The organism is Candidatus Bathyarchaeota archaeon (genome assembly GCA_026014735.1).
Taxonomy (GTDB): Archaea; Thermoproteota; Bathyarchaeia; order Bathyarchaeales; family Bathycorpusculaceae; genus Bathycorpusculum.
Genome location: JAOZHT010000003.1, coordinates 173,015 through 228,227, shown reverse-complemented (window position 1 = coordinate 228,227; position 55,213 = coordinate 173,015). Strand labels below are relative to the sequence as shown.

Annotated in this window: 68 protein-coding genes and 1 tRNA gene (2 of these 69 cut by a window edge); 30 read left to right on the top strand and 39 right to left on the bottom strand. The window is 49.2% G+C overall.

Annotation, left to right across the window (positions count from 1 at the left end):
- Nucleotides 1-15, bottom strand: partial view of a PAS domain S-box protein gene (locus tag NWE93_11500; protein ID MCW4000855.1) — the 5' end (the start) only. 3,339 nt of this gene lie to the left of the window's left edge; the window shows 15 of its 3,354 coding nt (coding positions 1-15); it begins with the start codon at nt 13-15; the stop codon falls past the left edge of the window.
- Between the two features lie 787 nt (nt 16-802).
- Here NWE93_11500 and NWE93_11495 point away from each other — a divergent pair.
- The 4 genes from NWE93_11495 to NWE93_11480 are packed head-to-tail and all read left to right on the top strand — an operon-like array spanning nt 803 to nt 2,328.
- Nucleotides 803-1,162: a zinc-ribbon domain-containing protein gene (locus tag NWE93_11495; GenBank protein MCW4000854.1), complete on the top strand. Its 360-nt coding sequence runs from the start codon at nt 803-805 to the stop codon at nt 1,160-1,162.
- On the top strand, nt 1,163-1,633 hold the full coding sequence (locus NWE93_11490) for a flavodoxin domain-containing protein (GenBank protein ID MCW4000853.1): 471 nt from the start codon (nt 1,163-1,165) through the stop codon (nt 1,631-1,633).
- Nucleotides 1,634-1,664: 31 nt separating this feature from the next.
- On the top strand, nt 1,665-2,138 hold the full coding sequence (locus NWE93_11485) for a hypothetical protein (GenBank protein MCW4000852.1): 474 nt from the start codon (nt 1,665-1,667) through the stop codon (nt 2,136-2,138).
- Nucleotides 2,116-2,328 (top strand): hypothetical protein, encoded by a 213-nt coding sequence (locus NWE93_11480; protein MCW4000851.1) that lies wholly within the window; start codon nt 2,116-2,118, stop codon nt 2,326-2,328. Before NWE93_11485 ends, NWE93_11480 begins: the two co-directional genes overlap by 23 nt.
- On the opposite strand, the gene NWE93_11475 is transcribed toward NWE93_11480, so the two are convergent.
- Both NWE93_11475 and NWE93_11470 read right to left on the bottom strand, forming a co-directional pair.
- A complete protein-coding gene (locus tag NWE93_11475) occupies nt 2,325-2,687 on the bottom strand; it encodes a hypothetical protein (GenBank protein MCW4000850.1) in 363 nt (120 codons plus the stop codon). The genes NWE93_11480 and NWE93_11475 overlap by 4 nt on opposite strands.
- Before the next feature lie 76 nt (nt 2,688-2,763).
- Nucleotides 2,764-5,166, bottom strand: a complete 2,403-nt coding sequence (locus tag NWE93_11470; GenBank protein ID MCW4000849.1) for a hypothetical protein — start codon at nt 5,164-5,166, stop codon at nt 2,764-2,766.
- A 61-nt stretch (nt 5,167-5,227) separates the two neighbouring features.
- On the opposite strand from NWE93_11470, the gene NWE93_11465 reads away from it, so the two are divergent.
- Complete coding sequence (locus NWE93_11465; protein ID MCW4000848.1) at nt 5,228-6,568, top strand: hypothetical protein; 1,341 nt, start codon at nt 5,228-5,230, stop codon at nt 6,566-6,568.
- Between the two features lie 84 nt (nt 6,569-6,652).
- On the opposite strand, the gene NWE93_11460 is transcribed toward NWE93_11465, so the two are convergent.
- Nucleotides 6,653-9,340 carry a hypothetical protein gene (locus NWE93_11460; GenBank protein MCW4000847.1) on the bottom strand — a complete coding sequence of 896 codons (2,688 nt, stop codon included), beginning with the start codon at nt 9,338-9,340 and terminating at the stop codon, nt 6,653-6,655.
- A gap of 12 nt (nt 9,341-9,352) precedes the next feature.
- Nucleotides 9,353-10,300, bottom strand: a complete 948-nt coding sequence (locus NWE93_11455; protein MCW4000846.1) for a hypothetical protein — start codon at nt 10,298-10,300, stop codon at nt 9,353-9,355.
- Between the two features lie 429 nt (nt 10,301-10,729).
- Here NWE93_11455 and NWE93_11450 point away from each other — a divergent pair, with 429 nt between their 5' ends.
- Together NWE93_11450 and NWE93_11445 are read left to right on the top strand one after the other, a co-directional pair.
- Nucleotides 10,730-13,321: a glycoside hydrolase family 5 protein gene (locus tag NWE93_11450; GenBank protein MCW4000845.1), complete on the top strand. Its 2,592-nt coding sequence runs from the start codon at nt 10,730-10,732 to the stop codon at nt 13,319-13,321.
- A gap of 108 nt (nt 13,322-13,429) precedes the next feature.
- Entirely contained in the window at nt 13,430-14,362 is a 933-nt protein-coding gene (locus NWE93_11445) for a ribbon-helix-helix domain-containing protein (protein MCW4000844.1), read from the top strand.
- 1 nt (nt 14,363) lies between these two features.
- Here the strand turns inward: NWE93_11445 and NWE93_11440 are convergent, their stop codons facing one another.
- From NWE93_11440 to NWE93_11390, 11 genes are all read right to left on the bottom strand, one after another.
- A complete protein-coding gene (locus NWE93_11440; GenBank protein ID MCW4000843.1) occupies nt 14,364-14,843 on the bottom strand; it encodes a phosphopantetheine adenylyltransferase in 480 nt (159 codons plus the stop codon).
- Nucleotides 14,840-15,772 (bottom strand): hypothetical protein, encoded by a 933-nt coding sequence (locus NWE93_11435; protein MCW4000842.1) that lies wholly within the window; start codon nt 15,770-15,772, stop codon nt 14,840-14,842. Before NWE93_11435 ends, NWE93_11440 begins: the two co-directional genes overlap by 4 nt.
- Complete coding sequence (locus tag NWE93_11430; GenBank protein MCW4000841.1) at nt 15,769-16,518, bottom strand: ECF transporter S component; 750 nt, start codon at nt 16,516-16,518, stop codon at nt 15,769-15,771. The genes NWE93_11435 and NWE93_11430 overlap by 4 nt, the downstream gene beginning before the upstream one ends.
- A 112-nt stretch (nt 16,519-16,630) precedes the next feature.
- The gene (locus NWE93_11425; GenBank protein MCW4000840.1) at nt 16,631-16,942 is read right to left on the bottom strand and encodes a pyrimidine dimer DNA glycosylase/endonuclease V; all 312 of its coding nucleotides are present in this window, start codon (nt 16,940-16,942) and stop codon (nt 16,631-16,633) included.
- A gap of 242 nt (nt 16,943-17,184) precedes the next feature.
- A complete protein-coding gene (locus tag NWE93_11420) occupies nt 17,185-17,511 on the bottom strand; it encodes a hypothetical protein (protein ID MCW4000839.1) in 327 nt (108 codons plus the stop codon).
- Between the two features lie 328 nt (nt 17,512-17,839).
- A complete protein-coding gene (locus NWE93_11415; protein MCW4000838.1) occupies nt 17,840-18,934 on the bottom strand; it encodes an ATP-binding protein in 1,095 nt (364 codons plus the stop codon).
- Between the two features lie 81 nt (nt 18,935-19,015).
- Complete coding sequence (locus tag NWE93_11410) at nt 19,016-20,467, bottom strand: Ni/Fe hydrogenase subunit alpha (protein ID MCW4000837.1); 1,452 nt, start codon at nt 20,465-20,467, stop codon at nt 19,016-19,018.
- Nucleotides 20,464-21,453: an oxidoreductase gene (locus NWE93_11405; GenBank protein ID MCW4000836.1), complete on the bottom strand. Its 990-nt coding sequence runs from the start codon at nt 21,451-21,453 to the stop codon at nt 20,464-20,466. Before NWE93_11405 ends, NWE93_11410 begins: the two co-directional genes overlap by 4 nt.
- On the bottom strand, nt 21,450-22,343 hold the full coding sequence (locus NWE93_11400) for a CoB--CoM heterodisulfide reductase iron-sulfur subunit B family protein (protein MCW4000835.1): 894 nt from the start codon (nt 22,341-22,343) through the stop codon (nt 21,450-21,452). Before NWE93_11400 ends, NWE93_11405 begins: the two co-directional genes overlap by 4 nt.
- Complete coding sequence (locus tag NWE93_11395) at nt 22,330-22,896, bottom strand: 4Fe-4S dicluster domain-containing protein (GenBank protein ID MCW4000834.1); 567 nt, start codon at nt 22,894-22,896, stop codon at nt 22,330-22,332. Before NWE93_11395 ends, NWE93_11400 begins: the two co-directional genes overlap by 14 nt.
- A 196-nt stretch (nt 22,897-23,092) precedes the next feature.
- On the bottom strand, nt 23,093-24,049 hold the full coding sequence (locus NWE93_11390) for a hypothetical protein (GenBank protein MCW4000833.1): 957 nt from the start codon (nt 24,047-24,049) through the stop codon (nt 23,093-23,095).
- A 126-nt stretch (nt 24,050-24,175) separates the two neighbouring features.
- Between NWE93_11390 and NWE93_11385 the strand changes: the two genes are divergently transcribed.
- Entirely contained in the window at nt 24,176-24,409 is a 234-nt protein-coding gene (locus NWE93_11385; protein MCW4000832.1) for a hypothetical protein, read from the top strand.
- 56 nt (nt 24,410-24,465) lie between these two features.
- Complete coding sequence (locus tag NWE93_11380; GenBank protein MCW4000831.1) at nt 24,466-25,236, top strand: hypothetical protein; 771 nt, start codon at nt 24,466-24,468, stop codon at nt 25,234-25,236.
- On the opposite strand, the gene NWE93_11375 is transcribed toward NWE93_11380, so the two are convergent.
- Nucleotides 25,212-25,856, bottom strand: coding sequence for a Type 1 glutamine amidotransferase-like domain-containing protein (locus NWE93_11375; GenBank protein ID MCW4000830.1), 645 nt, complete (start codon nt 25,854-25,856; stop codon nt 25,212-25,214). The genes NWE93_11380 and NWE93_11375 overlap by 25 nt on opposite strands.
- A 36-nt stretch (nt 25,857-25,892) precedes the next feature.
- Entirely contained in the window at nt 25,893-26,585 is a 693-nt protein-coding gene (locus NWE93_11370) for a hypothetical protein (protein ID MCW4000829.1), read from the bottom strand.
- Nucleotides 26,586-26,705: 120 nt separating this feature from the next.
- On the opposite strand from NWE93_11370, the gene NWE93_11365 reads away from it, so the two are divergent.
- Nucleotides 26,706-27,812: a hypothetical protein gene (locus NWE93_11365; protein MCW4000828.1), complete on the top strand. Its 1,107-nt coding sequence runs from the start codon at nt 26,706-26,708 to the stop codon at nt 27,810-27,812.
- Here the strand turns inward: NWE93_11365 and NWE93_11360 are convergent, their stop codons facing one another.
- Nucleotides 27,813-28,487, bottom strand: coding sequence for a hypothetical protein (locus tag NWE93_11360; protein MCW4000827.1), 675 nt, complete (start codon nt 28,485-28,487; stop codon nt 27,813-27,815).
- Nucleotides 28,488-28,606: 119 nt separating this feature from the next.
- Here NWE93_11360 and NWE93_11355 point away from each other — a divergent pair, with 119 nt between their 5' ends.
- The 4 genes from NWE93_11355 (at nt 28,607) to NWE93_11340 (ending at nt 32,279) form a co-directional block, all read left to right on the top strand.
- Nucleotides 28,607-28,753, top strand: a complete 147-nt coding sequence (locus NWE93_11355) for a ribbon-helix-helix domain-containing protein (protein MCW4000826.1) — start codon at nt 28,607-28,609, stop codon at nt 28,751-28,753.
- Between the two features lie 15 nt (nt 28,754-28,768).
- Complete coding sequence (locus tag NWE93_11350; GenBank protein ID MCW4000825.1) at nt 28,769-28,933, top strand: hypothetical protein; 165 nt, start codon at nt 28,769-28,771, stop codon at nt 28,931-28,933.
- 17 nt (nt 28,934-28,950) lie between these two features.
- Nucleotides 28,951-31,374, top strand: a complete 2,424-nt coding sequence (locus tag NWE93_11345) for a hypothetical protein (protein MCW4000824.1) — start codon at nt 28,951-28,953, stop codon at nt 31,372-31,374.
- 614 nt (nt 31,375-31,988) lie between these two features.
- Nucleotides 31,989-32,279 (top strand): hypothetical protein, encoded by a 291-nt coding sequence (locus NWE93_11340; GenBank protein MCW4000823.1) that lies wholly within the window; start codon nt 31,989-31,991, stop codon nt 32,277-32,279.
- An 83-nt stretch (nt 32,280-32,362) separates the two neighbouring features.
- Here the strand turns inward: NWE93_11340 and NWE93_11335 are convergent, their stop codons facing one another.
- Nucleotides 32,363-33,328, bottom strand: a complete 966-nt coding sequence (locus NWE93_11335) for a hypothetical protein (protein ID MCW4000822.1) — start codon at nt 33,326-33,328, stop codon at nt 32,363-32,365.
- A gap of 54 nt (nt 33,329-33,382) precedes the next feature.
- On the opposite strand from NWE93_11335, the gene NWE93_11330 reads away from it, so the two are divergent.
- The 5 genes from NWE93_11330 to NWE93_11310 all read left to right on the top strand — a co-directional run bounded on the left by NWE93_11330 (nt 33,383) and on the right by NWE93_11310 (nt 38,584).
- Nucleotides 33,383-33,862 (top strand): hypothetical protein, encoded by a 480-nt coding sequence (locus NWE93_11330; protein MCW4000821.1) that lies wholly within the window; start codon nt 33,383-33,385, stop codon nt 33,860-33,862.
- 36 nt (nt 33,863-33,898) lie between these two features.
- Nucleotides 33,899-34,342: a hypothetical protein gene (locus tag NWE93_11325; protein ID MCW4000820.1), complete on the top strand. Its 444-nt coding sequence runs from the start codon at nt 33,899-33,901 to the stop codon at nt 34,340-34,342.
- Between the two features lie 25 nt (nt 34,343-34,367).
- A complete protein-coding gene (locus NWE93_11320) occupies nt 34,368-34,826 on the top strand; it encodes a hypothetical protein (GenBank protein MCW4000819.1) in 459 nt (152 codons plus the stop codon).
- Nucleotides 34,827-35,127: 301 nt separating this feature from the next.
- The gene (locus NWE93_11315; GenBank protein ID MCW4000818.1) at nt 35,128-38,226 is read left to right on the top strand and encodes a LamG domain-containing protein; all 3,099 of its coding nucleotides are present in this window, start codon (nt 35,128-35,130) and stop codon (nt 38,224-38,226) included.
- A gap of 1 nt (nt 38,227) precedes the next feature.
- Nucleotides 38,228-38,584 (top strand): hypothetical protein, encoded by a 357-nt coding sequence (locus tag NWE93_11310; protein ID MCW4000817.1) that lies wholly within the window; start codon nt 38,228-38,230, stop codon nt 38,582-38,584.
- 25 nt (nt 38,585-38,609) lie between these two features.
- Here NWE93_11310 and NWE93_11305 read toward each other — a convergent pair whose 3' ends face one another.
- From NWE93_11305 to NWE93_11280, 6 genes are all read right to left on the bottom strand, one after another.
- Nucleotides 38,610-38,807 (bottom strand): hypothetical protein, encoded by a 198-nt coding sequence (locus tag NWE93_11305; GenBank protein MCW4000816.1) that lies wholly within the window; start codon nt 38,805-38,807, stop codon nt 38,610-38,612.
- 38 nt (nt 38,808-38,845) lie between these two features.
- Nucleotides 38,846-39,217, bottom strand: a complete 372-nt coding sequence (locus NWE93_11300; protein ID MCW4000815.1) for a hypothetical protein — start codon at nt 39,215-39,217, stop codon at nt 38,846-38,848.
- A 34-nt stretch (nt 39,218-39,251) separates the two neighbouring features.
- Nucleotides 39,252-39,635 carry a hypothetical protein gene (locus tag NWE93_11295; GenBank protein MCW4000814.1) on the bottom strand — a complete coding sequence of 128 codons (384 nt, stop codon included), beginning with the start codon at nt 39,633-39,635 and terminating at the stop codon, nt 39,252-39,254.
- Nucleotides 39,636-39,674: 39 nt separating this feature from the next.
- Nucleotides 39,675-39,965 carry a hypothetical protein gene (locus NWE93_11290; protein ID MCW4000813.1) on the bottom strand — a complete coding sequence of 97 codons (291 nt, stop codon included), beginning with the start codon at nt 39,963-39,965 and terminating at the stop codon, nt 39,675-39,677.
- A 2-nt stretch (nt 39,966-39,967) separates the two neighbouring features.
- A complete protein-coding gene (locus tag NWE93_11285) occupies nt 39,968-40,144 on the bottom strand; it encodes a hypothetical protein (GenBank protein MCW4000812.1) in 177 nt (58 codons plus the stop codon).
- 393 nt (nt 40,145-40,537) lie between these two features.
- Nucleotides 40,538-41,020, bottom strand: a complete 483-nt coding sequence (locus tag NWE93_11280) for a hypothetical protein (protein MCW4000811.1) — start codon at nt 41,018-41,020, stop codon at nt 40,538-40,540.
- Between the two features lie 208 nt (nt 41,021-41,228).
- Here NWE93_11280 and NWE93_11275 point away from each other — a divergent pair, with 208 nt between their 5' ends.
- Nucleotides 41,229-41,768, top strand: a complete 540-nt coding sequence (locus NWE93_11275; GenBank protein MCW4000810.1) for a DUF4184 family protein — start codon at nt 41,229-41,231, stop codon at nt 41,766-41,768.
- 53 nt (nt 41,769-41,821) lie between these two features.
- The gene (locus tag NWE93_11270; protein ID MCW4000809.1) at nt 41,822-42,037 is read left to right on the top strand and encodes a hypothetical protein; all 216 of its coding nucleotides are present in this window, start codon (nt 41,822-41,824) and stop codon (nt 42,035-42,037) included.
- 5 nt (nt 42,038-42,042) lie between these two features.
- On the opposite strand, the gene NWE93_11265 is transcribed toward NWE93_11270, so the two are convergent.
- A complete protein-coding gene (locus NWE93_11265; protein MCW4000808.1) occupies nt 42,043-42,201 on the bottom strand; it encodes a hypothetical protein in 159 nt (52 codons plus the stop codon).
- A 197-nt stretch (nt 42,202-42,398) separates the two neighbouring features.
- Here NWE93_11265 and lsrF point away from each other — a divergent pair, with 197 nt between their 5' ends.
- Genes lsrF through NWE93_11250 form a run of 3 tightly spaced genes read left to right on the top strand, consistent with a single transcriptional unit; the run spans nt 42,399 to nt 44,895 of the window.
- Entirely contained in the window at nt 42,399-43,196 is a 798-nt protein-coding gene (lsrF, locus tag NWE93_11260; protein ID MCW4000807.1) for a 3-hydroxy-5-phosphonooxypentane-2,4-dione thiolase, read from the top strand.
- 20 nt (nt 43,197-43,216) lie between these two features.
- The gene (locus NWE93_11255) at nt 43,217-44,245 is read left to right on the top strand and encodes a zinc-dependent dehydrogenase (GenBank protein MCW4000806.1); all 1,029 of its coding nucleotides are present in this window, start codon (nt 43,217-43,219) and stop codon (nt 44,243-44,245) included.
- A 41-nt stretch (nt 44,246-44,286) separates the two neighbouring features.
- Nucleotides 44,287-44,895: a nitroreductase family protein gene (locus tag NWE93_11250; GenBank protein MCW4000805.1), complete on the top strand. Its 609-nt coding sequence runs from the start codon at nt 44,287-44,289 to the stop codon at nt 44,893-44,895.
- 14 nt (nt 44,896-44,909) lie between these two features.
- Here the strand turns inward: NWE93_11250 and NWE93_11245 are convergent, their stop codons facing one another.
- From NWE93_11245 to NWE93_11230, 4 genes are all read right to left on the bottom strand, one after another.
- Nucleotides 44,910-45,296, bottom strand: coding sequence for a PIN domain-containing protein (locus NWE93_11245; GenBank protein ID MCW4000804.1), 387 nt, complete (start codon nt 45,294-45,296; stop codon nt 44,910-44,912).
- Nucleotides 45,289-45,534 (bottom strand): AbrB/MazE/SpoVT family DNA-binding domain-containing protein, encoded by a 246-nt coding sequence (locus tag NWE93_11240; protein ID MCW4000803.1) that lies wholly within the window; start codon nt 45,532-45,534, stop codon nt 45,289-45,291. The genes NWE93_11245 and NWE93_11240 overlap by 8 nt, the downstream gene beginning before the upstream one ends.
- Nucleotides 45,535-45,634: 100 nt before the next feature.
- Nucleotides 45,635-45,967, bottom strand: a complete 333-nt coding sequence (locus NWE93_11235; protein MCW4000802.1) for a cupin domain-containing protein — start codon at nt 45,965-45,967, stop codon at nt 45,635-45,637.
- Nucleotides 45,968-46,009: 42 nt separating this feature from the next.
- A complete protein-coding gene (locus tag NWE93_11230) occupies nt 46,010-46,393 on the bottom strand; it encodes a methionine-R-sulfoxide reductase (protein MCW4000801.1) in 384 nt (127 codons plus the stop codon).
- A gap of 95 nt (nt 46,394-46,488) precedes the next feature.
- Between NWE93_11230 and NWE93_11225 the strand changes: the two genes are divergently transcribed.
- Complete coding sequence (locus tag NWE93_11225) at nt 46,489-46,770, top strand: hypothetical protein (GenBank protein ID MCW4000800.1); 282 nt, start codon at nt 46,489-46,491, stop codon at nt 46,768-46,770.
- A 17-nt stretch (nt 46,771-46,787) separates the two neighbouring features.
- Here NWE93_11225 and NWE93_11220 read toward each other — a convergent pair whose 3' ends face one another.
- Together NWE93_11220 and NWE93_11215 are read right to left on the bottom strand one after the other, a co-directional pair.
- A complete protein-coding gene (locus tag NWE93_11220; GenBank protein MCW4000799.1) occupies nt 46,788-47,039 on the bottom strand; it encodes a hypothetical protein in 252 nt (83 codons plus the stop codon).
- Between the two features lie 209 nt (nt 47,040-47,248).
- A complete protein-coding gene (locus NWE93_11215) occupies nt 47,249-47,530 on the bottom strand; it encodes a hypothetical protein (GenBank protein MCW4000798.1) in 282 nt (93 codons plus the stop codon).
- 490 nt (nt 47,531-48,020) lie between these two features.
- On the opposite strand from NWE93_11215, the gene NWE93_11210 reads away from it, so the two are divergent.
- Both NWE93_11210 and NWE93_11205 read left to right on the top strand, forming a co-directional pair.
- On the top strand, nt 48,021-48,329 hold the full coding sequence (locus tag NWE93_11210) for a translation initiation factor (GenBank protein ID MCW4000797.1): 309 nt from the start codon (nt 48,021-48,023) through the stop codon (nt 48,327-48,329).
- Nucleotides 48,330-48,363: 34 nt separating this feature from the next.
- Entirely contained in the window at nt 48,364-48,651 is a 288-nt protein-coding gene (locus tag NWE93_11205; protein MCW4000796.1) for a hypothetical protein, read from the top strand.
- Here the strand turns inward: NWE93_11205 and NWE93_11200 are convergent.
- On the bottom strand, nt 48,648-49,592 hold the full coding sequence (locus NWE93_11200; GenBank protein MCW4000795.1) for a transcription initiation factor IIB: 945 nt from the start codon (nt 49,590-49,592) through the stop codon (nt 48,648-48,650). The two genes, NWE93_11205 and NWE93_11200, sit on opposite strands and share 4 nt — an antisense overlap.
- Before the next feature lie 284 nt (nt 49,593-49,876).
- Here NWE93_11200 and NWE93_11195 point away from each other — a divergent pair, with 284 nt between their 5' ends.
- The 3 genes from NWE93_11195 (at nt 49,877) to NWE93_11185 (ending at nt 51,521) form a co-directional block, all read left to right on the top strand.
- Nucleotides 49,877-50,956, top strand: coding sequence for an acyltransferase family protein (locus tag NWE93_11195; GenBank protein MCW4000794.1), 1,080 nt, complete (start codon nt 49,877-49,879; stop codon nt 50,954-50,956).
- Between the two features lie 102 nt (nt 50,957-51,058).
- Nucleotides 51,059-51,131, top strand: a tRNA-Gln gene (locus NWE93_11190).
- Nucleotides 51,132-51,383: 252 nt separating this feature from the next.
- Nucleotides 51,384-51,521 carry a hypothetical protein gene (locus tag NWE93_11185; protein MCW4000793.1) on the top strand — a complete coding sequence of 46 codons (138 nt, stop codon included), beginning with the start codon at nt 51,384-51,386 and terminating at the stop codon, nt 51,519-51,521.
- A gap of 17 nt (nt 51,522-51,538) precedes the next feature.
- On the opposite strand, the gene NWE93_11180 is transcribed toward NWE93_11185, so the two are convergent.
- The 5 genes from NWE93_11180 to NWE93_11160 form a co-directional block, all read right to left on the bottom strand.
- Nucleotides 51,539-51,850: a hypothetical protein gene (locus NWE93_11180; protein ID MCW4000792.1), complete on the bottom strand. Its 312-nt coding sequence runs from the start codon at nt 51,848-51,850 to the stop codon at nt 51,539-51,541.
- Between the two features lie 12 nt (nt 51,851-51,862).
- Nucleotides 51,863-52,594: a hypothetical protein gene (locus NWE93_11175; GenBank protein MCW4000791.1), complete on the bottom strand. Its 732-nt coding sequence runs from the start codon at nt 52,592-52,594 to the stop codon at nt 51,863-51,865.
- Nucleotides 52,595-52,606: 12 nt separating this feature from the next.
- A complete protein-coding gene (locus NWE93_11170) occupies nt 52,607-52,984 on the bottom strand; it encodes a hypothetical protein (protein ID MCW4000790.1) in 378 nt (125 codons plus the stop codon).
- A 182-nt stretch (nt 52,985-53,166) separates the two neighbouring features.
- Nucleotides 53,167-54,480: a right-handed parallel beta-helix repeat-containing protein gene (locus tag NWE93_11165; GenBank protein MCW4000789.1), complete on the bottom strand. Its 1,314-nt coding sequence runs from the start codon at nt 54,478-54,480 to the stop codon at nt 53,167-53,169.
- Between the two features lie 162 nt (nt 54,481-54,642).
- Nucleotides 54,643-55,213: the 3' end of a right-handed parallel beta-helix repeat-containing protein gene (locus NWE93_11160; GenBank protein ID MCW4000788.1), read on the bottom strand. Its footprint extends 698 nt past the window's final position; 571 of the gene's 1,269 nt are visible here — the last part of the coding sequence; the start codon falls outside the window, past its right edge; its stop codon occupies nt 54,643-54,645.

Here is a 55,213-nt window from a genome sequence, read left to right as displayed (position 1 = left end):
GCCTGTTTTGTCCACTAGGCCAAAAGTGGAGAACCAGTAGTCTTCGATGGCGGGGTCGAATTGCCGTATGGTTTTTCCGACGACAAAGGATGCTTTTAGGCTGGTTTGCTGTTCATAGGCGGAGTTAACGTAGAGGAATTTGAAGTCGACAACCTGACTTTTCTCATAGATGAGTTCTAACAGTTGGAAGCATCATCTGTGTTTTCGATGACTGAGCGATATTTGGGCTCAAACTGGATTTCTTTACTCTTGGACTCCGGCTTTTCTTTGATACTCACATAATTAAATCATTTTGTAAAGCATATAAATTATTGCGTTTTGCGATAACTTGGATGAATAGTAGCCTATTTATTGCCAAGAGCGAGAGACAGAGTGGTTACCGGTTTTTTCCCCTGCGCCTCAGGGCTCAGCTGCCGTTGGGTTGACTGCCTTGCTGAGTCTTGCGAGGAAAAAAGCAGCCGAACCACGTCCACCCCAGATTAAACAGAACGGACTTTGCGGCTTTATATACGGGGAGGGAGAGGCTGGTGGAGCAGCAGACCCCTATGCAATGACCCTATAAATAGAGGGGGGATAGGCGTGGCAGAGCAAGCGATATGCCTGCAATGCGCCAAGCCAAGTACACAAGATGCAAAGCCGGATTGCCTCAGCACCGCAAACAAAATGCCCCATCCGCCCCATTTGAAGAAAAAGGATAAGCCGACGCCTTCTCCTTTCAACCAAAAAAAAGCACAGCTAAACCCAAAAGACCTCCTGTAAAGCTTAAATTCCAACAGACCCATGCATTAACGGTGAACACAACATGGTTTATTGCTCACATTGCGGCTCACAAATCGCCCAAGACGCCTATTTCTGCCCCAAATGCGGCACCAAAACCGCAGTGGGAAAAACAGCCAAAGTAAACTATCCAACCGACGAACTCCAAGACGCCTTCTACCGCGTTGGCGTAGAACTGGAGCGGGCATTCACAATCGCCGCGCATGAAACCCACAGCGCACTCAAACGTGCAAGCGAAAACATCCAGCAGAAAACCGCTTCTCCATCCACGCAGGAAAACAACGTTACCTGCCCCAACTGCGGAGCCAAAAACGGTTCGGGCGCAGTGTTCTGTGTTAGCTGCGGCAAAAAAATGGTGCCTGAAGGCGCGGTTGGAAGCGCATAGATGAGCCAGAACAAGACCTTGGTTGCCTATGAGAGTAAGCAGGGCGCCAGCAGAGAAGCAGCAGGAATCGTTGCGGATGTGCTCCGGGGCAAATTCGGCTTGAAAGTCGACGTTGTGGACCTTAAAGAGCAGCCAACTCCCGATGTCAAGCAGTACCGAGGCATAGTTGTTGGCGCAGGGGTGCGGGGCGGCAGAATCTACGGCAAAGCCAAAGCGCTCCTCGAAAACCTCGCCGGCAAACAAGTGGCTTTTTTCACCTGTTCAAGCTGGGCAGGCACACCGGGCAGCTACGAAAACGCCAAAAAACAGTACATCGAAAAAACCGTCGCTAAACACCCAAACGTCACCTTCGTGGGGGCGGAAGCCTTCGGCGGACGCATCAAGTACTTCCGCAGATTAATGCTTGACAACACCGACCCCGCCAAAGTCAAAGCTTGGGCTGAGCAACTAGGCGAAGTCTTCAGCCAATAACAATTTTATCATCCCGAAGTGAATAGAATCCATGAAAAATAGCAAAACATTGATTGCCTACGAATCCAAGGGCGGAGCAACCGAGGAGTCAGCGCGGAAAATCGCGGAGGTTCTTCGCGGCAAATTCGGCCTCGAAGTGGATTTGGTGGATCTTAAAGAGCAGAAAGCCCCCAGTATAGCTTCCTATGGCAACGTGGTTGTTGGCGGCGGAGTCAGGGGCGGCAAAGTGTACGAGCGAGCCCTCAAAATGCTCGAAAACGACTTCGGCGACAGAAAAATCGCTTTCTTCATCAGTTCAGGCGACGCAGGCACCCCCGAAAAGTACCAAGATGCCAAAGCAAAGTTTCTGGAAAACACGCTTGCCCGCTACCCCAAAATCGCCCCAGTGGAAACCGAGGCGTTTGGAGGCCGCATGAAGGTTCTGGGCAAGATGGTTTTGGATAATTTAGATTTAGCTAAAGTTGAGGCGTGGGCAAACAAAGTTGGCGAAAAATTCATCCAGTAAAATATCAGGCACAAAGGCGGGGGCGCTGCTTTGCCCAATCTGCTGCGTCGAATACATGGAGGTAGAGTTTGACTGTGAAGTCGACGGCGTCGTCCTCCATAACGTGAAGGCTCTCAGGTGCCCAAGATGCCAGCAGGAAGCGCTGACGCCCCAGCAGCAGCAAGACCTGCAGCAACAACTCGGCAGCTAAGGGCAACTGTCTTGTTTTGCCTTAAGCTTGCCCAGCTCGATGGCTGATTCTATCAGGTGCTCAAGCGCCTCAAAATCGCTATGCTGCACCGTGCGCTCCTCCGCCGCGAGGTAACCGCCGCTTTTAGCCAACGCCACGTAGCGTTCGAATTCATCCTCCAAGATATCCCGGGTCATGACGGGTTGGTCGTTGAGCAGCCGCATCTGGCAATTTAGGCAGTACGTGAAGTCGAATTCGAGTCTGCGCCCCCTGGAGTTGCCTTCACCGAAGTATCGGGCGTCTCGGAGCTTGTCAAAGTTGACGTCGTCGTATTCTACAAAGCACACATGGGTTTTTTTGGTCTGGTGGCGATGACGCAAATCAGTTCACAGCAGATATTGACTGTGGCATCACTGATATGTCTTACCAGAGGAGCCTAAGCGTCGCAGGATAAGTTTACGGCCGCTTCTGCAGCGCCAGCTCCTCTTTATCAAACATGTACTCGCCGAAACGGGTGGTGTAGTAGAGCCGCAGGTACTCCGCTGCAAAATGAGGGCGGAAAGGCAAATCGGAGGGCAACAGCTTCGGCTTCAGCTTAAGCTGCTCTTCAATGGCGGTGGCGGCAAGCGGATAATTCATCAAAAACTCCCTACGTTCAGCATACGAAGCCAGCGTCTGCACCGCCTCGTCGATGTAACCAAGGTATCGGGGCAGCCGCTCCATAACCAAGTTGATGCTTTGAGCCTCAGGTTTACTCATCTGCTCAGTTGCCGCCTCCAGCCGCGACCGCAGCGACTCGTTCTTCTGCCACATGAAATCCTTGGTGGGCAGCAACCCCTCGATGGCTTCTTCCTCCGCAACAACCTCGCGGTAAAGCATCAAAAGCACATCGTTAGCCATCTCAATGAACCCGACCACGTCGTCGCGGAGAGAAACAATGTCTAACACGTCAAGATTATATTTCTCCGCCCGCATCTGCGCCAGCTGCTTGATGCCCTCAGCCCTTTTAGCGTAACCCAAAACCTTCTCCGCGTCCTCACCGAAGACAGCGGGCAAAACCATGCTTTGGCGACTCAACTCCGCGATGGGAACAAGCGAAGTCTGCAGGTACTTCATGGTCTGCTGAATTTGGCTGCCGTACTGTCGTTTCCAGCCGTTGAGGGCGCCGTAGAGGGCTTCAAGGGCAATCCAGGGCGCCTGCTTCTGATCCAGCTTCGAGTTAGCATACTCCACCGCGTAGCATTTAGGCGGCAACGTCTGATCATAGAGTGGACGGATAATGCCATAGATTGGATCCATCGAGTCAGAAACCTCCTTTACAAGCGCCTTGCCGCCATCCATGATTTGCTTGATGGCTTCGATGCGTTGATCCAGAGGCATCTCCTTCTGGAAATCGACATTAACGCTGGTTCTGATTTTGAGTCCCGCCGCCCTAAGTTTACCCGTCCAGTTAGCGAATTCCCCGATGGAGTAAATCTGGTATTCCGCTAAGATGCCGTTAAGCTCGTTTTCGATGGCTTCCCGGTCTTTTTCAAGCACCCCTAACTGGTTGAATTTTTCGTTTATGTCGGCTTGGTCTAGCAGCTTGAGGGTTGCGGCTTTGAGGATATCTGATGAGGTGTCCTTTAGCACCAGGGCTTTGCCCTGCGGCGAAGTAACAACCACGGGGACACTGTCTTTTGCTAAACCAATGCTTGCTTCAAGAGCCACGATTTTATCGAGCAGCGATTGGGTTTTGTCGATTATCTCCTGGTTTGTCGCCTGCGGCTTAGGCGCTGGTTCAATGAAGAGCACCGGCAGAGTAAGCAGGAAAGTGCTAAAGATGCCAAGCGCCATCGTGGTAACGCCGACGTCTGCTCTGAAGGCTAAGGGTTTCTGGAGGGCACTTAACAGGATGAATATGATTGCCGCGGCAATCACGGCGGTGAAGCAAAGGAAGAATCTGTCGCGGGAACCCAGGATTCCTTCGCTGACAAGTAAACGCGTGAAGAAGACAAGCGTCACGGCTAGTCCAGCCACTATCACTATGAACATGAATATGCCCGGTACGGAGTCTAGGTACTGCGCGAAGGCGTCGGTTAGGGTTCGTCCGTTCCAGTCAGGAACCCAGGTGAGTTGCCCTGTTATGTCGAAAATGAATTTTGACATGTCATATAGGCGGAATTGCCCGAGTGAAACAGTCAGGTCTTTGGCGATGTCGGTTAATGGAACAAACAGTGGCGGCGCTGAACCTGCCTCAACCCACCAGTCATCTCGCGCAATGTCGAAAATATAATTGTAGTATTGGGCTAGCTGCAGCGGAACCGAAAGCAGGACATAGTAGATGATGGTTAACCCAACATATTTCTTAAAGTACACCGCGGAAGCAATAATCAAAGGTATAGCCAGAAAATAGATGGGAGCGTAGAAAAGCGAAACCACCGCCAATATACCGAAGTCGATGGCGAGGGCGCTTTTGTAGCGGTTAAAAACTATGGGTAAACAGATAAACAGCGTCATCCAGACAACCAGAAAAGCCACGCGCACCTGAATGTCGCCGAGAAATGAAAGAAAATACAGCTCGGAAAGATGATACAGCAAACCCAAACCCAGGATGACGCCGCCGATGGGCATACCGAATTTGGGCTGCTTATAAGTGGCAAAAGCAACCAACGCCGCAAGCAAAATTGGCAGGGGCTGAGGAAACAGCGAAAGGTAAGACATGCCCAGCGCCATCGCTACCAGCGTAATCACCAAGGTGAACAGTTTGATGCCTTGGCCTTCGGTGCTGCGCAGCAACTCTTCTTTTTCCTTGGCCTTTTTCTTTCTGTTTTTGTTCCAGGTGCTTATATTGGAGACCTTAAGCGAGGGCTTTTTCAAGCGTTTTACCTAAAACCTTATTTTGAGTATACTGCTCTTAAAGCTTATGCAGGTACCTCGTATGAAGGACAGCAAAGGCTCCTTTAACATACTAACATGCATCGAAAAACATATCCAATCCCTAAAACCTCTGCTGCCTAAACAGGCAATCATCTGCATCGGCGAATACCCCATAAAAGCCCTCCTTAAGGAGGCAGACGTTTACCGCGATGGTGTCTTGCCCATTTTCATGGAGAAATCCAGCGATGACATCTACAAATGGGTACCTGATGGCTACAACCCCCATTTAGTCATAGGCTTTGAGGACGCAAACGTAGACACGCATTTCTGGTATAACGTGCTGCCTGCGATGGCGAAGGACCATAGCATCACCGACAGCTTAAAGAAGAAATCCGCCGAGAAACTCCGAGGCGCAATATTCTTCGCATCCATCTCCGACGGTGTGGGAAGCGCCGCCATTCCAAGTTTAACAGCCAAGTTTAAAGCCCAAAGCATCGATTCCCTATCCATAGCGGTTTTACCCTCCAAAATTCAACCAGCAGACGCCCACTTCAACGCTTACTCGGCCCTGCAGATGTGTCTTGCAACCGAGGGCTCCACGGTGTTGCTTTTAAGCAGAGACCAACTGGAGAATTATGAGGGCGTAGACCGAAAAGGCGTACCGCTCAGGGGCAACGCGGTTGTAAATTACCTGCTGAGTGTGTTTTTGGATAAGGAGCTGCTGGTGCCTGAGATCGCCGAGTTGTCACGTACCTTTAACGTGAAGTTATTCAGTGCCTTAGCGGTAACGGGGGCAAGCTACAAAATCTACGGTTCCCTAGGCAACATGCTTAACGCTGTGCTGCTTAAGCCCCTTTCAACCTTTGACTTATCCAGCGCCTCACTGCTCTATGTGCTGCTACGTATGCCCCTGCATCTGAAAGACAAGATTCCAAGGGCTCAAATCGAGCTAGAGATAACTAACTGGTTTAAAGAGAAAACCGCGCTTCAATCCATCCATATTTCTGAGCCAATCTACAGCGACGACTCCAGCGACCGCATCGATGCTGTGCTCTTCATCGGCGGCTTTGACCAAACCCAGATGTTCCAAGAGTTTGAAGCAAAAGTGCAGAAGCTTAAGCGCAGAGCAGTTAAGGAAGGCTACCTGACAGAGGATTGGCGGATAAACATGGACCTTAACCTGCAGCAGGTGGAGACTGTAGAGGTCCCGCCGCCGCAAGCAACTGCCGAGCAGGTAACCGAAAAAGCAGAGGCCCCTCAGCCAGAGGAAAAGATTAGTGACGCGCAACCACTAAGCCCCGAGGAGGGAGCCAGTCGGCCTGAAGCAGAACCTGAGACGGCTGATTTACCTTCACCTGAAAATGAGGTTGCGGCTGAAAAAACGGAAATAAAAGAAAGTTAGCTCAAGTATTGCTGAATTAATGTAAGATTAGCAACCTAGAGCTTTCTAGCCGTCAAAAATTTTTCCCAAGAAAGGGGAAAGGGGTTATTTTTTGTTGCGTTCGCCGTTTGCTGAAGCGGGCACATAACCGTTTGCTTGGTTGATGTCTTTGATGATTTTTGTTGCATGCACGCCATGCTCCAGCAGGTATGATCTGGAGAGGTAGCGTTCAAAGTCGTTGGATTTGCTGTATAGCAGCTGCATTTCGTCGAAAGCCTCCATGTCTTCGGGTTTTCCGCGTCCACCCACAACCAGCACTCTGGTGATCCATGGATCGCGTGATTCCACAACGCGGACAGTGATTGTTCGGGACACTTCGCTTGTAACGTATCCTGCCAGCGCCGTGTAGATTTCCTGTGACATATCTTCGGTCCACATTTTTGGCGGCGTAGAAACGGTTACCCAGAGGTAGTCGGTTCTGTAGGTGGGCTTGTAACCCATGATAGTGGGGGTCTTGAATGCTCGGACAACGCTTTTTATGTAGTCTTTAAAGTGGTCCATGTCGAGGATGTCTTTGTAGATTACCTCGCGGGTTAAGGTTTCCTCCTGCTCGGTCAGTATCTTAAAAATTATCTTTAGTTGCTCATGCTCAGTTAAGTCAGCGGATTTCTCGTAGTAACGTTTAGGCGCAGCTATCTCAGCCATCTGGGCTTTGTATTCGGTGTAGGCATCGACGATTTTGTTTAGGCGTTTGCGGTACTCCGAGGTTAATTCAAAGCGCTTGGCAAGCTTCTCATAGAGCCTTAAGATGCTGTCTACTTTATCGAGGTTTTCCAGCGCGATGGCTTCCTCTTCGGCTACCCGCCTGAGGTCACGTTCAATATTTAGCAGTTGCTCGCGTGCATAACGCTTGGAGCCAAAGAATTTGCGTGCCTGTATATCCAGTCTGTGCTTATCGAATTCCTTGCGTTTCTTGACTTCCGCCACACGGAGTGCCTCGTTGTCGAAGTCGCCTCGCTTCGCCAAGCGCTTAGACAGGATTTCGTTGATGTAGGTGAGGTGCTCATCAATCATCTTAGCCTCGTCGCCTGGCGTGCGTAGCATCAGCTGGATAACTAAGTAGAGGGTTCCGAGTTCTTTCTGGACGTCATGTAGCTCCTGCAACTCCAATTCGGATTCAGGCAGAACCTCGTAGTAGCGAATGAGCGTGTCGGTTAAGTAGCGGGTTTCATCGTAGAACTTGAGCAAATTAAGGGTCTTCTCAGATACCTCTGCGATGTTCACCAAGTCATCAAGGACCTTCTTTTGGCGAAGCGTAAAGACCTGCGAGCTGGGAATCAGCTGCTTAAGCCTCTCGAGGATGTCAGCTTTTCGTTCAGAGAAGTCCAGATAGTTCTTTGTCAGAGTTGTCAGCAGCGTTTCCAGGTTATCGATTCTCCGGGAGCCTTCTTTGCTAAGCGACAGGTTAATGATGGCTTCCTCTATGGGGCCGATTTTACCCATGAGCTTGATGGTGGAGAGGAACTTCATGATTTCCTCCAACCAGTTTTTAGCCTGAATCTCGACGCCCTTCACATGCAACTCGATATCGTCTTCGAGGCGCGGGTTGCTATTGACGATGCTTTTGAGTTTCTCCTCAAACTGCTCCTCATCAAAGTTTCCGCTTTTTATGTAGTAGTTCTTGAATAGCTCCCGTACTAAGTCATAGTCAACCTTCACGATAGTTTGGATTTCGTCGAGGATGCAGAGTTTTTCTTTGCGGGATTCCTGCAGAAGCTGCATTCCCTCAAAGTTCAGCTTAAACGCATTAATGTAGTCCTCCACGGGGTAGATGACTTTGTACATGCCGATTGTGTGGGCAGAGTTTGAGGTTAAGCCAACTTCGGTGCCGATGCCGCCCATTAAGTCTGCAAGGTCGAAATCCATAAGCACATAGAGCAGGTCAACAACCATTTCATCCATTTCTTTTCGGGCACTAACGATGTTGCCGACTTTAGAGAACGCCGGAAGCAGAGGCAGATAAACCAGGGCATTGAGGGGGTTACGGTACATTTCACCGAATTCACTGATTACATGCTCGTTGTAGTCCTTGTTTAGCAGCAGCGACAGCTCGTTCATGGCGACGAATGCAGAGCAGCCCTTAGCGGGAGGGTCATCTCCACCGCAGGGTGTAATCACGAAGGCGATTATGGGCACACCTGAACCGAGAACCTTACGCAGGTGCCTTGCGAAGTCAAAGAATACTCCGCTGCCGGTGCCGCCGCCTAAACCGTAAACCATAACAACGGTTGGGGTGACGATGGATGAGAGGGCTTGTTCTTTGAAGGCCGTGATGCAGTTTCTTATGATGCCCAGTTGGTAGTAATTAAGAGCGTAGATTGCTTTGGCGAGTGCGCGTCTGCGTCCTGCGCCGCCTGCCATAGGCGGAACCGCCATAGTGGATTGCAGCCAGGGAACATAATTGTTGAGTTTAGCGCCGTCACCTACAACATATTCACCGTATTTTTGGCTGATAAAGTCAAACATGGCTTCGGCTGTGGGGAACTTTACGGATTCAGCGATTAGGCGCATGCGTTCCTTGGGTACGCCTGATTTGGCGAGGGCTTTAGCGATCCGTTCATGTGTTTCTTGGAGACTTCGAATTTCTGGGTCGGCGATGTCGATGGCTAAAAGAGAGAGACGGGTAAGGTCGTTCTCTATTAGTTCCTTGGTTTTTTTGTTGGCTAAGAAAGCCTCAACGATGTTTGTGCCTGCTGATCCGAGCCCTACTAGTTGTACGCTGTTTTGGTAGATTCGCGTAGGTTATCACATCCCAACTAATCTTTTTAGTCTATCTTTAACTGACTCAAGGTTAGCCGCCATAGAGCGGTCAATCCTTGCCGCCCGCATCGACAACCCCTCAAGATCCTTGATTTGGTCTTCCACAACAAGCTGGAAGTAGCCGACTTTGCCTCGTGCCCTAAAGAACAGGACTACAAAAACCACTGCAATCGCAGCGGTAACACCGACGAGGGGCAGCAGCACCATTTGCATGGCTGAACTTGCGGGTTCCCCTGAAGTGTCCAAGCTATCGAGCATAGCAACTGCGCCTTCAACGTCGCCGTTGCTGGCCACATCCTGAGCGGCATTGAGGATATTTGTGTAGATTTCTATAAAGAGGGGGTCCACGCCGCTATCGGCCATCGACTGCAGCTTATCCTCTTTTTCGCTCAGAAGAATCAGGAAGTTATCCATTTCTGCGCTGGTCGAGGTTATTACGATCTTGTCAAGCGCTTTTCCTCCTGATGGACCAAACAAGCTTATCGCAACTATCGATTTGGTGTTGTTGGTGCTTGAGGGAATCTTGCCGTAGAGTGCCATGGTGAATTGGCCTTCAACCCAGTTGAATTTCGTCGAGGCGGTGTTGGGGCTAAAACTTGAACCTAACTCGTAATCGTCACTTTCAAGCGACCAATATGGACCGGAAGACGGCTTTAACAAGCCAGAAGTTAACTTGAGATCACCTGATCCAGAAGCAACGATGTTAACGTCAAAAACTATTTCTATGCTGGCTCCAGGCAAAATCGGCTGATAACTATCTGTTGTGTTAGTCTGCGCATTGTACTGTGCCAAAAGCTGCTCAGTCTGCGCATCATAGATCGAGTAACCGGTTATCCAACTGCCTTCCCCCACCGCTCCGACAGACGAGATTTGTGTAATAAAGATACTGGTTAACAAAAAAATTACGCTTAACGCTAAGACCTTTTTTTTCATTTGGACCCTCTTCTCAATTTTCTATTAAAGATACATATAACACTTGTGCTTTTCCCCTTATCCCAGGGCATACACCGATGGACCCCATGTACTCAACGAGTAATAGTATAAAGGAATTAGAATAACTATAATTTTAAAAAATATTGTCAAGATTTTTTAGATAAAAGACTAAAAAACGATGTTGTTTTTTATTTTGATTTCATGTTGGGAAATGGTCAATTTCCCATTTTTATGTATTTACGTTGTACATTTCTACTAAAGTCTGGTCGAGACAACACGCTTATATAATATATCGTGAATCTCAAGATATCTATCCATTCAGGAAGAGAGCGTATGAGAGCACATTTAAAACCCTCAGTGCAAACTCTGCACAAAAAAAAGACCTCTAAACCTTTAGCGATATGTCTTTCCATAATCTTCCTTGTAAGCATGCTTACAGTTTTCACGACAACGACTGTTCAAGCAGCAACGGCTTCGCCGCTTCACACGTCCGGCTCCTACATTTTGGATGCCAACGGCAACACCATTTATCTGCGGGGGGTTGGCGTTGCAGGTATGGCGCCTAACCTGATACTTTGGGGGTCAGGCGGAAAAGATGCGTGGAGTGACCAATGGAATGCTAATCCCACGTCTGTGATGGATCAGACGTTTTCGGTTTTGCAGAGCCAGTGGCATGTGAACATGATTCGCGTGTTTGTATATCCCAGCTGGTATTACCGCGATAACATCGCGCCTTCACAAGAAGACTCAAACTACGCAGGCCAAACTACCCCCATTAGCACCCGCGGATATCTGCGTACGCTATGCCAGGAAGCTAACAAATATGGCATCTACGTTAATATTGTGCCCTATATGCTAACGCCCTCATCGAGCTCTTCTAACATAGATCCATATGCAACTGACTCTTATGCCTGGCAGGGTTTGCCGATTTTGGGATGGGACGATGCCGGCGAGGAGTTCCTCTCTGATGCAGGTTACGGTAACAATGAGCAGGCGTTTTGGAGCTGGTTCTGGACAGATATGGCCAATAACCTAAAAGATTACCCTAACGCAATCTTTGAGGCATGGAATGAACCCGGCTGGACCGGCGCAGATACGGAAGCTATTCCAAGCGGCTACATGACATACCTGCAAACCATGTATAGTGCCATACGTGGTACAGGCGCAACCAACCTTATCTTTATGCAGTGGCGAATGGGCTATTACCCCAACAGCTATGGCTCTGACCTGAGCTGGGCAGCGGACATCGACAGCCACCTGCACCCAACTAACGTTGTCTACACAACCCATTTCTACTATTATTCGCCAACTGACCTAACTAAGTACTGGGCAAAAGATTACAGCACCCTCAAATCGCAGGTGCAAACAGCCATCAGCAGCATGGGAGTCAATGCCCCCTTAGTTATCAACGAAGAAGGCTCATGCACATCAAGCTCCACCAACAAGCAAAACGATTGCACTTGGTGGCAAAACCTGATTTTGGCTCAACGCGACTTAGGCGTGGGTGCATGCGCATATTATTGGTTGAGCGATTCGGGTTTAGGCGCCATCTTCTCTGGAGAAACTATGCTGTCAAGCGGCTATACTCCTAACACAATGGGGCAATCATTCATCTCTGCCTACGCCGGCGAAACCGTAACTCCAACGCCGACAAGCCAGCCTACGGCAACGCCGACTGCCACTCCAACTCCATCGCCTACGCCAACGCCCACCCAACCCGTCTTGGAAAGCCCAACCATTAACCCCTTAAACGGCAGATACTGGATCACGCCGGTTCCAGCAGATGCAAGCACGGGCAAAGTAACCCAGACGCAAACAGCGACGGGCGTGACGGGTTACATCCCAGGCGACTGCTATGGCTGTTACCCCACCATCGCTAACGGAAACGGCTACCCCTACTGGGACCTAAGAAACACGCCCTACTTGTCCTTTGATTTCTGGGCTGACGAGTTCTGGCAGGGAGACCTTCAAGATCACGCAGGTCTATCTATAATTATTCTTGATGCGACGAACAACGGCTGGAATCCCTCAGAGGAATCAGCCTGTGACCTTTCAACCAAATATGGCCATGCGGTTACGCTCCAGGACGGCACCATCATGCGTGTGGCTAACTCTTCAGCGCCTGTACATTACACCATTGACTTGAGAAATGTGGGCGTTCCATTAAACCATGTTAGCCAGGTTGTTTGGAGCCTACGCCCTGGGATGAAAGGGATTTCATGCAGCTACAACATAACTAATGCTCAGCTATCATCGAGTGGAGATATCTCTACTCCCACCACGACGCCAACTCCAACTCCGACAGCTACTCCTACACCATCTCCAAGCCCCACGCCGACTGTAACACCTACACCTACTCCTACGGCCACACCGACAGCTACGCCAACTGCAACTCCTACCCCAACCCCAACTCCAACCGCTACCCCCACTCCAACACCTACAGCTACTCCGACAGCCACTCCGACCCCAACAGCCACACCCACCGCTACCCCTACACCTACAGCCACTCCATCGCCAACTCCAACCGCGACACCAACACCAACGCCGACGTCGACTCCAACTCCTACACCTACTCCAACAGCTACGCCAAAGCCGACCAAGACACCTAAACCAACAGCCACCCCAACCCCCACACCTAAACCAACAGCTACGCCAACCGCAACACCTACCCCCACCCCAACTCCAACCGCTACCCCCACTCCAACACCTACAGCTACTCCGACAGCCACACCGACCCCAACAGCCAGTTCGTCGCCGACAGCAACTCCGAGCCCCACCCAAACGACGTCGACAACATCAAAAAACCCCTCTAACTCAACATCAACCGACCCTACAGCCACCCCAACATCCACAACTACACCCACTAAGACGCCAACTCCAACACCGACCGTCAAGTCAACAGCAACCCCGACAGCCACGCCTGCACCAACGACTTACTCGTTTAACTTCTACAACTTCTACTCGCCATGGCGAGTCCTCTCATGGACGGGCGTAAACTCGATGTTTACCTTCTTTGGGTAAGCAGATCCCTTTTCTTTTCTTTTTTCCAATTTTTTGATTATTCAGCATTTTTTTGGAAAGGCAAAGGATAAACCTGCCATCCGTAATACATATGTGTTACAGTGAACTATGTTGGAAATCGTAAACGTACGTTTACCCGGCAAAGTCATCTCAGACCTAGATAAACTTGCCAAAAAACACAGCTTAACCCGCTCTGAAGTTCTCCGCCAAGCCCTAACCATCTACCTGCACTTAACCGAAAACGTCGGCACAATGCTTCGACCCATCGTCTTCCAAGTTAAACCCGCACAGATCAGCTACACCCGACGCGGAGACGTATCCATACTAAAGATGCCAACGGGACACGCCATCGTCGCTGGCTCCACCTCCATGGGGTCAGTGGGGCCAAAAGTCATGGATAAAGTAAAAGTGGACGGTCGGGTGCTGGGAAAGTTCCTGGCGAGGGTCGCGTTGATGGATGTTACGGCAACGGGGGCCTTTCCGCTGCTTTTATCAGTGACTTTGGGGGTGGAGAAAGAGCCAACGGGCAACGAAATAATCGAGGGGATAAGCCGCGAAGCACGAGGCATCGGTTTAGACCCCAACCAGGTTCTTATGGAGAAAACTGAAGACAACTTCGAGGCGGTGCAGACGGGCGCTGGCTTAACTGTGGTTGGCTTGGCAAACGAGGATGAATTACGGTTAGGAAAGACGTTGCCTGGCGATTTAATTGTGGCGATTGGTCGACCTAAAGTCGGGGATGAAGTGGTTGCGGCGGAGGCTCATGGGGAAATAGCGGACCTCAGAAACGTAACGCAGCTTGCGCAGAGAAAATACGTTCATGACATCGCCCCGGTGGGTGGCTTTGGCATCGCAGGTGAAGCTAAGATGATGGCGTATGGAGTGGGCAGGCAACTGCGGATGTTGGAAGTGCCTGGTTTGGACCTGGAGAAATCTGCGGGTCCAGCCACAGTTGTACTTGTAACCATCGATGAGAAGAGACTGGAGGATTTACGGGCGCTTATCCCAAAACCCATCAATGTGGTAGCCGAAATCCTGTAGGTTAGCCTGTTTGCTTTAGCAGGCGTCCATTGCGGTTGATTTCTCCGCTGCGAATCCGCGTGGTCGATATGGGTGTGTGGTTCTCGGCGGGGACCATAGCCACGGTTACTATCTCCAGCGGCACCAACCCGGCGGCAAGGCGTTTTTGGTTGATTGACTGGGCAATTTTGGCTGTTTCTTCACTCACCACTATGGCTTCTAAGCCCTTGCCTGAAACTGTTAAACCCAAAGGATCATTTAGTGCGACGATTTCTGCGCGTTCTGCCAGTCCCCTCTTTGCAAGGTAGGCTTTAAGGGCTCTAAGCCGCTCAACGTAAGGGGCGGTTCTGTGGGGTTTAGCCATTTTAGCGACAAATTCATCGGAGGTTAAGCCTATGACGACTTTTTCGCCGACCTCAAAGGCTTTATCTAATAGGGCTTTGTGTCCTCTGTGAAGTTGATCGAAGGTTCCGCCGACCGCGACTTTCCCATATTTTATCATTTTATCAGCCTTGCGCCTTGAAAATCGATTCCGGTGATGAACACCTGATTTGAAGGCAAGGTTTGCTTAAAAGCTTCTGCTACCGCAACAGCGCTCTCTTCATCCACAACGGCGTGAACTGCTTCGCCAATCATGTTCTGGGCAGCACCCACTGCGCCCGCTGCTTTGGCTGCATCCACTAGTTTGCAGATGCCCTCGGTTGCGAAGCCTGCTTTCTGCGAGAAATCCCAGCAGCAATCCAAAAAGTTGGCGAGACTGGGTTTTTGAAGGATAGCTTTGAGGGCTTTTCTGCCATACCCATTGATTTCCAGCTTTTTCTCAGGTGATGCCAAGATGGATTTTTTGGAGATGCGCTCTCGGTAGTAGCCAACTACGATTTGGTAGCTGGGCGGAATGGGGATTCGGTCGATTTTGCAGATGCCCGGCGCCCCTGCTTGGGTCACGAGGATAAGTCCACCGCCGAAATTCAGCGAGCTTACCGTTCCTAAACCCGTGAGGCACTGAATTTCAGCTACATGCGCGGCTTGCCCCACCTGATTGTAAGTCAAGGGCAAATCCAGGGCTTCTTTGAGGGCTAACCCAGCGGTTAATGCGCCACCTGCGCTTGTTCCAAAGCCCATACCGACGGGAACCTCAATTTGATGCTCCACCGTCACCGCGTATTTTTGTTCTGTGCGATTAAGAAGCGCTTCGACTACATGCCGCGTGGTTTTAGCGTGGCTTGACAAGCCGTTGATGGTGACGCTGATGTGGGTGTCCTGCGCGGGCTCCACAGTTAAGGCGGTGTAGACGCCTTTTCTAAGTCCGAAGCCTCCGCCGATGGCGCCGACTTTAAGTTGATCTATTATGGGTTTGCCGTTTTGGGTATCGCGGATTTCAAAAAAGCTAGAGATGGCACCGGGGGCGAAGGCCTTAGCAGTCTTTCTCACGGTTTGTCCCTTGAGCTTTGGTTGCGTCTTAAGCTTGGGAAGGCTCTGTAGCAGACTTTTATGATGGGTGGTCCGACAAGTAGGATGAAGGGCACTTCAGTTGCAAAGGTCCAGACAAAGAGGGGTAAAACCAGCGATGCCGCGAAGGGCACGCCGAAGTATCCGAGGAATAGGGGGCTGACTAGCCACACGGTGACTGCGACCAAGCCGGCGCCAACGATTTGCCCAAGCACTGCACCTATGGCGTAGCTTCTCCATTCTTTCCATCGGATAGAGACCAGGGCAATTATAGATAAACTTGCAACGATTGTTAAGCCGAAGGTGAGTAGGATAAACTGTGACGGTAAGCCTGTGAGGGCTTCAAAGTCGGGTAGAAACACCAACGTTGGTACCAGTAGACCCACTGCAGCCACAGCTATTCCAGCGAGGGCCTGTTTTAAGCTAATGTTTCTGTGGCTCATGTAGCCAATGATGAAGAATAACAAGAAGTTTGCGGGCACTCCTGCAACTAGGCTTAAAGCTGCGTTGCCATGGACAAACATGTCTCGGATGAAGATGCCGATGGCTCCGCTTAATCCACCAACCCATGGCCCATACAGAACGGCGAAGATGGCGGGCACGGCTACTGCAGGCAAAAAGCCTATGCCGTAGAAGCTGACGTTTGCTGTTAAAATTCCTAAAACCGCGTATAACGCTGAGCAGATGCCGATTACAGCGATGTCTTGGGTTTTGAAGTGCGTGTTCAATCGTTATCCCTTGAACTTAAGCTTAAGCTTCAGATAACGCGGTGCAAATAAGTATTCCGTTTATAATGTTTAAACACGATTAAACACATGTTACGGCTTGTAATTCCTTAATTTAACCTGCTTGCCGCCTCTGCAGTTCCTCGTGGTCACACAAGTATTCCTGCTGCGAGTACTGGTAGCGCTGAGTGCTCTCTGGCAGCGGCGAGTTATGCCTGTAGCCCCGTTTCTGCATCTCCGCTACCTGCTCGCAGTGGCGAAAGTAAAGCTGCTCTATGCGGTCTTTGAAACGCAAGGTTTGGGGGTGATGCCGATAGGCTTTGTATTTGCCTTGGAGTGCCCCGACGATGCAGTGGAGTTCCGCGTGTTCGCCCAGCAGATGCTGGCGGTCAAGTTCGCTGACTGGAACACACCATATTCTAACCATACATATCCCACCTTTAAGGGTCAAAGCACCCTTCAACAGAGACCAAATTTGCCTGTTCAGCTTCTCTCAGATTGCACAACCAATCTGCGATGCGCCAAAACGCCCTTTTCCGAAAAGCTTGCTTTACTCTATCCTCGGGTTGTTGTTGAATAAAGCAGGTTTCCCGCAACAACATCAACTAACGGAAAACCAGCTAGCACCAGATTTTAATGCACAGGAAATAAGAGAATGAAGCAGCGTGCCTATTTCTTGTGCCGCTTAATTCTGTCTTGTCTTTGCTCTTTTTTGCGCCAATCCTTCTTGCGCTGGGTCTGCATCGAGAAGCGTTCTTGCCGTGGAACATCCACTTTTCGGAAACGTGACACATTCATGTAGAAGGTTTCGGGGCCGATTTTGTTCTCGGATAAATCTTGAATGTTACGGTTTAATTCTATTTTTGCTTGGTTGTCGCGTGCCTTATCGAAAGCTTCTTCATAGACAAGGTATGCGGCGTGGAACTGGAATTTCTCGGGGTCATCGATTAAAAGTTTTTGAGTTTGGGGGTTTTGCTCGTTTGGTTGTTCGGTCATGTTTATTCCGCTTATTGTAGGCAATGATTGTTTTTCACTCTTTTATAGGTGTGCCTCAAAGTCGGCTAGTACAGGAAATTTATGATGTAAAATTGCGGGGTTATCGATGTACTCAGCTGCATTTTTTTTCTATCCCCCCTTATTTATAGGGTATGCGTTTGCGGAGGTTTTCGTTTTGGGGGCTGTGCATGTGCAGAGGGATCCAAGCGCGGGTTGTTTGTGTGCTGTGGATTTGGCGGGTTTACTGGTCGGTTGTTTTGTGTCTGGTGTGTGGTGGCGTTACCTGTTAACAGGTATAGGTACCTATACTAAGTATAGGTGGGTATACCTACTCTGGAAGCGGCTCGTCTCTGATGCCCCGCACAAGAAGCGGGTCAGCAACAGCATATTTATCTTCAGCCTTCACAGCAAACCCTGACTTAACAAGCGCATTCAATAGCTTAGAAACCATCGAACCTGTCAACGAATGCCCCTCTTTAGCTTCCAGAGCCGACTTAACTTGACCCCACCCCGCAGCCTTGGTGCCTGCCAAAAAATTCAGCGCCACCCCATATCGCCTAGACATCAAGGTAAGTTTAAGAGCTTCCGCCCTGGCCAGCCGTCCCGCCTCCGAAACCACCTCATCGACGATTTCCTTGGAACTGGCTTGTTTAGTCAGGCACCTGGACCCAAACAGTGTTAGCCAGCCAGCGATGCCGTCAAGGTTCGCTAATGCATAGTTTATCACTTCTGGGGAGCAAGAGATGTTTATCTGCTGAAAACCGGATTCTAAGAAAGTCCTTGATTGCGGCTCAGAAAAATTGTTCATCTGGATTTGAACGTAATCCCGTCCATATAGAGGTGCATTGGGGTTGTCAAAGCCCAGAAAATCAAACATAAGACCACATTCCGAGCCTGTTAGCACTAAAGTGATGTTGCGATAGGAGTCTGCGACATGAGCAAAAAGCTGGGGAATCCACTTGTCTCCTCGAACGATTTGTATTTCGTCAAAAGCCACCAAGAAATGTTTGTTCTCGTTGGCTGTCCAATCGTTGATTTTGCTGAAAAACTCTGGCAAATCCACACCTGTTTTTCCCCAGCCAAAGGTGATTTCGTTGCCCATTATTGAAATGCCTCTTAGATGTTTTAGGGCGCCGGTTAAGCCTGATAACCACTGCTTATCAACTCTGTTAAAGGCAGTTTCTAGTCTTCGGACAATATCAGCGTTTGAGGGGTTATAGGGTAGTCCGCGCAGGTCCATGATGGTATAGGGCTGTTTTGATTCAGCCATGGCAACATTTAGGAAAGAGGTCTTTCCAGTTCGACGTAACCCCGTGATTACGATAAGAGGGGCATACGTTATGGCGTTTTGGAACTGAGCTAGTTCTTGGTTTCTGCCGTATAGGTCTTCTTTTTTGATTTTGGGACGTGGGTCAAAGAACAAGTATGGGTACCCATACTAAGTATAGGTGGGTATACCTAAATATTTTTCCTAAAGCAAAAAAATAAAAAAGAAAAAGCCGAGTTATCGGCTGACGGAATCAACAAGCTGCTTGTCTGCATCATAGACTTCCACTGTCAAAGGCATCTGCCCCACAGCCGCGTGGGTAGCACAGCCAAAGCAAGGGTCATAGGCGCGGAAAGCCATCTCAACCATGTTGAGAATTCCCTGATCAACCTTACCGTTATGGATTAAGCCTTTGGCGGCGTCGCGGATGCTCATGCAGATGGCGGGGTAGTTGTTGGTGGTTGCAACGACCAGGTTGACGTCTTTTATCAGTGCGTCCTTGTCAAGAGTGTAGTGGTGGATAAGGGTGCCGCGTGCTGCTTCCACGATGCCGACGCCCTCGGTGGGCTCGCCTGGTTTGCCGCGGACGTTGGTGCTTGTGATTTCAGGATCCTTCACCAGCTCCATAGCGCGTTCGGTGGCGTACATGAGCTCGATGAGTCTGGCCCAGTGGAAAGCCAAAGTGTTATGGACGGGTTTACCCAGCATCTTCTTCATTTCCATGTATTCGGCTTGAGCCAGCGGAGTAGCCATGCCATCTGAAGCGTTGATTCTGCCCAGTGGACCAACGCGGTAGATACCGCTATCTGCGCCTGAGGCTAAGCCTTTCCAGCCGACTGCTTTCAGGAAAGGGAATTTGCTATACGTCCACTCTTCCACGTGTTCGCCGACGTAGCCCAAATAGTCTTGAGCGTCAAACCTGGCGAATTCAGCGCCCTTGGGGTCGACAACTCGGACTTTGCCGTCGTAGAAGTTAACTTTGTTGTTCTCATCCACGGTGCCCATGTAGTAGGTTGGCATGCAGTAGGCTTGACTCTTGATTAAACCCACGTATTTTGCGTTGTTTAACACGAGGTCATGGAAGAGTTTAAGGGTGAACTGGGCAAAGTCGCGGCAGGAAACCGCCATCTTCTCGATTTCAGCGCGGTTCTCCTCGCTAAGTGCCTTAGACATGCCGCCGGGTAATCCGCAGACGGGATGGGTTGCTTTGCCGCCGATTATCTCTGTGATTTTCTGTCCATAGGCACGGTGCTTTATGACGTCTTTGGCTACGTCCATGCCGGCTTTCTCGATGACGCCTAGGATGTTGCGTTTTTCTGGGGGAGCATCGATGCCTACGATGAAGTCGGGGCCGCCCAGATAATAGAAGTGCAGGGTGTGATCGTAGATTATGTATGCGGCGTACATCAGTTCACGGAGCTTCTTTGCCGCTGATGGCGGTTCCACGTTGAAGGCTACGTCGAGGGCTTTGGCTGCGGCGAAGTGATGCGCCACGGGGCAGACACCGCAGATACGCGAGGTAAGCTGGGGCATAAGCTCTGCTCTTCGGCCTATACAGAATTTTTCAAAGCCACGCAGCTCAGGGATTTTAAGGTAGGCATTGGCGACTTCACCTTTTGCGTCGAGGAAAATCGAGACGTTACCGTGTCCTTCAAGCCTTGTTATGGGGTCAATTATGATTTCCTTCATTTCTTAATCACCTTACGTTTCAGAAGCGAAGCAGGCAAACTATACATGTAGAATGTTCCAGCCGGATCCTTAATTTGGCTGATTAACTCCTCAATCTCTTTCTCCGTATATTTCTCTTTACCTTCCACGCCGTCATAACCCAAAATCGAAGCTAAAGCCGAAATCATGGCTGCACCCTGCTCGGGTACGTTGGGGGCTTTTGCGCCGCAGCCAGTACAGGGCATATCAACTTTTAGGCACTGCGCGCCACAGCCGCTTCGGGTTGCTGGACCCATACAAAGAATGCCCTGTTCAAGAAGGCACACGTCTGGGTCGGGGGTTTTCTCGTATACACGGTAAATTTTGTCGATTTTTTTGTTATCGCGTTTGCGGGGGCATTCATCGCAGACTGCTTTAGGCGGCGCCAGCACGGAGCCTTTCGCGGGGAGGTTGCCGCTTGCGATGGCATCGATGGCTGCTGCAATCAGCTTAACTGGCGGGGGGCAGCCGGGGAGGTAGTAGTCGACTTCTACGGTTTGGTTGAGGGTTTTGACGGTGTCGTAGAACTCGGGGATTTTAAGGGTGCCTTCTTTAACTTTACTTTCGGCTTTAGGTACGGTTGCATCGGGGTTAACGTTGGAGGTATCTTTGAGGTAAACCTGCTCAAAAACGCCCTGTTTATCAGTTAAGTTAGCTAACCCGGGGATACATCCCTCGTGTGCACAGGAGCCAAACGCCACCAGCGTCTTGGATTTCTGCCGCAGCAGCTTTGCCATATGCTCCTGTTCGCTGTTGCGTACAGAGCCGTTAAAGAAGGTGATGTCAATGTACTTGTCAGCCATGGCTTCAACGTCTTTGTATTTAACGTCGAGTGCAACTGGCCAAAACACGATATCAGCTAAGTTGGCTACATCAAGGATTTTCTCGTTTATGTCTAAGACGGCGATTTCGCAGCCGCCGCAGCTTGCAGCCCAGTAGAAGGCTATTTTCAGCTTGCTTTTACTCATGGTTTGCTTGCTCCTTGCGCATATTGCTTTATCTTCTGTGCATTTACTCGAAGGTCGCCAAAGGCTAATTCATCAGGACTCATGCCCATGGCTAATCCGAGTAGTTGCGGATAATGCAAAATGGGAATGCCATAGACTTCGTTAAAAGTTTTCTCTATGCGTAGCTCGTTTGTATCGTACATTATGTGGCAGAACGGGCAAATCGTGATTAAAGCTTGAGCTTCAACCATTTTTATGTGGCTGAGCTTATCACGCGCCAACGCCAACGCTACTTTGTCGCTTACGCCTACGCTGGGGGCTCCGCAGCATTCGGTTTCGTCGATGTAGTCAAGGCAGGTGGCGCCTGTGGCTTCAATGAGCATCTTGAGTGTCTGGGGGTCTTCGGGGTCATCAAAGCCTATGTATTCTTTGGGACGCAGGATGTGGCAGCCGTTGTGTTCCGCCACGTTTAGTCCAGTCAGGGGGTTGGTGACGGCGGCTTTGACTTTATCTATACCTATGTCTTCTTTGAGGAACTGGAGCAGATGCTTGGTTTCGATGATGCCCTTGAACTCGAGACCCGCCTCTTTGAGGTGAGCGTTGATTTGCTCGCGCTGTGCTTTGTCTTCTTTTAGGATTTTGTTAACTTTCTTTAAGGTGCCCGCGCAGCCGGGGCAAAGCGTTAGGATGTTTAAGCCCTGCTGCTCTGCAACTGCAAGGTTCTTAGCAGCCATAATAAGCATGGTTTCGTGGCTCACAGGATCAAAGGGCAACCCGCAGCAGTTAAACTCGGGCATCTCAATAAGTTCCACGCCCAGTTTAGCGAGGATTTTGCGTGCGCTGATCTCGTAGGATGCAACGCGGTAGGGCACTGCGCAGCCTAGATAAATCAGCCATTTATTGCTTGACATCGCCGGATTCTCCTTGCGGCTGCTGGATGCAGCTAAAGAATTTTATGCCTTTAAGCATTTTTTTGGCGGCTTCCGCGTTGCCTCTGGGCAGAGGCGGCAACCCCAAAGATTCCCGCTTCTTGACGCGTAAATCGGGGATTTTGTAGGCGTAACCCGTTTCTATCAGGCTTTGGGCTTGATCCTTAAAAACCTGGGGTATGCAGCCTTTTTCAGCGGCGAGGTTGCGGAAGACACGGATCACCGCGGCTACTTCGACGTCTTGGGGGCAGCGGTCGGTGCAGGTGAAGCATGCGGCGCAGAGCCAAAGGGTGTCGCTGTTGAGGACGCGGTCTTTGAGGCCCAGCTGCGCCATGTGGATGAGTGTGCGGGGCCGGTAGGAGTCGCTGAATCGGGCGACGGGGCAGTCGCTTGTGCAGGTGCCGCATTGGAAGCATTTGAGGATTTTTTCGGCGCCGTGGATTTTTTGGAGTTCATACTTGAATTTTGGGTCGATTTCAGAAGCTTTGATTGGGTGCTCCTGGCTCTGTGGAGTTGGGGGGGCTTCTTGACTCATAAACGTTAACTCCTTTGGGTTAGCTGGAACAGCAGTTGAATGGGTTTGTCGAATAGATAAAGTTTGAGCACAGGAAGTTGATTCTTCCATGATGAAACGGCAGATTCGGTTTTTTTGTCCACTTTATCCATCGAACGAGGCAAGAGTGCACAGGCAGACATGTAATGAGCTGTGTGCCTGTCTAAATACGCATTACTTAGGTGGCTGTTTGTTGCCGCTCACCCGCTGCCTGCCGAGGCGGCTTAGCATGGAAAAGCAGGGGCAAACCAACCAGCGGCAGCACCAGCAACCACAAATCCATGTTATGCCCCAGAAACCACGCGTACCAGTCATTCCATGTGGCGCCTGCAAAAATAACCCAGCTTAGATAGTTCCAGAGGAAATACGCGCCCAGCGCCAACACAATGCTGCCCACTGCCTTGGGGCCGAGTTCGTCTAGGCTGTTTTTTGCGCTGGCTTTTTTGGCGAAGTAAATGGCGGCAACTGACAGCATAGCCAACCCTATCGTTGTAGTGGCAAAGCTCACCAGATGTTCAGGGTACGCCGTTAAATATTCGGTGCCTTTTGCCTCAACCACGCCTATCCAGATGCTACTATTAATCATCCAGAAAACAAGCACGTAAAGAGCGCCGGTGATTGCACCCCATTTTATGGCGCCACGCAGGGGTTTTTTGGGGCTGAGTTTGTAAGCGAAGATGAATAGGGAGATTGGCAGGATTATGGATTCGAATACGGTTGGGATAACGCTTAGCAGCAATGAGTCAAGCACCGCTGCTAATGAGCCTCCGCGGCTAAGGATTGAGCCAAAGAAGATGGTGTTAAAGCCTGCGGTGGCGATGAGCCCCAGCCAGTAGATGCCCTCGAAAACCACAATTACTTGTAGCATTTTTATGGCTTTGGACTGGGGAATCTTCTTGTAAAGATACATAATTACAGCGACTAGGGCGATGATGCTTGCGATAAACCTGAAAACCAGCCCAATGGTAGCGGAGATATCCTCCACTAATAATACAAACCCAAAGTATCCCCCGGATGATTCCCACTCGCCAATCCATGACAAAGTAAACATAGCATGGAAAGTGAAAATGAAATAGGATGCTGCGGCGGCGAGCAAGCCGACCCTCAGCGGAGTAAGTGACTTCTGTTCTGTCATAAAATCAACCAAGTGCGCTGTACTACTCTCGGCTAAGTTCCTATATTATATTTGCGGTTCCAGCGGGCTTTGGTTTGGTTAGCGTTAAATACCTAAACCGCGCCAGTATTACATAGGAGACCACAAATGAAAATAAGCAGCCAACCCGTAACCGTTTTCCTCTACGCCACACAGGGAGTCGGCGCCGTTTTCGTCGGCTTGTTTTTAGCAGCCTACCTCGCGGGATTACCCACCACAGCCGTACTGCATTCTGACCCCACCGTCCGCTTGACCCTATCGGTTTTAGGCGTGGCTTATTTGGCGTTGACGCTTGCAGGCATCATCTTAGCGGCGCTCAAAAGAAAAGCCGCCCCAGCCTAAACGGCATCGCTTGAACCTTAACTTTTATATCGCCAAGCCGCCTCAATCTGCCCTGTATGGCTAAACGCAAATTCGGCGGAATCACCTGGAGGCAACCAGTCGTCTTTGCAGTTTCCACAGCAATCTGCACAGTCCTGGCGATTTGGGCAGTTATCACGGCGCCCGTGGGTTCAGACGGCGTCGCAGTCCCAGGTGTCTCAGGACTCTACATCTCCGCCGCAGTCTACGTGCCACTCGCGCTTTGGTTCGGAGTCTGGGGCTGCCTTGCCGGCTACCTCAGCTGCGTGTTTTTAGGCGTGTATTTGATGGCGCTGGGGGCTCCGGGGTACACGTTGGGGTTTGTTTTGGTTTGGTCGCTGGCGGATTTCTTTGAGGGCTTTGTGCCGCTGCTGATTTATCGCTCGCTCAAAACTAGGCCTGTTTTGGACTTCAAAAAGCCGAAGGTTACCTACGGGATTAATCTGTTGTTGGCAGTTGTTTTGGCCGCGTCTGCCTTTGCATTGGTCTACTCCTACACTTGGGCGTTCATCGCAAGCTTTGGCGCTGCCTTGTTTTTGGTGCTGCTTCAGGGGTTTGTGGAGGACCGCAGAACCTGGCTTACTTGGCTGCCCATCGGCGTATTCGTCGCGGCGCTCACCTCAGGCATCTTTGGCGTCGGGGCTTTGGCGGCGTTTGGCAACATTCCGCTGGAGGCGTTTGGCACAGTTCTCTTCGGCTGGGTCTTCGGCGACATCATCGTGCTCGCCACCTTAGGCACCTTGCTCACCGTTGCGTTTACACCCTATATTGTCCGCTCTAAAATCTACGTTAAACGATACTTCTCGTAGGATAAGCGTTCGCCGCCCGAAAAAACGTAGACCTCGCCTAAAGCAGACATCTCCCCCTCATCCCAGAGGAGTGCTGAGTTGGAGGGCACCGCAAAAATCGGCGTTTCCCTCGAAAACCGTTTGAGCGCCTCATCTTTTTCTGAGTGGTAATGCGCCTTTAAGGTGATGTCGGCTAGGCCTAAGCCGTCTACGACGCGGACTCTGCCGTTGTTTCGGACTGTGGTTACGCATCGCCTGCAAAGCGCCAGCGCACCTGCACTTCGCCCCACAATGACGCCGTCAAAGCTCCTTAGTAGCCCATCAAGCCCCATCTTTTTGGCTCGTTCGATGAGGATGCTGGCTTGTCCACCCGTCAAATACAGCAGGTCAGCCGCCGCTATTTTCTCTGCCACATCAGCCATCGCCTCGTACTCGGCAAAATCAACCGTGGAGGCGCCCAGGGAAGCGAAGTAGTCAGTTAGTAGCTTGCGTTTCTGGTAGGGCTTATCAAAGGATGGCCGCGCCCAAGGAACCACCAGAACCCGCGGGCGCCCACCCGCGTCGCTGAAGGCTTGATCGTTGATGGCTTTGGCGCTTCTGCGGTAAACGTTTTCTCCGCCTAAAAGATACAGCTTGGGCATACCCACAAAGAGGCGCCACGACTTAAAAGCTGGACGCTACTGCACAATCGCCAGACACTTCTGCAGCGTCGGCAGATACTCATCGTCGAGGTAGTAGACGGTGCGGATGCCCTCGTTTGCCTGCAGCACAAATTGCGATGAACGAAGCGACTTCATCTGCCACGTCAGCGCCTGAGAGGAAACCGCGACTTCGCATGCCAGCTTGCAATGTGACAGCCGCCTCTTCCCCAGCAGCGCCTCAAAAACCCTACGGGCCGTCCTATGCCTCAGCAGACAAATCATAGCCATATCCCGCTTACTAAAGCGCCCCGACACAAAGAACCGCTTGTAGCGTCCATCCCGCATAAAAGAAACCAGCCCCGACCTCACCAGCACACCCAAATGATACTCCGCCAGCCCCACCGGCAAACAGAGCCCCGCGCAGACCGCCCGGAACTGCACGCCGGGGTTTTGGTTAATGTAGCCTAAGATTTGGCTGCGGGTTTGGTTTGCAAGGACTGTTTGGCTGCTTTGGGGGGACGCTAAGCTGAATGTAGGTGTGGCGCCTAGGAGGATAAACTGGTTTATGCCTACGGCTTTGACGCCGTTTAAGCTGGAGACTTCGAGGTGCCCATCTGAGGGCGTGAGGGTGAAGTGGAAGTTGCGTTGCTGGTAGAGCTGTGCGGCAAAGCAGCCGACGACGATTACGGTTAGGGCGAGAACCGCTGTAACTGTTAGGGCACGCTTCAAGGTAGATACCACTTATGCTAGGAAGGGGATGTTTGTGTTTTTAACTGTATTTGTAAGCAAACGTACTACTTTTTCGTGAAAAGTCGAGTTATTTAAACCGACAGAGGTGAGAGAGGTAAAATGGAACTAACAAACCATCCCCAAATCGCTGAATGGTTAGAAGAATGCCGCAGAGAATCAACCAAACGAATCTACTGGTACGCCATAAGCAGATTCTTCAACTGGTACACAGACTACCTGAAAAAGAAAAACCAGTCCTCAGACCACCCCATAGAAACCTACCTATCCAAACCAAACAAAGACAAACGACACCTCGCCCTCATCTACCAAAACACATTCACAGGCCCCGACAACACCGCATGCGGCGTCCTAACAGCACTCAGCAGCTTCCTAACCTATCTGGATCAACCAATAAACTGGCAGCATAAACGCAAAAAAATCCAGCCCGACACCACCAGCCACGAATTCACCACCGACGACTTCACAAGAATGTTTAACGCCGCGGACACCAAAGGCAAAGCATTACTTGCACTCGGAACCAGCCTCGGCTGGGAAATAGGCGCAACATTGGAGCTCGAACGCGAATTTATGAAGAGCCTCATCGCTAAAGCCAGAAGCGAAAAAAGAGAATACTACTATTTCAAGACGTTTAGGCAGAAAACTGGCGCCCCCAGACTCGGCGTATTAAACCCCCTGGCTATCCAGTGGGTCGGCAAATATTTAGATGAAACAGAGGGTAAAAGACTCCGCAGACGAACAGGTAAAGAAGCATGTAACCAAATCAGCAACATCTTTGACATACGCACGACATCAATTAACAAGTATCTAAAACGCATCGCCGGGGAAGCCCGAATTGTCACGACTGGACGGGTGCATTGGCATAAGATACGGGGCTGGGTCATGTCTACCCTGAGCAGGGCCGGCTTAAACGAGTTTCAAATCAAATACATCGTTGGCAAAACAATACCTGTCAGCGATAGCACTTATCTGCAATCGTTGATGCTGGAGATTGAGGAACGTTACCCGCAAGCCTATGAACTTTACTTAAACATTGGAGCCGCCGTTAGCAGTAAAACCGTTAAGAAGTTGATTTTGGACCGGGAACAGAAAGACCGCAAACTTGAGGAGTTGCAAGCACGGCTGAATACGTTGGAGGCAGCGAAACCAACACTGGAAGCATTATTGAGGAAGGTTGAAGCGCTGGAAACCCAACTTAAACAGAGTTGACTACGCAATCACTGATGATTGAGTCTTGAAGCGCTGCACCTTTAAAGCCTGCAACATCTCAGCCTCTCTACGATCAACAATCACAAACCCCAGTTCTTCCGCTTGTCTCTCAAGGTGAGATAATGCCTTCTGATATGCGTCTTTATCCCAATCACGCTTCAAATTACTCCGATTAATCACATCATCAATAAAATCTTCGATGTTTTCATGTTCTTTTAAATGTTCAAATTCAGTTCCCCAATCACAATCTCCCAACAAGTAAAACCAAGCCCGCCTAATAGCATGCCTAATTGCTTCAGGTGGAAACTTGTGTAATGTATCTGTCCAGGTTCTTCGACTTATAAGATGGCGCTCAATCACACCATAAAGATCAGTTACAGTATCCTCACTCGCGCCAAACTCAACGGGTTCACGAGCACGAGTTATACCTATTAGGTTAACTCCACGTGTAACCGCTGGATAAACCACATCCTCAATTATCCGTTTATGGTCTTCTGTAATCATCTCCGCAAAATCATCAGGAGGGCTACTCGATATTCTCTGCACTTCTGCAATCAAATCTTTTAATTCCTCAATCGACTTACCTAAAGCATTAGTTTGCCTAAGATACTTTAAACGGTCAATTTGGCTTCTTGGTTTGACAGCCGCTTTAGGTTTCCGTCCACGCTTCCTCAACCATTTAACCTCAGGAAATTATTATGGAAATATTTTTCCACATTATTAAACGGTGACCCCCATAAAAGCGTATTGTTTTAGCATTAACAAAAAAACCGAAGGTTTCACAGTGACAAGCAATGAGTAACAGTAACTTAAATCTCCTCCAAATCAAGATTCCGATAGAATGGAAACAGCCCCTCGAAGACAAAGCACGTCAGAAAGGCTATGTAACCACGGCAGAGGCAGTAAGAGTTCTAATCCGCGACTTCTTAGCGGAACCATAAAAAGAGGTGAAGCCCATGCAGCCAAACACAGACTCCAATAACTTCGGAAAAAAAACCTCACAGCCCAAACAGCAGCAACCCAGAGCAACCGACGCTGCCCCCAGCACCCACGAACAACAACTCACCATCATAGCGGAACTTAAAACCACTCTGCAGCAAGCAATAACAGCGCTTTCATAACAACGGAGCTTTAGATAATGACAGCTACAGCACAGCAGACGGAAACAACATCTCCCATTCTCAATAAACTCTTAAACGCAGAAAAAACAGCCATAAACGAAGCCAGACAACAATGGTACAAAGAAAGAGAACAGGCAGAAAAAGCAGAGGAACCATCCATCCTTCTTAACCACATTAACGATATTGAAAACCCACAATACATCGGCAAAACCGTCACGGTGCCAGGTATAGTTTCCAGCAACAGCATAAGCTACCCAATACCTGCCGAGATAGCAGCCGATAAACTCATCAAAACAAGCGGCCCAGATGGTGAGTATGAAAACTATCCCACATCAACAACCATCAACCCCAAAGACCCCATCAACCTTGCGTTAATCGATATAGCCCTTGAAGCACAGGAACGTAGACTAAAACGGTTATTCATGGATGAAAACTGCAAAGTAACCAACCTAAGAATCAAAAAATATCGCACGGCTTACTTGATACGAGTACGCCCACCAGTCCAAGCCATCAAACAAGATGGCAACAAACAAATCGACGAACAAGGTAGAGAATACAAACACTATGACATCTACATCGTAACCGAAAAACCCTTGACCTTCCAATCATCCACCAAAATCAACCTAACAGGCATCCCCTTACCCAACCCCAAAACACAACGCACCACCCTATTAGCGTATAAAGTAGAGTTTCCAGAAGCCACAGAACACTTCAACATAAGCGCTTTAACCCAACTAAAAAACAAATTCGACTGCTTATCAATGCAAGAGCGTTGGAATTGGGTGTTGGATAACGCTGAACTCTATACACAGATAATAGGACGCAGAAATGTTGCGGCAGCCGTATACCTAACCTATTTTTCGCCCTTACGAGTCGAACTATATAATGACATACAACATGGCTGGGGCCTTGCGGATATCATCGGTGACTCAACTACAGGCAAAAGTGAAACCGTCAAAAAAATAGCAAGAAGCCTAAACGCAGGCATGGTAATCTCAGCCGAAACCGCAAGCATTGCAGGCGTAATAGGCGCAGTTTCACAGATGGAAAATGGCGCATGGTTCGTTGACTGGGGCTATCTACCATTAATGGACTGTAAACTCTTAGCTATGGATGGCTGCCACAAAATTCCCCCATGGGAATGGGCAAAAACCGCCGAAGCCGAAAGAGATGGCATTTTAAACATCAGCAAAGCCGCAAAAGCAATAGTACCAGCACACACCAGACAAATCAAAATCTACAATGCTCTCGACAAAGAAACCCCCGGATACCCCACCAAACAACTAAGCGACTTCCTCTATCCAGCACAGGCATACCCTACAATTGCAGACCCCACAACCATCGCACGACGAGACTTAGCCGTATTTGTCGATAGCCGAGATGTACCGCCCGAGAAAATCAATCAAATTCCTACAACACAACCAGAACCAGAATATACCCTACTAAGCGAATCGTTAAGATGGTGCTGGAGCAACACCACAACCGTAGTATTCACAAATGATGCACTAAGTTATCTTTTATCAAAAGCAACAGAACTGTACAACACATTCTACTATGCGCCTATACCATTGGTTTCAGCCGACATGAAGTTTAAACTTGCAAGACTAAGCATCGCAGCAGCAAACATGACCCTATCAACCGATGACTATGAAACAGTGACAGTCACATTGGAACATGTGGATTTAATCGTTAAATTCCTTACCGAAGAGTACAGCAAAGCAGGCTTAAACATCTTAGCTCAAAAACACCGATTTGAAAAGCTTTCACCTGATGATGTCGAAGCACTGGTTAAGCAAATAGAAGAAAAATTATCTAGGGCACCAATCGAACGTAGCAAACTAATAGCTATCTTAGATGACTTCGTGACTACAGGATATACCACCAAAGATCACTTGAAAAACACTTATGACCTAACCGAGAAAAACCAGTTAATTCCACTGGTTGCTGCGCTTGTCTCAACAGGTTTAGCACGTGGTGGAAGAGGTTACTTCTCTACGAATAAACTCATAGAAGCCTATAAGGTAACAAATAATTTTGCCACGCTTGCTATCCTTGCCACCCCTCAAACCGATACCCCCCATAACACTTTATTAAATTCCAAAACCCATTCCTCTTTTACCTCTTACAATGCTGACAGTAACACAACAGAAAATGGTGTAGGGGGCATCATTTTAGAGCATAGCAAGGATGGCAAGGATGGCAAAGAAACCATCCTTTACCGGCGAATCAACCCATACATGGAAACCCAAACCTGTCACAGGTGCCAAGCAGTACAAGCAGAAGTCAAAATGACCTCCAACAAGGGCAGCGGCCAAACATACTACAGCTGTCAAAACTGCTTTAATATGTACCGCTTTGAGAACGAGCCACAAGGAGTGAAATTCGTCGAAGACCAACCAGAACTGCCACCATACCCCGAGGAACCACCAATCCCAGCATAAAACGCTAACTTTTCTTTCTCTTTTCTTAATTGCTACCAAACCCTACCCCAGAAACATCACACAACATCAAAAAAAACTGGACATTTCTCGACATATACAGAAAAATGCTACAAAAAGATACACTTACGGGTTTTCTGTGTAGTTAAGCGTGGTTAGTTGCTCTGCTTGTTGCAGATAAACACCGAATAGGTTAACCTCAGAATTGCAAGAAACTGCAAGTTTCGAGGTTCCACAGACATGGAGAATCAGAGATTGAGTGCACCTAACGTTAAGATCATAAGAAAAAGGCAGAGGTCAGCGAGTCTAAATGTTCAGCGTAGACGTCAACGATTAATCTCTTTGCGGTACATCACTAAAAGATTCAGCGTTGGAAAAGCAGCTGAGGCGTTAAGCGTTTCCCGCTGGACTGTCGAGCGGGATTTAGACTTCTTAGAAAGCCATGACTTATTGTCTATTAGACGTAGCAGTGTTTTTCCTTTCGAGTTACAGGAGACCGGCAGCGAGTTTATGCGGCGTTTCCAAGCCGCTCACCGAGCGTGAACAACAGACGACAACAGAAACTGAACTAAATGAAGGAGCGAACAGAATCATGCAAGACTTCACGGGAGATCAGATTGTCAGACAAAACACAGAAACCAACCAAACCAAAACAGTTAACCCAGAAACAGCAAACCCTAAAAAACAGCGCGCTCCCCCACATCAAAAAAGCGGGGCCAATACGCCTAAGCTGCCTTGGCAGTGGAAGAAACATCTACATGGTACACGTTGAAACAACAGAGGGCGCGTTGGCGGTAATAGCTTACTGGAGAAGCAGACGCTGGACCAAGATAACCGTTGAAGAACACCCAAAGGGCAACATTCCGCAAGTGTGGACTGTGACGGAATTCATAGACGTCCAAAGCTAACCGGATGCCTCTCCACATTTTTTTCTACACTTGAGGAAAGCCGAGTAAGTAACTAACATCATCTTTTCCTTTTTTCTCCGCGATTAGAGGCAGAGGCCCAATTCTTCACGGCGTCGCTTTATCGCTGCATCCAGGCTATTCGTGGGGCCACTTGAAGAGTCGGCGGTATGTAACCCCAATTCCATGCGGTGACGCTCAACCGCCGCCATCAAAGCATTATCGGGGTGTGTGCTGAGGTAAAGTTTAGCTTTCTCATATTCTGAATTCAAGAAGTTAAGTTGCTTTTTCGATAGTGTTCCTTCTAAGGGGTCGTTAACTTGGGCGGTGGCTATGAATTCTGTGGTTGAGGGGGGAAAGCCCCATTCTGCGCGTCGGGCGTTTATGGCGTCTTTAAGCGGTATTTTTAGTTCATTAACATGCATAGCAGGTGTGTTTTTTACACCTGATTGATTTTGTTGTTGATAAAATGATGCGAAGGCAGTTAACGGCGCTGATTCAGCAACCGCCTGCGCAGACATATCCAGTACACCCGCCTGCGGATAAGCGGGCACATCCACGAAGTCTACGCGGTGAAAAATGAAGCTGGATATCACCTCGTGTCCAGCTCCTTCTTTGATGCAGTGATGCTGGTCCACACTGCTCTGGTAGGGCATCAAGTCTTCATTGCAGCCAGAACAGTGTTTCTGGTAGTAAGTGATAACTACGCTGACAGCCGCCAGTTTTTTGTCTTTAAGCATCTGCCAGGAAGCTGCATCGGTGATTTTCGCGGTTGCTAAAAGGTAACTGTCATTTTTCTGGTAGGCTACGAATTCGCCGCTGTTCATACATTCCTCATCGGGGTAATGCTGATCGATGCGGTAGCCTACTCCCATACCGATGGGTTTACCCTTGATGGTGGGTGCTGCTTCAGCAAGGCCCTTCTCAGTGACTTCCCAGCCGTTGCGATTCGGAGTAGTATTCATAAGGTAGAATTCGGCGGTGTGCTCCGCTTCGTTGATGCTGTAGACGGAAGCGTAAAACCGCGTTGTACATTGATTTTTCTGTGCCAAGACGATGTCTCCTTAGCAGTTTCGGGTTTAAACCCAAGAAATCAGTGAACCACCATGAAAACCAAAACCCCTGAAGAAATCAAACAAGAAGAATTAAAAAAGAAACGTCAGCTCTGCTGGAATAAAAAGGACGAAAAAAGCCAAGAAATCTACAAGTTAAACAAACAGATCAACGCCATCGGTGAAGCCGACAGTGACTTAGAAGCGATTTGTCGCTTTTTAACTAAAAAGTTTGGATTCGACTTAGAAGCCGAAAAAGCAGAGATATGTTCGGAGGTAACTGGTCTTAAACGTAAAATCAGTGAACTCGAAAAGGAAATCATAACTTATCGAGACTGCTGGGATATGCACTATGCACCAGAGAAAATTGGGGTATGCGAGAAATGTGACTTTAAACCTTTCCCGGATCGCCCATCTGACGTCGCTAAGGTCCACGTGAAACGGCCCTGTCCTATCGGAACACTACGCAAAAGAACCGTCGATGAAAACGGCATCACTATCCGAATCTTTGACCCCTCAAAACAGAAGCAGTAACCCTGCATTCATCCTTTCTTTTTTACCTAAAAGACCATGAAGCAAACTTTTCGTTTACCCCCAGAATATACTCAAGTTAAAGAGCACCTTTCTAAACTGGGAACCTGGCATAAAACCACCAGCCGATTCAATGTTTTCCAAATCTGCGACGCCATCCACCAGTACACCGCAGCCTACGGCGACGGAGGCGACTTATACTCCGCGCTTGAGGAACTCCGCGATTACCCATCAGTTAAAGATTGGATGCAAGCTCAGGGGCAACGTTCAGGGTACACTTATGATTATGATGCGGTAGAGGCTACAATCAAAGATTCTGCTTTACAGACGCTTGAAAAAGACGCTGAATATTTAGGCATAAAACTCCTCCGCAGAAATCAAGTAGCCATCACTCGAGCCGAACTGGAATACTTCAAGCATTGTGAGCGTCAACTCAAAAACTACATTCGACACTGCAACGGTTGGACGCCAAGTCTCAGCTGATAAACACCAAATTTTTTGATTGAACATGAACCCCCAAACTACACTTTTCAGTTTCATCCCGGATGCCGTAGCGGCTTCAGCCCCAAATCTTGCATCGGCACCCCCAAGAAAAAAACGTGGAAGACACAGTCAACAGCTAAGCGAAGCCGAACTAAAAGAGTGCTTGGCATACTATTTTGAGAGGAACCCGTTAAAGAAACAGCAAATCCTCGCCAGATACGGCAAAAAGAAAATCAGTGATGCATTAAACATCTTCCGAATCGACTATGGAAAACAGGGGGCACTATCACGAATAGAGTGCCCAATTCATAAGAAAGCCAATTTGGGGTATGGTTGGCATGGCATGGCGAGCGGCGCCAGAATCAAATGCATGGTCCCCGGCTGCACCTCCCTGAATACGCATTTTGAACCGATGCTGTATCATAGTGAGGAATGCATGGAGATGAACGGGTTAAGTCATCATAGAGAGCATGGTGAAGCTTAAGCTATATTCCCAAACATTTTTTTTCTTATTGCTCATGAAATATATTTTGTCGCGTTAATTTTTCTTGGGCTGGCTTTCTGGTTGACATCGTGAATAATACGAGAGTCAAAGGGGGAAGGGCGCATCCAAACCCCTAAGGAAGATAGACTCGAATCCAAACACATGCGCCTCCCCCGAAGATTTAGGAGTATTCGCCCAAAGTTTTAAGGTAGACTAACATGCGTTCATATCTTAACCCTGAAAAACAAAAACCCCAACTTCCCCAAACAAACAGCAGCGACGTTCTGGAGGCCTGAATAGTTTGGCAGGCTACACCTTTGAATATTACACTGGCAGCGCATGGGTTAAACTTGCTGCAAGACTCGGCGGAAGCGGCGACATCGACGAATACAACCAGAAACGCATTATAGAATGCTACCTCGTCAACACCGCAGCCAACCTCGCCTTAGCCAAAACCAAACCGACCGTGCGAGTCCTCTACGGCGGCGCAGTGAAGTTCACGGGGAAACTCCTCTACCAGTACCTCACCTACTTCACCATCCGATGCAAAATCTTGTCCCTTGCGTTTCTACAGGCCGATGGTGTCCCCTTCACCTATTATGATGCAGGTGTAGGAACAGACGCCGACGAGTTATTCGCAGCTGTATGCACCACATGCGGCTTAACCGCTGGCTCATGCCCAACCGACACTATACGGCTCCGCTTCGACAAAGCCGACTGCTGGAAAGTCATCGAATTAATTGCGCTCTACACGGGCAAAGCCATCGTCGAAGACGGCTTAACCATATCCATCACAGACAAGGGGTCGGCGCAGAGCTATAGCGGCGTAATCGCTCAGCCCACCCGCAAACTCGACCCCCAACAGGTCTACACAAAAATCTATGCCCGAGGAACCGACGTAGACGGCAACATAATCTATGGCGAAGCAGGCACAGCAGGCAGAACCAAAGTAATCAACGCCTCCAACGCCACCGGCACCGACACCCTCGACTTACTGGCAGCGGCCGAGTTGGCTAAAAGCAAAGAATCCGTTGCGGTGCCCCTTACTCTACCCACAGGGGAATGCATCGACTGGGTAAGCGGCGACACCCTAACCGTCTCTATCCCCTATTTGGATATGGATGGCAGCTACCCCATCATGCGCATCACCCGCCATAACAGCAAATCCAAGGTGGAGATTGATGCGGCGTTACCCACTTACGAGCAATTACTTGAGGACTTCGGGGATCTCCAATCCCTCGGCATCTTCCCGCCTACCCCTATAACTGCCTCTAATACGGTGCGCCATACAAACAGCAGCTTCAAATCCACTTCTGACCACACCCAATACGTTAAACTTAAGGAAATCCGGGTGGGCAAAAAAATCGAGGGCACCATCCGCATCATGTTCGTGTCGGTTACCGATAAGGAAGGCTACTTTGGCAGCTACATTAGCCTACGCAAAAACGGCGTTGAAATCTACAATGAACTCCGCACAGGTGGGCAAACAGCGCCTGTAAGCCACTACACAGACCAAACCAACTTCGAGGAAAACGACACGTTGGAGCTCTGGGGCATGAGTGACGAATGGGATGATGTGGTGCTTACATTATACGATTTCGATATTGGCTACGACCCCAGCTACGCCAACCTGTATTTCATCAACCAAGACCCCGCGGATTTTGTTGGGCAGCACCCCGTGAACGTGTATAAACGCGCTGCTTCACAGCCTGCGACACCTACGGCTGAATCTGGGGTGCCGTCTGGTTGGAGCCTGTCGCCGCCTGAACCAGATGGTTATCCGCTTTGGCTTTCGACTTGTACGCAGTCTTCGACGGATGTGGTGGTGGGGGTTTGGAGTGCGCCGGTGCAGCTTAGCGGAGATAACGGGGCAGATGGTGAATCAGGGCTATCATCATTAACCATATATAGCAGCGACGGAATCCACTGGCATAACACCTTTGCAGAAGGCGACATCTACGCTAAAACCAAAACATTCCCTGCGCAACTGGATATGTCAGGTTTAATACTGTATTTACCGTTAGATGAGGTATCTGGAGACGCCGCAACCGACTATAGTGGAGAAGAAAACAATGGCGCCGTAACGGGAGCATCGGTTGTGGAAGGCAAATTTGGAAATGCTCGAGACTTCACTGCTGCAGATGTATCAAAATATGTTTTAGTTCCCGATTCAGAGGCTCTTAGCCCAACTGAGGAAGTTACTGTTTCATGCTGGGTAAAAGCTATTATCATAGGTAACACGGGATTCATTTGGAAAGGATATAATTACTTTTTATATTCTGAAACTGACGGAATCCCCAGATTTAGTTGCTATGACACCCCAGGCGAAAACAGTTATGCAGTAGCCAATACTGCTTTAGCTGTTGATGAATGGGTGTTTCTGACTGGAGTATTTGGAGCAGATAAAAAATCACGCATATACATAAATGCTGTGTTACAAAGTACGGTAGGAACCATTATCGCAGATATCCGCGATTCAACTGCAGATTTATATGTAGGTAAACGTGGCGACGATATAGGCACTTCGTTTAAAGGAATAATCGATGAAGTGCGCATATATAATCGTGCGTTGTCTGCTGAGGAGATTCTTGCGAATTATAATGCTACAGCTCCAATATTCAGTGAGGCATATCGTATTGTAGGCGAGGATGGCGCTCAGGGTCCACCCGGCGAAGACGGAGCAGACGGCAACGACGGCGACGACGGAAACCAGAAACAACACGTATTCAAACGCAGCGCCACAGCACCCGATACCCCAACGGGCAACGGCATCCCCTCGGGATGGAGCGACGGTTTCCCCTCTGGCTCCGCGATGCTCTGGATGTCTGTGGCATACCAAGCCTATGATGGGACATTAATTGGGAGTTGGAGTACCCCGATTTCGATGTCTGGCTTCATTGTCCAATACAGTGAGGACGGCTCAACAGATTGGCACAGCACCGCAACAGAAGATGATTATTTCATGCGGATATTACAGCCTGATGGTAGCTGGAGTGCAGCGATTCGTATACGCGCTGAAGTCGGCGTCACCTACACCGCCAGTAACACCCCCAGAAACTACAACAATGAAGCACAACCAACAAGCAACGGCTACTATACCCTTTTGAAGCAGATTCAAATTAACGAGGACATCATTGGTTCCATTCGCATGATGGTGCAGGTCTACTCCTACGGGTTATATGGACAAATCGACATTCGCCTAAACAATGAATCTGTCGAGGAAATCACAGACATTTACGGTGACGCTTCCCCGCCTATCAGCCATGACTTCGAGAATTTGGAGGCAGGCGACACCATCGACATCTATGGACTCGTGAATGACTCAGCCGAAATCATCGCTTCAAACATGACTTTGTGCTATGACCCGAATATACTGATAAGCGTAACGAATGTGTATTAAAATGACCGAGAAAACCCTAACCATAAAAAGCCTTAACCCCATAGTAGTCTTCACCCCCGAAGGAACACTCCTCAAAATCAGCTACACCAAACAAACAAAAACAGCGATTCAAACCCAGATACAGGCCATTGGACTAAAAATCATGCGTACATCCAATCGGGCAAACAAATGCTGCTTCTATACAGCTGTGCCCTTCAGGGAGTTGCTGGCTAAAACGAAAAATATGGATGAAGAAACAGCTTTGATATGCGATCTTTTAAGCGTGTTCTTCGCCACTGATTCTACACCGCATCCATTGCCTGATGTGAAGGGTAAAACGGAGCCTGTGAAGTTATCGATGCTTCACAGTTCCCCCTGATTTCATCTTTCTCTTTTTCATTCTTCTAAAGAAAACTCATCGTCGGAGACTCTTCAATTTTGAGGTAGCCGCTGCTTTTTCGCTGATAGATTAGTTTAGCGGTGGTTTGGGTTAGGATATACTCTTTGATTCGCTGGAAATCCTCATCACTCGCATAAACAATTAAGCCTCCAAACTTCAAGTTTTCGTCTGGTTGAATTTTAGGGTTTGATTCATTCTCCATAAAGTTTCACACTCAAAAGGGAATAGTGGAGAGGTGTTCTAAGGGCTTTCTCGCTCAAGTTTCCATTTTGAACTGTTCGTAGGGGCTGCAACCGAACAGTTTGTCTGGGGATATGTCTCGCTTTTTTCTTCATGCTTATGGTATGTATCTAAGTAACGTTGCCAATCTTCATTGAGTTTTTGAGTAGCCTTTTCATGTTTCCTGTTCTCTTTAACATACTCCAGATGCTTTTCTTTTATGAGGAGTGTTTCGTTGAGTTCCGTCTCTATCTGACCTTGATTTTTAACTTCTAAATTTAAGAGGTAAGTATCTGAATCCGCGATAGCCTTGTTTATTTGTTTGAAAGTTTGAGGGGTAGCACGTAGGGTTAAAAAATATGTTAAAGTGTTAGAGTTTGAAGCTTCACTCATTGATTTCACAACACAAAAAGAGGAAAAAGAGATTTTAAGAACTCCCAGTAGTGAGCAACTCTACGAGAGCCTGTTTTTCCTCATTCAACAGGGGTCTTCCAACTTCCTCACTGCCTTCTCTGACGACGAAACCTTGCATTAGGTTAAGCCAGAAATCATTGAGTGCTTCAACTGCATCCATGATCTGTTGCGTTTTCTCACATACATTGCTCACGAGGATACGGTCATATTCTATAAAGTCTATTTTGTCAGCTTGAGCAGTCTCGTTTGATGCAGCGTTGCTTGCTTCAAAGATGGCTTTAACATCAGCGAATTTCTGCTTGAACTCTTCGAGGCTTTGGCTTTCGTTTAATTCACATTCCAGGTAGTTCATTAACGCTGGACTTTTTTGTTTGAGGTTTTGTTTGTCTACTTTCATATTTTTCACCTTTCAGGTTAGCACTAAAAACTGAGGGGATTACAGAGTGTAGGCTTCCTCGCCCCTGAACATCATTGATGCAACGGCATGTTTGATTGCCCTGTTGAATGCGGCTCGTACATCGTCTTCTGTTTGGCAGGTTTCGAAGTCTTTGAGAGATATGGGGAGTTTGTTTTCGCTGTATGTTCTCTGGGCGATTTCCCATTGTCCGGGATCTGAGGAGACTCCGATGGTTAGGACACCGTAGAGGTTGAAGACGTCGATTGTTGCGCCTATCCAGCCTTTGAGGTTAAGGATACGGTTGATGTCTGCTTCAGTGTACTTCGCCATGTTTACCACTCCATTGAAGCCCGTTGGCGGTTAACTGGGCTGCAGGTACAGTTTTCTATGTGGACCCATTCTTGGAGGCGCCAGCAGTAGATGCGGCCTTCTCGGATGGGGGATGCGTTTTCACATTTTATCGGGGTGATTTGAGGAGTTTTTGTTTGGGTTGTTTGTTGACTCATCATGTTATTCACCGTTAAGTATCAATCACTGATACCAGTAAAACACATCGTTTCTTATTAAGGTATCTATCATTGATACCAGACAATCAAAACAACAAAAGAAACCTTAAATAGATACAAAGACAAAGAAGCTTTAGAAGGGATAACCTGTTTGAGAGACTACATCCTAACACCAAATGAAAGGGAAATCATCAAAGAATACTTGTCCACTGGAAAAAAATTGGACGGTTTTAAACTGATACTTTCACGCGCAAGAAAACACAATCAAAAAGGCATATCAACCGACGAGGAATTAATCAAACAATTCTTGTCTAAGATCGGTGAGAAAACCTGATTTACTGCTATATCAACTCTGCTTCCGCATTTAGCAGAAGAAAGAAAATAGGGAAAATCAAACTAATGAATACCTGTTTCCTTATTTAGCGCCCTAAGAATCAACTCGTTTTGCCTAATCAAAATTTTATTTTGGTCGATGATTGCTTTAAGCCCAGCCCCCAAAATCATATCCGTAGTATTTCCAGACATTATTGTGCCTGCCCGCATCCATCCAGTGCCGGCCTCATGCTTAATCAAGTTCACCATATCCAAATAATTCTTTTTTTGAATTTCCTCATCCGTCATTTTTTCCGTAACTAACAAATCAATAGTGCCTGCCTCTATTTTTTCAGTGATTTTTTCAGTTTGCTTTGCTTCTTTCTCCCTCTGTTTTTCTGCTTGCTGCTTTTCTTTTTTCGCAGTGATTATGTTAGTTGCTTCTCTCCAACCAAAGCCTTGCGCGTTACTTCCACACTCGGGGCATTTTTCTTCTTGTTTAAGTTTTTTATCGTTGGGACATTCTGTATTTGGGCAATAGAATATTTCATTGTTGAATAATGGCATGTTATTTCACCTACCCCTTTTTGCTTTGATTTGTTTTTAAGCCTTTGTATTGCTAAACGTAACAAACCTAAGCTAAAAAATAGATAGAATAACATCACTTTTTCCATACAAACAAAAGGTATATTTGTAAACGAATGTACTAGTCTATGCGTGCGCCAAGTGGGGATAGGAATTTATAGTTTAGCGAAGAAACCTCTGCGGTGACAGCTTGCCAGTTACGCCCCTGCATTACCCCATAGCTAAACTCCTCCACATGCTGGGAGGCAAAGCCCGCCTAAGCCTGCCCGGCTTAATCGTGGGCGCGATGGTGCCGGACCTTGAAGTGCTCTTCATCTGGCTGCTCACCGGAAAAGAAGACAGAATGGTGCTCCACAGCCTAATCGGCGGCTTAACCCTGGGCACTCTTCTAGCAGTCGCCATAACGGTGCTGCTTTATCGGCCCCTGGTAGGCGCTATTTTTCCGGTTAATAAGGATAAATTAAAGCAGAACTGCACTTTGTCGACGACGCTGGCTGTCAGCTGCCTTATCGGCGTGCTCTCCCATGTGCTCTTTGACGTAGCTAACCACACGTTTAACCCCCTCTTCTGGCCTTTCTTAAGCATGTACCAGACCCCCAGCCCCATCACGCCGCTATTCGGGGGGGCACCGACGGCGTCTCTTATTGTGGAAGTGGTGACGGTTGCGCTCATCGGAACCTTATGCCTGGTTAACCGCAGACACCTCTGGAATGAGCTGCTGGTTGGCTAAACACGCAATCTGAAGGCTTATATGGTTTAGTCGTGGATTATCGGCTGATAAATATGATCCCGCAAGGCTACGTGGAGTATAAACGCAGAGAATTCTGCAAAGACATCCAATGCCCCGTGCAGCTAAAACTCAACAGCCAAACCGAAGGCTCAGCCGAATACGAAGCCACCCGCAAACAATGCGGCAGCAACTGCCTCTACACCACCTGGCAGTTCCATCATTGGCTCATCGAGAAGGGCTACTTGATTGTGAAGCCTGCCTCAAAGTAGGGTGTTTAGGGGTAGGTTAGCCTGAGGCCGCCACCGTGGCTGTACTGTTTGGTGTGGAGTTCGATGTTTTTGCATTTGGGGCACTGGTAGAAGAGGCTGGTGCCGTCCTCGGTGGCTTCTCCTCGGGTTTCAAGAATTATGTCGCATTCTTTGCATTTGTACATTTTTCCACTTATCCTTAGATTTATTCTTTTTAATTGACCATTTTTATTTAAGGGTGGTTGTGAATTGTTCATAAAAATTCTTAACCACTGCACATCCGCTATGGGCTTGAGACGAGGTGTTTGGGGGGCAGGGCAAACTCCTTAAAGGATAAAGTTAATTATCCCAGCAGCCAAAGCTTCCAGTCGGAGAAATAATTATGGAATGGGGAATGAAAAACCGCCTAAGTAAACTAATCCAGAGGGACGGCAAAGCCCTCTTCTTACCCATAGACCACGGCTACTTCCAAGGCCCAACCCACTGCCTCGAGAAGCCCGCCAAAACAATCCAAACCATCCACCAGTACGCAGACGCCCTGATGCTCACCCGCGGAGTCCTGCGAAGCTGCATTGACCCCGCCATCGAAAGACCCATCATCATGCGGGTCAGCGGCGCCGTGTCAGTAGTCGGCGAAGACCTCGCCAACGAATCCCTCGTCACATCCATCCAGGAGATCCTGCGGCTTAACGCCTCCGCCGTCTCCATGTCCGTGTTTGTCGGCACCAAATACGAAAACAAGAGCTTAACCAACCTCTCTAAACTCGTCGATGAATGCGAAGAGTACGGTGTACCCGTTATGGCTGTGTGCGCGGTGGGCAAGGAACTTGAGAAACGTGAAGCCCGCTACCTTGCGCTGTCTGCCCGCATCGCCGCGGAAATCGGCGCACGCGTAGTCAAAACCTATTACTGCAAGGAAAACTTTGAGAAGGTCGTGGAGGGCTGCCCCGTACCCATCGTCATCGCGGGTGGTCCACGCACCGAGACGCAGCGGGAGGTCTTTGACTTCGTCTACGACGGCATCCAGAAAGGCGCAGTCGGCGTGAATTTAGGCAGAAACATCTGGCAAACCCAGCATCCAGTCGCCTCGATCCGAGCCATCCGCGCCGTCATCCATGAAGGCTACAGCGCCGCGGAAGCCGACGACCTCTACCAGCAAATCATCGCGGGCAAAGCCTAACCCGCATCCCGGTGATTTTGATGCTTGCGGCTTTCTACTACAACAACCACGACGTAAGAGTACAGGAGATCCCCCAGCCCCACGCTGGCGAGGAGGAAGTTGTGCTTAAGGTGATGGCGAGCGGCATCTGCGGCAGCGACGTCATCGAATGGTACCGTGTGCCTAAGGCGCCGCGGGTACTGGGGCATGAAGCCACAGGCATCCTAACGGAGGTCGGCAGCAAAGTGCAGGGCTACAGGGAGGGCGACCGCGTCTTTGTCAGCCACCACGTGCCCTGCTTTAGCTGCCGCCACTGCAAACGCGGCAACCACACCGCCTGCCATACCCTGCACACCACCAACTATTACCCCGGGGGCTTCAGCCAGTACGTTTTGGTGCCTAAAATCAACGTGCAATACGGCATCTACAAGCTCCCCGACGCCATGAGCTATGAGGAGGGCACCTTCATCGAGCCCCTTGCCTGCGTTTCGCGGGGACAGCGGCTCTCGGGGCTTAAAGGCGACGACACCGTGCTTATCATCGGCAGCGGCATCTCAGGGATACTGCATGTGCAGCTTGCCAAATTCAGGGGAGTCGAACGCATCATCGTAGCCGACATCAACCCCTACCGATTGGAGCTGGCCAAAAAATTCGGGGCCCACCACGCACTTGACGCGCGAGATAACCTTGCTGAGAAACTCAAAGAAGTCAACGACGGCCATCTAGCTGATCAAGTTATCGTCTGCACAGGCGCCACCTCCGCGGCGACGGCTTCGATGGACTGCGTGGAGAACGGCGGAACCATCCTCTTCTTCGCGGTGCCTGACCCCACGGTGAAGCTGCCGGTGCCCATTAACCAGTTCTGGCGCAACGAAATCACCATGCGCACCAGCTACGGCGCCGCCCCCAACGACATCGAAGATTCCCTGCGGGTGCTGGCAACCGGCGAACTCGACGTGAAGGACATGATTACGCATCGGCTACCCCTCTACGAGGCGCAGGAGGGCTTCCGCTTGATGGCTGAGGCAGGCAACTCGCTGAAAGTGATTTTGGAACCCAACCTCAAATAGGCATAAAAACCAACCCACCCATACTTTCTTCTATGACACACATGCATGATGCCATCGTGGGGCGGCGTAGCATCCGCAGATACCAGCCTAAACCAGTTCCCCTTGAAGCGGTCTTGGGGGTTTTGGAGGCTGCAGGCTGGGCGCCCTCGGCGCATAACAGCCAACCCTGGCGCTTCATAATTCTGCAGGACCCCAAGGTTAAGCGGGCGTTGGCGGAGGCGCTTGCGGAGGCGTGGGCTGCGGATTTGCTGCGGGACGGCAAAAAGCCAGATGCCGCCATACGCAGGGAACGGGTGGAACGGTTTGCCGAGGCGCCAGCGCTGGTTTTGGCTTGCCTGACTATGGAGGGGCTGCGCAGGTTCCCCGATGCGGAGCGTCAGGGTTTGGAGCATGATTTGGCGGTGGCGAGTTTAGGTGCGGGGTTGCAGAATCTTCTTTTGGCAGCCTACTCCGCGGGGTTGGGCGGCTGCTGGTACTGTGCCCCGGCCTTCTGCAAGGATAAAGTGCGGGAAATCCTCCAAATCCCCCAATCTGTTGAGCCGCAGGCATTCATTACGCTGGGCTACGCCGCTGAGCACCCATCTGCTCCTTCCCGAAAGAAACTGACGGAATACTGCTTTTTGGATGCCTGGGGGAACCCTTTAGCCTAAGTTATTTACGGTTGTTAAATCCAGTCAGTTTTAATTTCTTTAACAGCCTTAAAGTGAGGGTCATCAGAAAGACAAGTCGCTTTTAATGAGAGCGCTGTTGCGGCTATTATGCTATCAGCCATCGACAGGTCATATTTTGACCTTAACTCAGCAGACGACTTTGCAATATCAGCAGTAACAGCGATTACTTCAAAGTCCTTTTCAACCAAAGCCGTTCTAAGCTTAGCCGTATCGCTACCATTCTTCCGAAGCGAAATCTGGTAAACCTCATGTAAAACTACCGCAGAGACAAACCTTTCTTTTGTAGACCTAACCTTCTCGCCCAGCTTCTTTGTCTGAACTTCATTTGTCGAATAATAGCCAGCCATAAAAAACCGTGTATCAAAAACAGCCCTATTCATCTTGAGCCCTGAGTTCATCAAGCAGTTTATTTACTTCTTCTACAGTAGCAGTGCCGGCGCCTGAACCAAAGAGGTCGACTGTGGTTAATCTGCGTCTTAATAATATTCCATCGCCTGTGTCGGTAACTTGGAGTTTTGTGCCCTCTTCAATTTTGTATTTTCGTCTGAGCTTAACTGGTATGGTTGTCTGGCCCTTCCTTGTCACCTTTACCTCTGTTTTAGACTCTACTTCCAGCATTACACGTCCCTTCCACTGAAGTACTATTACACAGGTAGTACTTTTAATGTTTTCTGCAATTATACTACATAATGAAAGGTACTGCCTGCTGGAATGCTGCCTAAGACTTTATCATGGTCAGCAGCATCTTAAACCGCGTCTTCGCCGCCAGCGCATGAGGCTTATTGGCAGGCATAATCGTTACTTCACCTGCTCCAAGAAGAACCACTTGACCCGAAATGGTCACTTCAACTGAGCCCTCCAAAACATAGACCAACGCGTCATAGGGTGCGGTGTGCTCGCTTAGGCCTTGCCCCGCGTCGAAGGCAAACAGCGTAACTGTGCCCGCTGCCTTATCGATGAGGGTGCGGCTGACCACTGAACCCGCTTGGTAGGCAATTAAGCCTGAGAGATTGGTGGCTTTTGAAGCTAAATCCTCTTTGCTACTTGACATGGCTTATCACATTGTACTATGATGCAGTCTCATTTCTATGGTTTACTTGTCAGGGATAAAATCCATCGACATCGAATTAACGCAGTGCCGCGTGTCCTTATCCGTCAAATGCTCGCCTGTAAAGACATGCCCAAGGTGGGCGCCGCAGTTAACGCATTGAATCTCGGTTCGCTGCCCGTCGGCGTCGGGGATGCGTTTTACTGCGCCGGGGATTTCGTCGTCAAAGCTTGGCCAGCCGCAGCCGGCTTCAAATTTGCTTTCTGAGCGGTACAGTTTAGCTCCGCAGCGCTTACACACATAGGTGCCCTTGTCCCAGAACTCGTAGTATTTGCCTGTGAAGGGCATCTCGGTGCCTTTATGCACAATAACCTGCTCCTCTTCGGGGGTAAGCTTTCGTAGTTTAGGCTGACTTTGAGAAGTAGACAAAAACATTCACCACCTATAGAGAATACTTTGGCGGGGTAATAAGCCTTCTAAAAACAGATATAAACGGCGCCTGATTTTCTAGAGTAGGGATTTTTATGGTTGAAATTACTAGGCTGTTTTGGAAACGAGTTTTCACCTCCGACGCGATTATGCTGGGGGAACTGGAAAGCGCAGACATAGATATGGAGACATGGCAAGTCAAGAATTTCTTTGTCGCGTTAAGTGATGAAGCCATCAAGGCATTTGGCTTTAAGCACCCTTACCTTGGCAAAGTCACCGTGTGCCTGCCCGTTGAGGAAGTTCGAGCCATCAAAGACACCGCTATCCTAAACAAAACACTCGCGGAGCTAAGCAGCGTAAAACAATGCAAGGAATAGGCGCCGTTTATCTTCAGTCATGGTAACCGCCTAGCTTGAGCTTTCCTATGCCGAGGAATCTGCATTGAGGTTCCTTGGCGACCGCGGTTTTTTGCGCGGTTCTCGATGAAAAGCGAGAAAACCGAGCCGAACAGCGCAACTAGGGCAACGATGGTGGCGGCTATGAGGAAGGGCGAGGAGAGCACGGTGGCTAGCATAGAGATGGCTAGTAACAGGATAGCTGTTGCGATCAGCATGAGGAGCAGCAGGATGGGGATGGTTTTGTTCATTTCAGACGCCAACTCCATTTATGGATGTGCGGTTAAAAGCGTTCTTGTCAAGGTTTCTTGACAAACAAGCCCCTGTTTAGTCAATTTTTCTTGACTAACACATGACAATACTGTTCTGGTTCAGAAACACAGTGTTCTTTTAAGAAACAGCCCCAGCAGCCAAAAAACACAGAGTAGAACGCCTACACCGCAGCGGTCCATGACGGCGATTATCCGAATTGCTCTAGTACCTGCCGCCCAAAATCAGTGATCTCCACCGCATAGAACTCGTAGGGAGGAGAATTTTTGAGGGCGTCGGGTAAGTTTACCAGTAGGGAGGTTGCGAGGCTTCTGACGGCTTGGTTTATCTCGTCGGGGGTTAAGCCGGTTTTCTTGTGGAGAAGTTCGCCTTTGGCTAAAAGCCCCTTCTCAAGCGCAGAGAGGGCGACGAGGACCGTCTTTGCGGTCAAGTCAACCATGTTATAATCTTCAACGTCAAAATTTTTGGCCACTAAAAACACCTGCTTAAACTAGAGACAAACATGGACTTAAAAACTAATTGGAAACCACCGCTGCCACATGCAGTCAGGCACTCAACATGTAGCAGACCCAAAAAGCAGCCGTTCCTAAAGCCAGTCTTAACTGCCGCAGAAACCGCCATACCCAACATAAAGAGAAAACGGTTTTGCCTTCAAATAAGGGGAGGGAGCCTCTGTGTGAGCAGCAGAGATGCCGCCGCCTACGGAAGCTTCGCCCAACCAAAGAAAACCTGCAGAAGACCAAAACAGACGCATAGGCAATAAACAAATATCCGCACAAGCGCTCAGCAGCTCCCGCATATATTCAGCAGGTGCCTAGCTTGCAAGCGTAAAACCCAACAGGTGCTGAGCCTATAAATAGAGGGGGGGTAGATGTGGCAGAGCAACAGTACCTGCTTAGAATTCAGTTCTTGATTTTTGAAACTCTTATATACGGCTGTTGCTAATTTCTCTGTTGAGTGTCATGGCTGAAGTTTGTTCAACATGCGGATTACCAAAGGACCTATGCGTTTGTGGAGAAATAGAGAAAGAGCAACAGCGGATTCGCATACGCCTTGAAACCCGGAAATTCGGCAAAGCAACCACCATTATCGACGGCATGGACGACAAAAACCAGAACCTTCAAAGCGTCGCCCAGAAACTAAAAACCTACTGTGCCTGCGGAGGAACACACAAAAACGGGCAAATCATGCTTCAGGGCGATCACCGCGACCGCGTCAAGGAATATCTCATAAAAATCGGGTATCCACAAGAAAACATCGAACTCCAATAACCGCAAACAAGCAAGCAAGGTGTACTTTACCAGAATGAAAAAAATAGGAGGCTTACGTGATGTGCTTAAACATTCAAAACGTAGGCGTCCCACCCAGATTTTTTGCCCCAGATGCGCCAGCCCAAAAATCGAATTATCAAAAACCGTCGGCAGCCTAGAAATTTGGTTAACGCCCAAAGAGTACTACTGCCCCCAATGCGGCTACCATGGCATCCTGGTTATGGAGCTGGAGCCAACCGAAGAAGAAAACCAGGCAACGCAAATAGAGTTAACAGAACAAAACGAAGCGGAATCTAAAGAAGAAAAAGAGAAAAAGCCCTAATCGGGCAATTCTAAGTTAAGCTGCTTTTTAAGGGTCTTGTAGCGGTTTCGCACTGTGACTTCGGTGACGCCTGCTGCTTCCGCGATGTCTTTCTGAGTCTTTTTCTCGTTGTTCTGCAGACATGCAATGTAGAGGGCAGCAGCCGCTAAGCCCATGGGGTCTTTGCCAGCCGCAGCACGTTTGCGTCTTGCCTCACGCAGGATGTTGATGGCTGCACCCTGGGTTTTGCCGGATATGCCGGTTTTCTCAGCGATCTTGGACACATACGTCAGGGGATCAGCGATGGGCATGTGCACTTCGAGTTCACGCAGCAGCAGCCTGTAGCATCGGGCAACATCTTTCTTGTCCACTAAGCTGGCTTCAGCGATCTCACGCAGCGTTCGGGGAGTTCCGCTTCCACGGCAAGCCGCATAAAGCGCCGCAGCCGCAATAGCCGCGATGGAGCGTCCACGCACCAAACCCTTATCGAGGGCTTTACGGTACACGACAGCGGCTTTCTCCTTGATTGGCGGCGGAATGTAAACTTTATCGCTTAAGCGGTCAAGCTCCGCCATAGCCTGAGCCAAGTTACGGTCAATGGAACTGTGCACGCGACTCCGAATCTGCCATTTCCTCAAACGCCACATCTGCAGACGAGTCGAAAGCGGAAGTTTCCTGCCGAAAGCATCCCGATCAACCTGGCTAATAGCAGTCGATAAACCCTTATCATGAACCGAATAGGAAGTGGGAACACCCACACGGCTCCTGGAGGCTTTCTCCTCCTGAGTAAAGGCACGCCACTCAGGCCCTTTATCCATCATCTGCTCATAAAGGACCAAGCCGCAGTCACCACATACGGTTTCGCCTGTGTCATAATCGTGAACTAGGTTTTCGCCGCCGCATTCGGGGCATTTGTCAGCCTGACGTTGGGATGTTCTGGGTGCATCTTTTTTTATGCTCATTTCTCTTACCTCGTTTAATATGCGTAGAACCGTCACCATAGGCCAATCTGGCTAGAAAATAGTACATTCGGCCCGCGCAAACTAAGCAGATGAACGATTTTACTATTTAAGCTTTGTGGTTTATTAAACCTATTGCACACAATGCCTTCTAAAAATCCACCATACCCAAAAAGCCTTCATGGAAAAAATGTAAGAAAATGTAAAACTGCCTAAACCACCCAAAAGCCCAAACCAGAGCAAAAAGCACCAAAGTTAAATTTACCTAAGCCCCATATGACGAAGCAATGCAGCAAACCCAAATCCCCCCTAAACCAGAGCAAGAAGCCATACCGGTAGATCTAATTCGAGTAGTCGCCATAGCCGGAGTGCTGCTTCTACACGCAGCCAACGACTTAACCATCCAGGTTCTCAGCAACCTTGAAATCTGGCGCTGGTGGATCGTGGACATCTACCAGAGCGTGGGACGCATGGGTGTGCCCCTGTTCGTGATGCTTTCCGGCGCCTTGCTGCTTGCACCCTCCAAGCATGACGAGGGATTAGGGGTCTTTTTCCGTAAACGTTTCGTGCGGATTGGGCTGCCGTTTCTTTTCTGGGGACTGGCGTATTTCCTCTGGGACATATACGTGGAGCAGCAGCAGGCAACCCAGAGTTTTCTGGTGCAGGGCGTGTTAACGGGACCCTATTTCCAGTTCTGGTACCTCTACATGCTCATGGGACTCTACTTGCTTACTCCGCTGCTTCGCCTGATGGTTGCACGCATGACCGATAGCCTCTTCAAGTACCTCATGGTAATCTGGTTCATCGGCTCCGCTTTGGTTCCCCTAATTGGGCTGCTAAGCAACTACCAATTCAACAGCAACCTCTTCGCAGTTCCCGGCTACGTGGGCTACTTTGTGCTGGGCGCCTATCTGGTTAATGTGCGGGTGCAACGCCGATACCTGGTTGCGTTGTTAGCTTTAGGCATAGCCTCCACTGCAGTTCTCACTTTCCAGATGGCACGCACAGTCGGCGGCGGACAAACATTCTTCTTCCAAGAGTACCTCAGCCCCACCATGATTCTCTCATCCATCGCGTTCTTCCTGCTACTCAACACAGTCAAGGGGCCAACTGTAGCTGTTTCGGGGGCTCCATCCTGGCGGTATCGGTTGCTGGCGTTGATCAGCGCTAACACCTTGGCGATTTATCTATTCCACATGATGATTATGGAGACGTTTTGGAAGGGCTACTTGGGCTTAACGTTTAACGGGAACACTTTGAATTCGATCGTGGGTGTTCCGTTGATGGCGGCGATTTCTCTTCTGATTTGCCTTGGGGTGATTGTGCCCCTCAAGAAGGTGCCGTTTGTATGCAAACTCATCGGTTAACTGTTGCTGTAAACCCGTGTGGTGATGCAAGAACGCTTATTAGGCTAAATGCTGCCCTTTAACCTCTAACCATAAATAACGCCGTGACAAAGAAACGTTTGCAGCCCGTTGGTGTAGTGGTCAAGCATATCGGGCTTTGGACCCGACGACGCCAGTTCGAATCTGGCACGGGCTACTATCAACTCTAACTGATTTTTGGAGGAATAATCGTTAAATCACCCTGGGAGCTAAGAACGCCTAGAGCTAAGTGGCAACTAGAGACCCGAAAGCATTTTTTATCCTGAATAAATCCTCAAGTTTTCTATATAATTTTCTCAGAAGACAGGAATTGTTTGTACTGGCGACGTTATATAACCAGTCGACTTACCCTTATTTGATGTTCAAGAGTATAAGGGCTACCTATAAAATGCGGCTGTCAGCGCTGGTTTTGTACTCTATACTCTTAACGATCATGGTGGTTTTCACGTTTAATCCTACATTTAACCAGCTGTGGCTCGAAGTCGTCACGGGCGCTTTGTTGCTCCTCTACCCCATAGTAATGTTAATCTCAAAAAAACTCCGCTGAACAAGCGCAAAACACATTTAGGCTTTAATTACCTTGCCCAGTGAATCCAGCCACAACCCCAAGTTGTCCCTGACTTCGACCGAGAGAATTTTATGCTCTTTATCAACCACCATCTCCACAACATCCTCCAATATCAACATCGGCAAAGGACCCTTATCGACTTCTCCATCCAGCGTTTGGCGGTCAGTTTGGACAACCTTGACGCGGTCAGCCTTAAGGAAAGTGTAGCTGTTCAGCCAAAAACCATCCGAGGCCACTTGCATGCTGCTCCAGCCCAGGGTTTCTTTGAGCAGCTGCTGAGTTTTGGCTTTCTCTAGTTCTTTTATCAACCAATCACAGGCTCAAGATGCCGCTGATGGCTTATTTGAGTTTCTAATATCCCTGCGATGTTGCCTTCGAGTTCTAATCAGAACCGCAGCAGCGAGGGTTACTGCTAAAACCACGCCTGTAAACAAGAGCACGTAATGCTCGAGCAGAAACCCCACGTTGCCCACTGAGCCGCCGAAGTCAAAATGCGCGATGGTAATGTTGCCGACTGGGGCCGACACTAAAATGGAGTCGTCGGACAGCAGTCGCCAGCCCTGTCCCTCAGCCAAAAACACGTCGTCCTCGACGATGATGCTCCATTGGCTGCTGTCAGTGGGTTCGGTGAGGTTTAAACCGAGATTAACAGTTTGGGTGCCCTCTCCCGTTGCTGTGTAGCTTAAAACGGTGACGGCTGAGGAATAGTTGAAAGCTTGGAATGCAAGGATGGTGACGTTGGAGTTTTCTGCGCTGAATTTGAGGGTTTTTGTGGTGTTGAGGGTGTCTAATCCCAGAAATGCCGCGTTAGGCGTGTTTAGTTTAAGGTCATTAAATGTCCAGGTGCCATTCTGCAGGTTCGCTGAAGCGTAGGTGCCGTTGAAGGCAAAGCGGATTGTGCTGTTCTGGCTGGGGGCTGAAAACTGGTCGGTGCTGGAAAACGCGGTTACGGCTTGGGCTTGGCTTGGCGGATAGCTGCTGTAGATCAGCGTAACTGCTAAACATAGCAGGACCAGTAGGGTACAGGCGCTTTTGGAGTTATTGTTTTTCATCTGGCAACGCAGCTACTTTTTCTCTCGGTCAAGACCCTTAACGATAGTCACCAAAATAACAATTGCCCAAACTACCCCAAGAACCACAAGAACCATGGTTGCCAAGCTAAAAATGTCAAACTGAGACAAGGCTTCCTCCAGCGAACTGCCGCCGACGGAAAGCGGAGAGCCAGGGTCAATTACCGGTGTAGGAGTCGGCGTGGGGTCGGGTGTAGCGGTTGGCGCTTCTGTGGCGTTGTCAAGATCAGGTGGCGCTTGAGTAGGCACAGTTCCATCAGTGAAGGTTTCGCCGTCGTATTGTGCAGCCACAAACGGGGCTAGGGCGGTAACATAGAGAACTGTACTAGCTAACAAAGCGAGAATCAGGATTGCACTGACCAAATTTTTCATGGCGCCACCGCCATACGTTTAGCTGCATGTAAATTTAAAACTATCCATAAATAGACATGCTAGGCAACTGCTGTTGCTCTGCCACGCCTAGCCCCCCTCTATTTATAGGGTCATTGCATAGGGGTCTGCTGCTCCACCAGCCTCTACCCCCCTCTATATAAAGACGGATTTCTAAGGAGGCTCTAATGTTTTTGCCGCACAAACACCACAACGGCAACGATGGAGAACACGAGAACCGCCACAACCAGTACAAAAACTAAATTCCCCCGGGAGGTTTCGGTGTTGCCTGATGATTGGTCACCGACCGATGGAGGAGTGCTGTCTGGAGGCTGGGTGTTTTGGGTATCGGCTGTCGGCGTTGGCAGGGGGGCATCCGTCGGCTGGGGCGCGATGGTTGGAGTTGATTGGTCAATGGGACTCGAGGGTGCTGTAGAGCTTGGCGAGTTCAACATTGGCAGGTAGGTGACGATGCCTGCGTTGTAGTCGTTTTTGTTATCATGTATTGACGCGGCTACGGCTGCTTGGTCGGTTGTGCCCCACCAGTTGTTTGTGGCGTCGATGTTGTCGGCGGTGTCAAGGTAAATGCTGCTTTGGCTGTTGTTTACGATGTTGTTGTTTTTGATGGTTGAGGCAGCTGTGGGGTTTTTGATACCGACTCCGTTGCTGGCTATCGTGTTGTCCCGGATTTTTCCGCCGCCTACTACGCCGTTTTTAGGGTTGCCCGAAATATAGTTACCCTCTACTGCAACAGAACTGCCGCTGAGTGTTAAGCCCGTATCGTAGCAGCCCAAAATTACGTTGTCTTTTATACTGCATGTGCCAGAGGCGGTTACGCCGACCCAGCAGCGCACTACACGATTATTTGTGAGCGCCACGTTTCCTTCGGCTTTAATGCCGTAAATGTAGCCTGAGGAGTTCACAAAGTTGTTTGTCACCTTCGCGGAGCCCGACGCGGTTATTCCTCCGCATAATTGGCAGTTGATAGTGTTATCTGAGATTATGGGAGCGCCGCCTTGTGCCTCAACGGATACCGCTGCGGCATTATCGAAGGTGTTGCCACTTATTTTTGGAGAACAATCCCTTATTCTGACAGTGGTTATATTGAAGCGGGCGTTTTCTACAATGCAGCCTAACCCCGTTTGCTCGCTGTATGCGGTGCTCGTAGGCATAAATTCGATGTAGCTGACTTGGCTCCACCATTTGCCGTTGCATGTAAAAGTGATTATGTCGCTGCCGCTGCCCCTCGCATTCAGGGTGCCGTTAACTTGGATATAGTAGGAAGCGAAATCCACGGTGACGCCTGCTTCGATGGTTAAGCTGGCGCCTGCGGTGACTCCGACGGGTCCAGTTAGGATGTAGGGGCTGCCGGTTCGGCTCCAAGTTACGTTGGAGGAAATTAAGCCTCCCACTGGTGTTGCGCATTGGGCGGGGGCTAAGCAGCATAAGCTGCTGGCAACAAGGATGAAGAGAAACATGAGAGGACAGAGCCGTCGCATATGTGTCACCATTTAGGAGTTGGGTATTTGGCAACATTTAAGATTATTTGTCAACAAACCTTGACTAAACAGCGGCGGAGTAGTCAATAAACCTATACAGGCCAGCCATCCCCCGTACTGTTCTGCAATGAACCATTAATAGGCGGCAAATAGGCGGGAGAGCTACTTTTTGCGTACCAGAAAAACAACCGCAACAATAGACAATGCCAAAACCGCCAAAACCACGGCTACCGCAAGCACAGTTTCATTTAAGCTGAAAGGTTGTGATTCCTGGTGACCAGACGATTGGGAGGAATCCTGCTGCTGCGGAGGCAACGCTGAGGGCTGCGCAGTGGGGTTGGTTGGGGTTTGGGTGGGCGGCGGCGTGGGAACATTAGCTATGTCTACGTCGGCTGATGTGGGGGCGTTAGGGTTAACGGCGGATAGGAAAGGCACAAAGTTTACTTTACCCAAGTTGAAGTCAACTTTGAAGTCCCGGATGGTCTGGTTTATGGCGTAGGCATCCGAGGTGCCCCACCAGTTATTGGGCAAATCCACGTTCTGATTGGCCTCCAAAGAAACGCTGTACTGGGAACTACCCACTATGTTGTTGTTCTGAACGGTTCCACTTTCTCCAGAAGAGACTCTTACAATTTGGAGTCCAATGTCATTGTCGACGACGGCGTTGTTTTGGATGTTGCAACGCCCGTAGGCGACGGAGATGCCGATGTGGTTTTGGGCAAGATAGTTTCTG

Excerpts from the sequence above, each read along its gene's own strand:
- NWE93_11245 (MCW4000804.1), bottom strand. The coding sequence starts at position 45,296 with ATGAATAGGGCTGTTTTTGATACACGGTTTTTTATGGCTGGCTATTAT.
- NWE93_11165 (MCW4000789.1), bottom strand. The coding sequence starts at position 54,480 with ATGCGACGGCTCTGTCCTCTCATGTTTCTCTTCATCCTTGTTGCCAGC.
- NWE93_11270 (MCW4000809.1), top strand. The coding sequence starts at position 41,822 with ATGATCCCGCAAGGCTACGTGGAGTATAAACGCAGAGAATTCTGCAAA.
- NWE93_11350 (MCW4000825.1), top strand. The coding sequence starts at position 28,769 with ATGCAGCCAAACACAGACTCCAATAACTTCGGAAAAAAAACCTCACAG.
- NWE93_11380 (MCW4000831.1), top strand. The coding sequence starts at position 24,466 with ATGGCTAAACGCAAATTCGGCGGAATCACCTGGAGGCAACCAGTCGTC.
- NWE93_11200 (MCW4000795.1), bottom strand. The coding sequence starts at position 49,592 with ATGAGCATAAAAAAAGATGCACCCAGAACATCCCAACGTCAGGCTGAC.
- NWE93_11195 (MCW4000794.1), top strand. The coding sequence starts at position 49,877 with ATGCAGCAAACCCAAATCCCCCCTAAACCAGAGCAAGAAGCCATACCG.
- NWE93_11455 (MCW4000846.1), bottom strand. The coding sequence starts at position 10,300 with ATGAAAAAAAAGGTCTTAGCGTTAAGCGTAATTTTTTTGTTAACCAGT.
- NWE93_11330 (MCW4000821.1), top strand. The coding sequence starts at position 33,383 with ATGAAAACCAAAACCCCTGAAGAAATCAAACAAGAAGAATTAAAAAAG.
- NWE93_11300 (MCW4000815.1), bottom strand. The coding sequence starts at position 39,217 with ATGAGTGAAGCTTCAAACTCTAACACTTTAACATATTTTTTAACCCTA.
- NWE93_11400 (MCW4000835.1), bottom strand. The coding sequence starts at position 22,343 with ATGTCAAGCAATAAATGGCTGATTTATCTAGGCTGCGCAGTGCCCTAC.
- NWE93_11220 (MCW4000799.1), bottom strand. The coding sequence starts at position 47,039 with ATGAACAAAACCATCCCCATCCTGCTGCTCCTCATGCTGATCGCAACA.
- NWE93_11325 (MCW4000820.1), top strand. The coding sequence starts at position 33,899 with ATGAAGCAAACTTTTCGTTTACCCCCAGAATATACTCAAGTTAAAGAG.
- lsrF (MCW4000807.1), top strand. The coding sequence starts at position 42,399 with ATGGAATGGGGAATGAAAAACCGCCTAAGTAAACTAATCCAGAGGGAC.
- NWE93_11265 (MCW4000808.1), bottom strand. The coding sequence starts at position 42,201 with ATGTACAAATGCAAAGAATGCGACATAATTCTTGAAACCCGAGGAGAA.
- NWE93_11405 (MCW4000836.1), bottom strand. The coding sequence starts at position 21,453 with ATGAGTAAAAGCAAGCTGAAAATAGCCTTCTACTGGGCTGCAAGCTGC.
- NWE93_11170 (MCW4000790.1), bottom strand. The coding sequence starts at position 52,984 with ATGAAAAATTTGGTCAGTGCAATCCTGATTCTCGCTTTGTTAGCTAGT.
- NWE93_11255 (MCW4000806.1), top strand. The coding sequence starts at position 43,217 with ATGCTTGCGGCTTTCTACTACAACAACCACGACGTAAGAGTACAGGAG.
- NWE93_11485 (MCW4000852.1), top strand. The coding sequence starts at position 1,665 with ATGAAAAATAGCAAAACATTGATTGCCTACGAATCCAAGGGCGGAGCA.
- NWE93_11490 (MCW4000853.1), top strand. The coding sequence starts at position 1,163 with ATGAGCCAGAACAAGACCTTGGTTGCCTATGAGAGTAAGCAGGGCGCC.
- NWE93_11440 (MCW4000843.1), bottom strand. The coding sequence starts at position 14,843 with ATGATAAAATATGGGAAAGTCGCGGTCGGCGGAACCTTCGATCAACTT.
- NWE93_11395 (MCW4000834.1), bottom strand. The coding sequence starts at position 22,896 with ATGAGTCAAGAAGCCCCCCCAACTCCACAGAGCCAGGAGCACCCAATC.
- NWE93_11425 (MCW4000840.1), bottom strand. The coding sequence starts at position 16,942 with ATGGTTAGAATATGGTGTGTTCCAGTCAGCGAACTTGACCGCCAGCAT.
- NWE93_11205 (MCW4000796.1), top strand. The coding sequence starts at position 48,364 with ATGAAAAAAATAGGAGGCTTACGTGATGTGCTTAAACATTCAAAACGT.
- NWE93_11450 (MCW4000845.1), top strand. The coding sequence starts at position 10,730 with ATGCTTACAGTTTTCACGACAACGACTGTTCAAGCAGCAACGGCTTCG.
- NWE93_11420 (MCW4000839.1), bottom strand. The coding sequence starts at position 17,511 with ATGACCGAACAACCAAACGAGCAAAACCCCCAAACTCAAAAACTTTTA.
- NWE93_11390 (MCW4000833.1), bottom strand. The coding sequence starts at position 24,049 with ATGACAGAACAGAAGTCACTTACTCCGCTGAGGGTCGGCTTGCTCGCC.
- NWE93_11310 (MCW4000817.1), top strand. The coding sequence starts at position 38,228 with ATGACCGAGAAAACCCTAACCATAAAAAGCCTTAACCCCATAGTAGTC.
- NWE93_11285 (MCW4000812.1), bottom strand. The coding sequence starts at position 40,144 with ATGATGAGTCAACAAACAACCCAAACAAAAACTCCTCAAATCACCCCG.
- NWE93_11355 (MCW4000826.1), top strand. The coding sequence starts at position 28,607 with ATGAGTAACAGTAACTTAAATCTCCTCCAAATCAAGATTCCGATAGAA.
- NWE93_11250 (MCW4000805.1), top strand. The coding sequence starts at position 44,287 with ATGCATGATGCCATCGTGGGGCGGCGTAGCATCCGCAGATACCAGCCT.
- NWE93_11365 (MCW4000828.1), top strand. The coding sequence starts at position 26,706 with ATGGAACTAACAAACCATCCCCAAATCGCTGAATGGTTAGAAGAATGC.
- NWE93_11175 (MCW4000791.1), bottom strand. The coding sequence starts at position 52,594 with ATGAAAAACAATAACTCCAAAAGCGCCTGTACCCTACTGGTCCTGCTA.
- NWE93_11235 (MCW4000802.1), bottom strand. The coding sequence starts at position 45,967 with ATGTCAAGTAGCAAAGAGGATTTAGCTTCAAAAGCCACCAATCTCTCA.
- NWE93_11345 (MCW4000824.1), top strand. The coding sequence starts at position 28,951 with ATGACAGCTACAGCACAGCAGACGGAAACAACATCTCCCATTCTCAAT.
- NWE93_11495 (MCW4000854.1), top strand. The coding sequence starts at position 803 with ATGGTTTATTGCTCACATTGCGGCTCACAAATCGCCCAAGACGCCTAT.
- NWE93_11210 (MCW4000797.1), top strand. The coding sequence starts at position 48,021 with ATGGCTGAAGTTTGTTCAACATGCGGATTACCAAAGGACCTATGCGTT.
- NWE93_11410 (MCW4000837.1), bottom strand. The coding sequence starts at position 20,467 with ATGAAGGAAATCATAATTGACCCCATAACAAGGCTTGAAGGACACGGT.
- NWE93_11225 (MCW4000800.1), top strand. The coding sequence starts at position 46,489 with ATGGTTGAAATTACTAGGCTGTTTTGGAAACGAGTTTTCACCTCCGAC.
- NWE93_11445 (MCW4000844.1), top strand. The coding sequence starts at position 13,430 with ATGTTGGAAATCGTAAACGTACGTTTACCCGGCAAAGTCATCTCAGAC.
- NWE93_11280 (MCW4000811.1), bottom strand. The coding sequence starts at position 41,020 with ATGCCATTATTCAACAATGAAATATTCTATTGCCCAAATACAGAATGT.
- NWE93_11385 (MCW4000832.1), top strand. The coding sequence starts at position 24,176 with ATGAAAATAAGCAGCCAACCCGTAACCGTTTTCCTCTACGCCACACAG.
- NWE93_11375 (MCW4000830.1), bottom strand. The coding sequence starts at position 25,856 with ATGCCCAAGCTGTATCTTTTAGGCGGAGAAAACGTTTACCGCAGAAGC.
- NWE93_11240 (MCW4000803.1), bottom strand. The coding sequence starts at position 45,534 with ATGCTGGAAGTAGAGTCTAAAACAGAGGTAAAGGTGACAAGGAAGGGC.
- NWE93_11305 (MCW4000816.1), bottom strand. The coding sequence starts at position 38,807 with ATGGAGAATGAATCAAACCCTAAAATTCAACCAGACGAAAACTTGAAG.
- NWE93_11290 (MCW4000813.1), bottom strand. The coding sequence starts at position 39,965 with ATGGCGAAGTACACTGAAGCAGACATCAACCGTATCCTTAACCTCAAA.
- NWE93_11465 (MCW4000848.1), top strand. The coding sequence starts at position 5,228 with ATGAAGGACAGCAAAGGCTCCTTTAACATACTAACATGCATCGAAAAA.
- NWE93_11320 (MCW4000819.1), top strand. The coding sequence starts at position 34,368 with ATGAACCCCCAAACTACACTTTTCAGTTTCATCCCGGATGCCGTAGCG.
- NWE93_11295 (MCW4000814.1), bottom strand. The coding sequence starts at position 39,635 with ATGAAAGTAGACAAACAAAACCTCAAACAAAAAAGTCCAGCGTTAATG.